The sequence below is a fragment of the Parabacteroides sp. PF5-6 genome (genome assembly GCF_029504695.1).
GTDB lineage: Bacteria > Bacteroidota > Bacteroidia > Bacteroidales > Tannerellaceae > QVMG01.
In genome coordinates this window covers 115,343-173,013 of record NZ_JAQFIN010000001.1, presented here as the reverse complement: position 1 = coordinate 173,013, position 57,671 = coordinate 115,343, and the positions used below count along the sequence as shown (strand labels likewise).

The window sequence follows — 57,671 nt, the reverse complement described above, 5'->3', positions numbered from 1 at the left end:
GGAGTCGACAATAGCGATCGAGGCATCGCTCGATTTCCAGGAAACAGTTTTGTTCGTCGCGTCATTTGGCGTAACGGTGGCAGTCAGTTTTTCGCTCGCGCCTTCAGTTAGGGAGAGCGTGGTTTTGTTTAGTTTCACACCGGTTACGGCTACCGCTTTCGCGACCACCGTAAGGGTACAGGTATCGGCTTTAGCGCCTTCCTCTGTTGTAACGACGATCGAGGCCGTGCCCACCTTTACTGCCGACACCTTGCCTTCGCCGTCAACGGTGGCGATATCGGTTTGGGTTGATTTCCAGGCTACCTTCTTATTGGTCGCATTTTCAGGAGCGACGGTTACGGTAAGTGTTTCGCTCGCGCCCAGGGCTAAGGACAGGGTGGCTTTGTTGAGCTTTACGCCCGTTACCGATACGGTGGCCGCCTTAACGGTCACGGTACAGGAGGCGGTTTTTGATCCATCCTCAGCCGTAACGGTGATGGTCGCGTTACCGGCTTTTACAGCTACAATTTTGCCTTCAGCGTCGACGGCGGCAACCGTCATATCGCTCGATTTCCATGTCGACCTTTTGTTGGTCGCATCCGCTGGAACGATCGTAGCTCTAAGGCTTCCGGTCTCGCCCTCTACTAATGCGAGCGTACTCTCACTAAGCGTTATGCCTGTTACTTTTATTATCTCCGGACCCGAATCTTTGCTGCAAGAGATAAAGAAGATACATAAGGCACTCAGCGTAAGAAATACGGTAGTTACCAATCTTGTAAACTTGTTTTTCTTTTTCATACGTCTACTATATTTATTGTGGGTATTGTTATTTGTCGTAGTATCACCCGGCTATTCCTATTTACCAAAGAGCCGCTTTACGATATCGAGCCTATTGAATGCGGAGGCAATATCGCCCAATACAGGTATGTCATAGATACCCCGGATGTATCGCCGATGTATATCCTCCGGCATCGCCTTTACAATCGCCCCTTTTGCTGCCATGCGGATTTGGTGGGACACCGCCGATTGAGCCCCTGACGCCATGTTTTGCTTCAGTTGCTCACCGGGAGCTGTTGTGCCCTCGGGTATCTTTACATACGCTGTAAATTCAACGAAGAGATTATTGTACTCGCGGTTGAGCGTGAGGGAGCTGAACTTCTCCTCAAAGTCGGCCTGGTTTTGGCATCGCTGTCCGAACTGTTCCATCCGCTCGAAGAGTGCTTCCGCCTTTTGCCGGGCCTCTTCGGGCAGGCTGTAATGCGCATAGAGAGCATCGCGCCTATTACTTATTGATTGTGCTATACCTTTATCCATCACATTTACTTTATATATATATTACGGATCGGTTTGTCTTCGGTTGAAAACTTTCCTCACCGCTTGAAAGCAAATGTATGGGTATAGATACAGAAGGGCTGTCACAGATCCCGCATGGAGTAGGACTGCAGCCGCAATCTGTACATTAAATTTGTACTATTTCCGCATGAAGAGAGCTTAACAGTCTGATTATCTGAAGTTGTTTTAGTCCAATCTCCGTTTACCCGACGGGCGTATTCTGTTCAGGTATTTTGATGAATTGTGACGGGGTATATCCGAATGCCTTGCGGAACGAACGGGAGAAATAACTCAGGTCGCTGAAGCCGCAATCGAAAGCCACCTCTTTGATCGATCGGTCACGCTTGGAGAGCAACAATTTGGCTTTGTTCAGGCGTGCCTGCATCACAAAAGAGGTAATGGTATGCCCCGTCATGGCCTTCAATTTGCGTCCCAGTTGCGACTCACTCAGACACATATCCTGTGTAAGCCCGGTGGGGAAGTAGTCGGCATCGTTGAGATGGCTATTGACCACAGAGGAGAGCTTGGTGATAAAGGCCATATTCGGGTCGGTATGCGAGGCGGTCCCTGCCTGAAAGAGGGCATTGGCGTAGGTCTTCATCAATATGGCACGGCTGTCGAGCAGTTGCCTGATGCGCACCAATAGTTCACGTTCATCGAATGGTTTAGCCAGGTAGGCGTCGGCTCCGGCCATCAGGCCATCAAGCTTATCTTCGGTTGTGCCCTTGGCTGTGACCATGATCACGGGGATATGCGCCACGGCTACCGAGGCGCGCAGGTCGGCGGTGAAGGCATAACCATCCTTTTCGGGCATCATCACGTCGGTGATGATCAGATCGGGAATGTGTTGTTCGGCCATCAATAGTCCTTCATTGCCATTTGAGGCGTGGATCAGTGTATATTTGTGTGCAAGGATCCTATCCATATAGTGTGCCACGTCTTTGTTGTCTTCAATAATCAGGATCATCTTCTTCGTGTTCGATTTTTTATCCGGCACGGCATCATCCTCGCTATTATCGAGTTCGACAAGAGGAATATCAGGCTCCTCCGAGCTTAAGTCTTCGCGTTCTTCATCCGGTATCTGCACATTCGACACCGGCAAAGAGAGGGTGAACTCCGTGCCCTTCCCAACGGTGCTGGCAACACCAATCGTACCACCGGCTTCTTCGATGAGTTGTTTCGAAAGGGCGAGTCCGATGCCACTGCCTATCTGACCGATATGCTCCGCGTCGGAAGTATAATAGAGTTCGAAGATATGCGGAAGACGCTCCGGTGTGATACCCTCACCCGTATCTTTGACCTGTATCACGCATTGACGCGCCGCCTCATCGTAACGGAGATGCACCACAATCTTATCTCCCTGCGAACAATGTTTAATGGCATTGGAGAGCAGATTGCTCATCACCTTTTTAAGAGAAGAAGCGATAAAATTCATCGCAAGCGTATTTACCTCGCTATAAACGAAAAGATCGACACCCTTGCTACGGGCATACTGCGTATAGGGTTCCACAATGACATGGAGGTATTCCACCAAATCACCCTGTCGCCACAAGGGCTTGCTAACTCCCGCTTCGGAACGGGAGAAGTCGAGCAATTGATTGACCAGGTGCATCAAATTGCGCCCCTGCCGACGAATTGCCTTCAGATCTTTGGCCTCGTAGAGATCCTTCTCTTTCATGGTAGATAGAATATGCTCGCTCAGCCCGGTGATCACCGTGATGGGTGTACGCAATTCGTGGGTTATATTCGTAAAGAAATTCGAACGCATACGCTCGAGGTTCTTGAGCTCCACTGTCTGCTGGCGCTCCAGCCGGCGTTTGTAGAGTATCAACAATAACAATACAAATAGGCCCAATATAACCGGTATCATCAATAACAGGGCGGCCTTCCGCTTGGCATCCTGTTCGCGATTGAGTTCATCGAGTGCTTCGATCTGTTTGGCATATTTTTCTGTTTCATATTTTATACGCGAGTCGAGTAGCCGCCCCGTTTTCTGGTGCTGCTGTAGGGTATCGGCATAAGCCTGGCTTATACGCAGATCGTTGATCGACTGTTGGAAATCGCCTCGTTTATAGTAATACTCCGAACGCAGTTCGTAGGCTTCTCTGATATGTTGTGGGGAATTGATGTCACAGGCCGTACGCACTCCGGCATCGAGATAGGGCCATACCTTGCCAAGTTGCCCGGTTTTAATATGTATCTTCCCGATACTAAAGCAGGCATTTAACCAATGCCACTTATCGGAGGTATCTGAAAGCAGTTCATAAGCCTGTTCGTACAGCTCCAGCGCGTGCTGATCATCGCCTTGCGTTTCATAGACATGTCCGATATTGATCAGACACAAAGCGATGCCGAGCGGCAGTTTCGCTTTCTCGTTATAATCGAGTGACTTGCGGTAATACTCTTCTGCTTTTACGGGATCGCCCTGATCGAAACAGACGGAACCGATATTCGCATAGTTCATCGCGATACCCCGTAGATTGTTATTGCGTATCTCTATCTCCAATGCTTTCTCATAGCTATTGATCGCCTCCTCTTCTTCGTTTATGGAGTGGTAGATAACCCCCAGCCCATTGTATGAGCTGGCCCTATTGCGTAAGATGGTCAACGTATCCCCTCCCCGATATTCTTCCGCGATCCGTAGGGAAAGATAGTGGTAAGGCGCGGCTTCGTTCAACGCGCCGATCCGCCGGAAGTCGGTTCCCAATTCATTCAACAAGGTGGTTATAAACACGGTATCACTGATCTCATAGCTGATTTGAAGTGCCGCGGTATGGTTCTCTATCGCCTCGCGAAAGCGTGAAGTGTTGCGGGCATCATTACCCAAAGCGCGAAACATCACTTGTTGTCCGATCTTATTGCCATTTTGTTGATAGTAGGCCAACCGTCGTTCCATCTCCAACACATCGTTGGTTCTGTCCGGAAAGACCTCTTTGGTCTCGGCCAGCCAGACTTCTTTCCGGGTCTCAAGTTCTTCCATCAGCGTCTGCTGGGAAGGACGGCAGGCGAAAAGAAAGAGCAGTAGCACGCCCGTCAGAACGATAAAAAGCCTGAACAGAATATATTTCCTCTTCTTTACCTCGGTTTCTTGATTAATTCCCAGCTCAATCATGATCGTATTTAGATTAATGTTTTATCAGGTTATAGTCGCACTGATTTGTGTGCGGTTTAACTTACACATTTACAAATATACGAAATACTATCTTCCATTGTCTTCTTCAGTTGTAGATTAGACAAACAATGTCGAAGATACGACGAGCTTATCCCCTATTACTCGAAGATACGGCGGAACTTGCTGAAGATCTTTTCTTTGACGGTTTTGTTGGGTTGGAAGCTGGGGGAGTTTTGCCAGCCGGTAAGCGTATCCTTTTCCGAAGCGGAAAGGGTTTCGGGGATATAGACGCTGACATTGACCAAGAGGTCGCCCGTCCCGTAGCTGTTGATCGATGGCAACCCTTTGTTGCGCAGGCGTAAGACCTTGCCCGGCTGCGTTCCCGGTTCGATCTTCAGTTTGGCTTTGCCGTCGACCGTCGGCACCTCTACCGTGGTACCCAAAGCGGCTTCGGGAACCGACAATAAAAGATTGTATAACAGGTCGTTCTCATCGCGGATCAGTTCCGGATGGCTTTCTTCTTCGATCAGGATCAACAGATCGCCGTTCACACCACCGTGGCGGGCCGCGTTGCCCTTGCCACTCATCGAGAGTTGCATGCCTTCAGCTACCCCTGCCGGGATATTGATGGTGATGATTTCATCGTCTTTCACAATGCCTTCGCCGCCACAAACGGTACATTTCTTGGTGATCACCTTGCCGTCGCCACCGCAGGTGGGACAGGTGGATTGCGTCTGCATCTGTCCGAGGAAAGTATTGGTCACCCGGGTGACTACCCCGCTACCGTGACAGGTTTCACAGGTCTTGGTGCTCTTATCGTCTTCCGCGCCACTGCCATGGCAATGCTTACAACTGACGAATTTCTTGACTTTGATCTTCTTCTCCACACCATTGGCGATCTCTTTGAGGTTGAGCTTCACCTTCACGCGCAGATCGGAACCCCGGTTGACCCGTCGTCCGCCCCGCGAGCCACCGCCGAAGCCGCTGAAACCGCCGAATCCGAAATGGCCGCCAAAGATATCACCGAACTGCGAGAAGATATCGTCCATCGACATACCGCCGCCATAGCCTCCGCCGGCTGCCGAGCTGCCGACACCGGCATGACCGAACTGGTCGTAGCGTTGTCGTTTCTGCTCATCGCTCAAGACATCGTATGCCTCGGCGGCTTCTTTGAATTTCTCTTCCGCTTCTTTGTTGTCCGGGTTCTTGTCCGGATGGAATTCGATCGCCTTCTTCCGGTAGGCTTTCTTTATTTCTTCCGCCGAGGCGTTTTTGGCCACGCCCAGCACCTCATAATAATCTCTTTTAGCCATATTCGTATGTGTGTTATGTCTTCTTTATTTATTCGCCAACGACTACTTTGGCGTGACGGATCACTTTATCGTGGAGCGTATAACCGGTTTGCACACAGTCGATCACCTTTCCTTTCAGTGTCTCTTCGGGAGCGGGAATAGTGGCCACAGCGTCCGAGGTCTCCGTATCGAACACCTGGTTCAACGGCTCGATCGGCTTCACGCCCTGCTGGGCGAGGAAACTCATAAACTTCGTATAGATCAGTTCGACGCCTTCGGCAACCGCCTGAATATCTTCCGCTTTCTTGATCGTCGTGAGCGCCCGCTCAAAGTCGTCGATCACAGGCAAGAGGTTGATAAGCACCGCTTCACCACCGGTCTTGATCAATTCCGCTTTCTCGCGCAACGTGCGTTTGCGGTAGTTATCAAACTCCGCCATCAGACGCAGATGGGAGTCGTTCAAGTCGTTATACTTTTTTTCGGGATCGGCACACGGCTCTTCCGACACATTGTCAGCATTCATTTCATTCTCTGCCGAAACGTTCTGTTCTTCCTGCAAATTTGGCGCACCGTTCGCTCTCATCTCTTCCTCCTGAAAAGGCTTTTTCGCTCCGTCTTGGGGATTCGTTTTATTCATGTCTATTTATTTTTTTATCATTATCTTCTAATAACCAAACAGATAGACCCGAAGCTCTTTCTTTCTCATACGAAAGACGCAAACAGGTCCATCCCGGCATTCAGTAATATCCTATCAAATATATTGCCAACTGTTCACCAGCACAAAAAATATCTTTAACTTTGCATAAACGAAGAAATTGAAGTTATGAAGAGAGTTATACTATTTGTCGTACTCATCGGTTTGTTTATTTCAGGCAATAAGATACAAAGTCAGAACAACTATATCTGCCGTCCCGGCTTCGCGTATGAGATCAGTAAAAGCGCAAACTGGGGAAAGGGGCTTCCGGTCGTCAACCAGATCATCCCCTACTCTTCCGCCGAATTGGCCGGATTGAAATACGGAGACATCATCGAAATGATCGATGCGGTTCCGACAGCCGGGCTCACCGCGGAGGAGCTGACGCAACTGACCAATCCGGTGGATAAAAACGAGATCACGCTGACCGTCCGTTCCATCGGCGCCCCATCCAAAGAATTGCGCATCCGCAAAGAATGCAAACGTTCGAACACGATCACCGAAGATCAATTGGCGATCGCTTTCAATATGTACAGCCTCGAGACGACCAGTGAGCGCCAGTTCGTTTGTCCGTTTAAGATCACCGTCACACCCGATGCGGTCGACTTCAGCAAGTTCAATACGTATGCCTTCTCGCCGATCGACCAGAACAACCTGGCATTGGAAAACACCATCAATGAAGCCATCGGAAAAGAATTGGCAGACAAAGGAATGACGTTCGATGCCGAGCGTCCCGACATCCTGATCCAGACCTTTTACTTCTTCGACCGCAATCCCAACTTCAAAGGAGCCAATCCCTTAGTCGTTGAGAAAGAAACTTTGTATCGTTACGATGTGACGTACAGCCGCATGGTGAAGGTGCCTTTCCTCAATTACCAGACGGTGGAGTCAGAGGCTGAATACCTCCTGCAATTCGGTTTCCGCCTGATCGACCAGCGGGATCTCACCGGACGGGTCCTGTGGGAATGCGAAGCCAATGAACTGCTTGAGAGTTCGTACCGCTTAGACGACTATGTCCGTATCCACATCCCCCTGATGTGTATGCAGTATCCGTATGTCAAGTACACCCGGAACGTACCGTACACGGTGAATAAGAAGAGTTACAACTATACCGGTATCCAGTACGATATCGACCGGCTCGAGATGGTGGTCGAAGTCGATCGCAATTCGCCGGCCTATGCCGCGGGCGTGCGTGCCAATGACGTGATCGAGCAGATCGGCCGTCACCGGATGAACCGTACGGCCGAAGAATTCACGGCCGCCTACAAGCGGTTTATCTTGAATACCATGGATTATCGTGATCCGAAGACGTTGTTTACCGATGCGAACGGCTTTCAGCATTGTATGTTCTGGGATACCTTCAAGTATGCCCAGGTAGCCAATACGTTGCAGAAGAACAATGCCCAGGCGCCGTTCTCTTATCTCTATTACTTCACCCCTTACGTTAATCCTTCCGGCAACAATGCCTGTGTTTTCCAGATCAAACGCGGCAAAGAGAAGAAAGAAATCACGATCCGTCCGACAATCCGGACCGATGTGACCATTGAAATTAAATAACAGAGAACCAATTACACGTGATATATCCGCCTAATTTTGAACAAAAAACGGGGTTTGACACCATACGCCGTTATCTTTCCGATAAATGTTTGAGCCCGTTGGGGCAAGAATGGGTTGCCGAGATGAATTTCTCCGCTGATTTCGAAACGGTTACCGACCGTTTGGAGCAGACCGAAGAGTTTGTCCGCATCCTGCATGGCGACCGGGAATTCCCCGCCAGCTATTTCTTCGATGTACGTTACTCCCTCCAGCGCATCCGCCCGGAAGGGACCTGGTTGGACGAGAAAGAGTTGTTCGACCTCAAGCGTTCGTTGCAAACCATCCAGGAGATGGTACGTTTCTTCTCTACCCATAGCGAAGAAGAGCAACCGCTTTACCCGCGCCTGACCCGGTTGGTGGGCGATGTCGTGGTCTTTCCTCAGCTGATCGGCAAGATCGACGCGATATTGGATAAATACGGAAAGATCAAAGACAATGCCTCGCCTGAACTGATCCGGATCCGCAAAGAGATGTCGTCGACGATGAATAGTATCTCGCGCAGCCTGCAATCGATCCTGCGCTCGGCGCAGTCGGAAGGGCTGGTCGACAAAGATGTAGCGCCAACCATGCGCGACGGCCGATTGATGATCCCGATCGCTCCGGCGTATAAGCGGAAAATCAAAGGTATCGTGCACGACGAATCCGCCAGTGGCAAGACCGTATTCATCGAACCGGAGATTGTGGTCGAAGCCAACAACCGCATCCGCGAGCTCGAAGGGGAAGAACGGCGGGAGATCGTGCGCATACTCACTTCGTTCACGGAGATCGTGCGTCCTTCGGTGCCCGATATCCTCCATTCGTACACCTTTATGGGGGAAATTGATTTTATCCGCGCCAAAGCGTTGTTTGCCGAGCAGATTCAGGCCATCAAACCCATCCTCGAAGAGAAACAAGAGATCGACTGGATGCGCGCCGTGCATCCCCTGCTCTATCTCTCCCATCAGAAACAAGGCAAAGAGGTCGTTCCGTTGGATATTACCCTGCGCGATGAGAAACGGCTGTTGATCATCTCCGGTCCGAACGCGGGTGGAAAATCAGTCTGCCTCAAGACCGTCGGACTCTTGCAGTATATGCTGCAATGCGGGCTGTTGATCCCGGTCTATGGCAATTCGCATACCGGCATCTTCAGTCAGATCTTTATCGATATCGGCGATGAGCAGAGCATCGAGAACGACCTGAGTACCTATAGCTCGCATCTGACCAATATGAAGTTCTTCGTGCGCCACTGCGACGACAAAACCCTGTTGTTGATCGATGAGTTCGGTAGCGGCACGGAGCCCCAGATCGGAGGCGCCATCGCCGAAGCTTTACTCGACCGCTTCAACCGCCGGAAAAGCTTCGGTGTGATCACTACGCACTACCAGAACCTCAAGCATTTCGCCGAAGAACACGAAGGGGTAGTCAACGGCGCCATGCTCTACGACCGCCACCAGATGCAACCCCTGTTCAAGCTATCCATCGGCAACCCCGGTAGCTCCTTTGCCATCGAGATTGCCCGTAAGATCGGATTGCCCGAAGAGGTTATCGCCGATGCGTCCGAAAAGGTCGGCTCCGACTATGTCGATATGGATAAATACCTGCAGGATATCGTGCGCGACAAACGCTATTGGGAGAGCAAACGGCAGAACATCCGGCAGCAGGAAAAGAAACTCGAAGAGGTGACCGCCCGCTACGAGAAAGATCTCGAAGCAGTCAACAAACAACGCAAAGAGATCGTGCGCCAGGCCAAAGAAGAGGCCGGGCAGATCCTGGCCGATGCCAATGCCCGGATAGAGCATACGATCCGCGAGATCAAACAGGCGCAGGCCGAGAAAGAACAGACCCAGTTGGCGCGCAAGGCCCTCGAAGAGTTCAAAGCAACGGTCTTATCGGCCGAAGAAGAAGACGCCCGTATCGCCCGTAAGATGGCGAAGATCAAGGAGCGCAACGAAAAGAAGAAGAAAAAAGAAAAGACGGCAACCGCCAAGCCGGTCTTCAACCGGGAAGTGATCGAAGCAGGCGACGCCGTGCGCCTCAAAGGGCAGACCTCCGCCGGCACGGTGATGGAGGTGCAGGGCAAGCAGGCTGTGGTTGCCTTCGGCATGATCAAGAGCACGGTCAAAATTGAGCAGTTGGAGAAGGTCAGCAAAGGACAGCTCAAGAAAGAAGCGCAGAAGAGCACCTTCGTCAGCGCGCAGACCGCCGACAATATGCACGACAAGAAATTGAACTTTAAGCAGGAGATAGATGTTAGAGGAATGCGGGGGGATGAAGCATTGCAGGCGGTGACCTACTTTGTCGACGACGCCATCCTGGTGGGCGTGCCCAAAGTACGTGTCCTGCATGGCACCGGTACCGGCATCCTGCGGCAACTGATCCGCGACTACCTGCGCACCGTGCCGGGCATCAGCCGTTACCACGACGAACACGTGCAGTTCGGCGGCGCAGGCATCACCGTGATTGAGTTGGAATAACATAAAGGAAAGACATCATGGACAAAGTCAATCCGCGCCGGCGGCGGCGCCGGACGAACAACCGGCACCTGTCGGAGAATTACGCCTATACCGGCACACACCAGACGGAGACACAAATCTCCCTCACCCAGTACGACGAACACAGTCTGTCGACACAGCCCGTCAAGACCGCCGACATCGCCCTCCGAAAGCTGGCCGATCCGGCAAAGATCAACTGGTTTCAGGTCAGCGGCCTGACCGACGCCGAGCGCATCACCCATATCGTTCGGGAATGCGGCTTGCATAACCTCGATGCGAAAGATATTCTCACCCCTCAGCACGTGATCAAGATCGAAGAGCGCGAAGGCCATCTGTTGGTCATCCTTAACTCCTGTTATTACAACGAGAATAAAGAACTGCGCTCGGAACATATCAGCCTGGTGGTGACGGGCAACCTGGTGGTCAGCTTCACCGAGAGCAACAACCCCGTTTTCGAGAACGTCGCACGCGCCCTGAAGGACAATCTATTGAATATCCGCAAGAAAGGTACCGGCCTGTTATTGGCGTTCCTCCTGAATACGGTCACCGCCAACCTCGCCGACGCAGCTTCGGAGGTCGAGATCCTGCTCGAAGACATCGAAGAGGAACTGCTCGACTCCAGCGCCCGACAGGGCGAGAACTTCGGACAGAAAATCCAGGAACGCCGGCGCGACTATATCACCATCCGCAAAAATAGTCAGCCCTTGAAAGACCAATTCACCAAGCTGATGCGATCGGAATCCGGCATTATCACACCCGAACTCCTGCCGATCTTCGGCGATATCGCCGATCAGATCGCTTTCATCATCCAGACGATGGAAGGTTGCCGTGAAGTGATCTCTTCACTGGTCGATCTCTTTATCTCGAACAACGACCTGAAGATGAATGCCATCATGAAACGATTGACGGTCGTCTCTACGATCTTTATCCCGCTGACCTTCCTGGCGGGAATCTGGGGCATGAACTTCCGACTGATGCCTGAACTCGACTGGCGCTACGGTTACCTGGCTGCCTGGGGCATTATGATTGTTTCCGGCCTGGGAACTTGGTTTTTCCTCAAGAAAAAAGAATGGTACTGACGGCCTTGGGGAGTTAAACGTACCTCTGATTTTATTTAGACGTACCTCATAACTGTTTTTGAGGTACGTCATAATTTGTTTTGAGGTACCTCATAATCATTTTTGAGGTACCTCAAAACTATTTTATCCGGCAGCTTTCTAAAAAAGTCAGGGGATGAAGCGATATAAGTGATCGCTTTGTTGGCGAATCTTGCAGGTGAGCATCGGATGATAGGCGGGGTGATGGGCAAAGAACTGCTCGACCTCTTCACGCGCCTCCGCCGAGAGATGACCGGCCAATAAAGCGCGCAGCCAATGGGTCGGGAAGAAGATATCGCCCGTGCGCTGTACCTCCGTGAGTGCCTCCAGGGCGGGACGGATATAGCCTACGGCCTCCTCTTGGCGCAGCGTATGGTTGAGATGGGCCAGTGCCGTCGAGGCCCAGGGTTCTATCCGGCGGTTCTCGGCCTGCAACAGGGAGGCAAATACGCTGTCGCGCACCGCCCGGTGCGGGGAGACGGAAGGATATGCGAAGTCGAACGCCGCCAGCCGGTCGGGATTGCTGATGCGTTGGCGCTGGGTCGCACCGATCGCTTCGGCCCGTTCGGGCAGCCGGATCGCCAGGGTGTAGGCGAGCGTGATATAATCGTTTTCACTCAGGGCACAGCCTTGCGGCGGTTGCTGATTTTCCCATATCGCATACAAACGGGCAATGGCTTGCGGCGTATCTGCCACGGTGCGGTACGTGCGAAGCGCCTGCAGCCGGTGTGCCGGGTTGGCGTGGGTTGTCGCAATCGTCCATAACGCCTGTTCCGCCGGGGCGGAAGGCAGGTGATAGTAATACTGCGCGTTCGCCAGGTAGCCGATCGCCAGCGCATAGAGCAGGCTGTTGGGCTCGTGGGCAATATAGGTCAATAGTTCATCGCGGAAGCGGAGGGGATCGACCGTTTGATTCATCAGGTTCTCATACAATATGATCAATACGGCACCTTTCTCCACCTCATCCGTCGAAGTATGCAGCCGTTGGAAACAGGCATTGCTCTGCTCCGGCGTCAGGCGGTAGAAGCCATACCCCCGCCCGTCGGCATTGGGGATTGTGTCTCCGGGTGAATCGATCACCGGCATACCTTTTTCATGCACCCAATAGCGGCTCCAGGCATCCAGGTCGTCCGTCGTCAGGGCGTCCCAGATAGCGATCAGGTCTTCCCAGCGGGCATTGCCGTAGGCGTAGGTCGTCAGGTAGGTCTGAATGCCCTTCCGGAAAGCTTCTTCGCCGATCTTTCGGACCAGCATATCCAATACGATCGGCGACTTATTGTAGATGATTTGTCCGTAGACCAATCCGGCATTCGAGAGATTGTCCAATGGCTGTTTGATCGGGTTCGTGCCCGCCGTACGGTCTTCCGAATAGGCGGAAGGGAAGTAGTCGCAGAGGAAATTCAAGCGGTGATTGATCTCCGGGAATAGCGGTTCCACAATCCGGGAGGCGAAGTAATTGGCAAAGATCTCTTTGGTCCATACGTCGTCGAACCACTGCATGGTCACGTAATCGCCAAACCACATGTGGGCGGTCTCGTGTGCGATCAGCGTGCTGCGGCTCAGGCGCTCGTTGAGTGTCGGTTGGGCGTTGAGGAACATACGCCGATCGTTGTACAATGTAGCGCCCGTATGCTCCATTCCTCCGTATTGGAAGCCCGGCAGGATGATCACATCGTATTTGGCAAAAGGATAAGGTACGGCTGTGTACTTTTCCATCCATTCCAATGCTTCGAACACCTCTTCGGCAATCGCCGGGCATTGCGCCACCTTGAGCGGATCGGTCTCCCGGTGGTAAATCGAGATCCGGCGATCGCCCCGGCTAAATTGTTCCTGTCGCAGCCTTCCGGCGACAAAAGAGAAAAGATAGGTGCTGAGCGGTTCGCTTGTGGCGAAAGAATAAAAGCGTTCGTTGGTCGCCCGGTCTTCGATGACATTCAGTGTCGGGCTATTCGCCACCGCTTCCCAGCCCGCCGGCGTGATCAGCCGCAGGGAATAAGTAGCTTTCAGGTCCGGTTGATCGAAACAGGGGAAGAGCGTGCGCGCCCGGTCGGGTACCAATAAGGTGTACAGGTAGTCATCGCGCCGGTTCAACGATTGGTCAGACGCTTCGAAAGTGAGGAAGACGGCGTTCGGGCCTTTGCGCAGGGCGTTGCGGTCGATCACGATATGTTCCTGCGCGAACGTATACGAAACGGTTTGGTTGTTGACCGTCAAGGATTTGATCTGCCCGGAATCCGCCCGAAAGTCGATGATAACCGGCTGTTCCTCCGAAAGGTCGAACGACAGGATCACTTCGCCCATCACCGCTTCGTGGCGGGATTCGGGAAGGTGAAAAGCCAATTCGTAATGCACATCCTGATAATTGGCTTTGCGAAACTGTGCCAACGTCTCGCTTACGCCAGCCTCATACAACGCGCGATCGTCGTAGGCCGCAGGCCGGCACGAAAAAAACGATACGAGAACGCAGATTCCGAGGCATAGACTTGTGTTTTTCATCCTATAATAATTTTATTCCCTTACATAATCGGCGATGGAAAGGAAGTTCTTTTCCAACTGATACATCCGGCTGGCCATAAACGGAAAGAAATCGCCCCAATGCGTGCGGCGGTGGATATCGATTCCTTCTTTGCGTACATAGACGCGGGCAACCTCTTCCCCACTCTCGCGCGTATAACAGATATCCCAGATCACCTCGTCGGGCAGGTCGCGCTCGAGGCATTCTTTATACCAGGTGAGCTTCTCGAACATCGCCAGGCGGTCGTCTTCCCTGCGGTGGTTGACCTCCAGGATCACCTCCGCCGCCGTCCGGTTGGCCTCAAACTTCAACTCAACCCCTTTCACTTTGGTATCGTAAAGACGCCACATCTTCTTTCGCCCCCAGAGGTAAGGCTGTACTTCGCAATAAGCGGCAAAGCCTTCCCAAAACTCAACTTTCAACTGCTTCAGTTCCTCTTTCGTATACATCTATTTGTATATATCTTTCTTCTTCAACCGGACAACCTTGCCATACGCTGCCAGTTTTTGCATATCGATATGTTTGGCGTTGCCGACAATGACATAAACGATCGGCTTGCCCTGAATATCTTCCTGGTAGAAACGAAGAATATCTTCCATCCCCATACGGTTTACATCCTCCAGGTAGGTCTTATTCGGGTCTTCCGCATAACCTTCGCGCTGATAACCGGCAATGCGCGAGGATAACTTCCGGAACGAAGGGTATTCGTTGTTGATATGGTTGTAGACCGTCTGCTTCAATGCCTCTATCCGTTCGGGACGCTCGGGCATCTCGCGGATCAAAGAATCCAACACAGCCATAGCATCCAAGGTCTTATCGCCCTGAGTCGAAAGCATGGTGATAAACTCTCCGCTACCTTCTTTCTTCTTGTACGGAGGCATATAATACTGGGCGGATACCCGGTAGGCGTAAGAACGAAACTCCCGGATCTCCTGAAACATCAACGAAGACATATCGCCTCCGAAGTAACCGGCAAAGAGCTTCGAAGCATGTCGCTCGGCTAAGTCCATACGGTTATCCCCTTTCACATAACTATAAACAATCGATTGCGACAGGTCGGGCATATCCAGGAAGAAGACGGTAGGCTGGTCGTATGTGCGGGGCTCGCGGTAGACCGGCGAGTGGGATTCTTTCTCGATCCGGCGTATAATATCCGTCTGCGACAAGACCTCTTTCACCTCATCGGGAGTCAACGTGCCACAATAGTGCAGGCCGCAAGCGGTTTTCTGGATCTCATGGAAAACGGCCAACAGATCTTCGCCTTTTAGCTGCTTGACACGGGAGAGCGGCCACTTGGTCAGGTAGCGCGACTGCTCGCCATACTTTACTTTCTCCAATAGGGCAACCACCATATTGTCGTTCGACTTGACAAAAGCCTTCTCCATCACTTTCACTTCGTCGATCACCTGCTTGATCTTCTTATTATCCGCCTGAGGACAGGCCAGAAACTCACGGATCAGGTCGATCGTCTCCCGAAAGTGGTTGTCGAAGCCGGTAATCTTCACATGGAAATCGGTATCGGTCACCTCAAAAGAGACCGTGCTTCCGAACATCTGCAATTGGTTACGGAAGTCTTCGAACGAATGCTTTTGCGTACCGATATAATTCAGGTAACTGGCCAAAAGCGTCAGCTCCGGACGCTCGAGCGCACCGACGCCATACGAGAGATTCAGGGTGAAGATGTCGTTCACCGGATTGGGTGTGACAAACAAAGTCGCCTTGTCGTGGAAAATATACGAGAAGACATCCTTCTCGAAATCGATGAAATAAGGAGCGATCTCTCGGACGGGTATCTTCTCCAGCTCCCGGGCATAGACCGAGAAGGAGTCACGGTTCTGCGGAACGATCGGCGCATACGCCGGCTTGGGCAGGTGTTCTTTCGGGTACTTACCGGTTTTCTTCTTGATGTGTAGATAGTTGTCAGAGAAGTACTTTTGCGCCACAGCGATGATATCTTCTTTGGTCAACGCCTCGATGCACGCGATACTCCCTACATACTCTTCCCAGCTCTTGCCTTGCGAATAAACTTTCATCATCATCTGCGCCCGGGAATTGATATCTTCCAATGCCGAAGCATATTCTCTTTTCTGTTCGAGCTTCAGACTTTGAAAAATCTCGTCCGAGAAATCCCCTTTCTTGATCCGTCCAATGGCATCCCAGAGCATCTTCTCCGCACTGCCGTAGGATTGGAAGACCAGTTTAGGCACGGCCATCAACCCCAGGATCCCCGCTTCATTCAGACTTTCATTCAAAGCCATGGAAGAGAGCAATTTCCGGTCGACCACCAGTTGATCCAGGAAACCGGTGCCGTTCGAGTTGTTCAATAAGTTCACGGCGATAGTCAAGGCCACCTGGTCTTTATGGTTCGCCGGAACACCTCGGAAACCCAGCGCCATCACCTTGACCACCGGAACCGGGAACTTGATCCGGATCTGCTCGCGCCCCTTGAAAGGCGGCAATTCGACAGGTGCATTCGCCGGAGCTTTTCCCTCTTTGATGCGGGAGAATGTTTTTTCCAACACGGGCAGGATCTCCTCCGTCTGGAAATCGCCGGAGAGGATCAATCCCATATTGGAAGCCACATAATACGTATCAAAGAACTTACGCATCTCCGACAGGCGGGGATTCTTCAGGTTCTCCGTACTTCCCAGGATCGGATACGCATAGGGATGGGGATGAAAATAACGTTCGGTCAATCGCTCGATCGCCTGGCTGCCCATGATGTCGCTATACATATTCTTTTCTTCGTATACGGTTTCCAGTTCGCTCTGGAACAGGCGGAAAACGGGGTCGATCAGCCGTTCACTGTTCAACTCCGCCCACTGTTCGAGGTACTGGGGTGAGAAAGTATTGAAGTAAACCGTATAATCATACGAAGTGCCGGCATTCAGGCGGGTCCCTCCGTAGCGGGAGATCAGGCGATCGAACTCATTGGGGATCACAAAAGCGGCGGCTTTGCGGCTCAGTTCATTGATCTCCAACTGGATCGATTCTCTCTCGTTCGGGTCGGAAGTGGCAGCGAGGGCATCGTACTTGACTTCGATCTGATCGAGGTATTTCTTTTCTTCTTCGTAATCAATCGTACCGATCTTTTCGGTTCCCTTGAACATGATATGCTCAAAGTAATGGGGGATACCGGTATCCGGTGAGTCCTTCGCACCGGCTTTGACCACTACAGCGCCGAACACTTTGGGCTGCGTATGGTCTTCATTCAGCCATACAGTCATGCCGTTACTCAAGGTATGCTCTTTGATCCGAAGCGGTTCCGAAACCTGGGCCGATAACAGACCGGTACAAGATGTGATCATCATGATGGGAAGAAGTTTCATTTAGTATTGTTCTTTCTCGTTCGGGAAGTCTTCGCGTTTGACATCTTCGATATAGCTCTGCACAGCCGTCGTGATGATATCTTCCAGATTGGCGTAACGACGCAGGAAGCGGGGCGAGAATCCTTTGGTCAGTCCCAACATATCATGCATCACCAGAACCTGGCCGTCGACTCCGCCTCCGGCACCGATACCGATCACCGGGATCGCCAGTTCGGAAGCGACCTGCGTAGCCAGTTTCGCCGGGATCTTCTCTAAAGTAACGCTGAAACAACCCAGCTCTTCCAACAGGTGGGCATCTTCGATCAACTTCTTTGCCTCAGCTTCTTCTTTGGCGCGAACGGTATAGGTACCGAACTTATTGATCGATTGCGGGGTTAAGCCCAGATGACCCATGATGGGGATTCCGGCGCTCAGTATTCTTTCGATGGATTCTTTGATTTCCAGTCCGCCTTCGATCTTGATACAATCGGCATGCGTCTCTTTCATCACCCGCACAGCGGAAGCCAATGCCTCTTTCGAATTGCCCTGGTAGGTTCCGAAGGGAAGGTCGACCACGACCAAAGCACGTTTGACAGCTTTCACTACCGACTTACCGTGATAGATCATCTGATCCAGCGTGATCGGCAGGGTTGTCGTATTACCCGCCATCGTATTCGAGGCGGAGTCGCCCACCAGGATCACATCCATTCCCGCTTCATCAATGATCCGGGCCATGGAGTAATCGTAAGCCGTCAACATGGAGATCTTCTCTCCCCGTTGCTTCATTTCCATCAGGCGATGTGTTGTTACCTTCCGGTTTTCCAAATCTCTTTTTGCTACAGACATAGTGTTTTATTATTTGTTATTCAACGGGGCAAATGTACGTATTTATATTAAAAAAATACTCGTGCGACCGTTTAAGATCAGAACACGAGTAATCACTCTTCAGCTAATTATTTAAAAAGCATTCAACTCTTTATCCACCGTTTTCAAATCTTTCAATTTGAGTTCAAGCTCTTCCTTTTCTCTCAATAAGCGAAGCTCTTCATTTCCCAACCGATCCTTTCTGTAGCGCATTGCCAGGGCTATAACCTGCTCTAACTCGTCAAAGGTCAAGCGTTTCAGATTAGACTTCACAACACTTAAAGACGACTTCTTCCCTTCTTCTTTTCTTTTTCTACCTCTACGTTCCATAACGTTCATTTTAATTAATTAAAGTAATAACATACAGTGATTTTGTTTAAATAACAATTGCAGCAATTGTTTTGTTTTTCGCCTTTGTTTTTTTTATGCGCATAATTCTTCTTAAGCAAATTATTTCTAAGTTTGCACAAAACAAAATCAATCCCATTCACCCAAAAGGAATATAAAAAGAAACCAGATGGAACAAAAAACCCAATTAAACGAAGTTAAGAAGGATTACCACAGCCCGATGCATACGGCTGAGCATATCCTGAATCAAACGATGGTGCGCATGTTCGGATGTCCGCGCTCGATGAATGCGCATATCGAAAGAAAAAAGAGCAAATGTGATTACCGGCTGACGGAAATGCCGACGGAAGAGCAAATGGCGGAAGTGGAAAGAAGAGTCAATCAGGTGATCGATCAGCATCTTCCGGTAAAGATTGATTTCCTTCCGCTGGAAGAGGCCGCAGGGATTGTCGACCTGAACAAACTACCGGCCAATGTGAGCGATACGCTGCGGATCGTACGCGTGGGCGATTACGATGCCTGTGCCTGTATCGGCGATCATGTGCAGAATACCTCGGAAGTGGGGCACTTCAAACTGCTCAATTATGATTATCAAGAAGGTAGACTGCGCTTACGATTCAAATTAGTCGAATAAAATTCATCTGTTTCTTCCCCTGATCCGTTTTTTTTTGTAAGTTTGCAGGCGCAAAAAGATTACATATTTCTACAATTCTAAATAAATTACTTATGGTATCCATTGACAATTTCAATTTTGCCGGCAAAAAGGCATTTGTGCGAGTGGACTTCAACGTTCCTTTAGACGAGAATTTCAACATCACCGACGATACGCGTATCCGTGCGGCATTACCGACGCTGAAAAAGATCCTGGCCGATGGCGGAAGCCCGATTATCGGTTCCCACCTGGGGCGACCGAAAGGCGCGACCGACAAGTTCTCACTCAAACATATCCTGGGTCATGTGTCCGAGCTGTTAGGTGTTGATGTTCAATTCGCAAATGACTGTATCGGGGAAGAAGCCGCTGTCAAAGCTGCCGCTCTGCGACCGGGAGAAGCCCTATTGTTGGAAAACCTTCGTTTCTATGCTGAAGAAGAAGGCAAAGCCCGCGGATTGGCCGAGGACGCGACAGACGAAGAAAAGAAAGCGGCTAAGAAAGCGGTGAAAGAAAGTCAGAAGACATTCACCAAGACATTGGCTTCGTATGCCGATTGTTATGTCAACGACGCCTTCGGTACGGCTCACCGCGCACATGCGTCGACCGCATTGATCGCCGACTACTTCGATACCGATCATAAGATGTTCGGTTACCTGATGGAGAAAGAAGTGAAAGCCGTTGAGAAAGTGATGAAAGACATCACCCGTCCGTTCACCGCCATCATGGGAGGATCGAAAGTGTCTTCCAAGATCGAGATCATCGAAAACCTGTTAGACAAAGTAGACAACCTGATCATTGCCGGCGGTATGACCTATACCTTTACCAAAGCAAGAGGCGGAAAGATCGGCAAATCATTGGTTGAAGACGATAAACTGGACCTGGCACTCGAACTGATCCAGAAAGCGAAAGACAAAGGCGTAAACCTTGTCTTGGCCGTAGATGCGAAGATCGCCGACGACTTCAGCAACGACGCCAATACCCGCTTCTGTGCCGTCAATGAGATTCCTGATGCATGGGAAGGCCTGGATATCGGCCCGGAGACCGAAAAGATCTTCGCCGGAGTGATCGAACAATCCAAAACGATCCTGTGGAATGGTCCGACGGGCGTATTCGAATTCGATAACTTCACCTCAGGCTCCCGCTCGGTAGGCGAAGCCATCGTGAAAGCCACGGCAAACGGAGCCTTCTCACTGGTCGGTGGTGGCGACTCGGTTGCCTGTGTGAATAAATTCGGTATGGCCGACAAAGTATCTTATGTCTCCACCGGTGGTGGCGCCCTGTTGGAAGCCATCGAAGGCAAAACCCTGCCGGGCATCGCAGCCATCGAAGGACTGCCGTATTGATTACCCGATACAACCCAATAATCACAAAAAAAGCCATCTGTTTCAGATGGCTTTTTTTTATTTTACGGCAAAGCAACTTATCGCTTTGCGCCAATCCAGGTGGCTTTGCGCCAGAGCCATTCGGCGGGACCGTGCGAATGGTTTCGCAACCACCAACGGCAGAACAGGATCTGGAAGCCAACCAATAATATGCCGACGCCGAAGCTGGCGGTGGTGGTCAATACGCTGTACAAGCCGAAGCCGGGACCGAAATAGATCACCGAACCCAGAATGGACTGCATCAGGTAGTTAGTCAGGCTCATGCGTCCCAGCGGAGATAAGAAATGTAATGCTTTCTGTACTTTCAGGGATTGCCAGCACCAGACCATACCGGCCACCAGGATCCACATAAAACTAAAGTTACGCAACGAAGAGACGATCGTATTCATCGGTGTCAGTAACTCTTTGCGCTCGATCAGTCCCGGCAACGCATCGGTAAGGAAATACAATGGGATGAAACAGCCGATAGCCACATAGAACGAACCGACCCAGAAAGAACGGTTCTTCTCCCAATGCAGGAACAATTGCTTGCGCCCGATCAGCATACCCAGCATAAACAAAGAAGCGGTCTGGAAGAAGCGCCCGTAACCCCATGCCCAAAGGATACTGAACAGCTGTCCGTTCCATAGGTTCGACTTGATCATCGCCCAGAAATTGGTTCCTTCCAGGTAAGGATACATCTCACGGGCATAGAAACCATACGCCGGACGACCGGCCGTATACTCCGGATTCAATAAGGCATAGATATATTTTCCCCACTCCATGGGTTGAAGCATCAGGATAATGGCAATAATCAAAACCACTTTGTTATTCAATTTGCAGACCGGGATCAAGGTCAATCCGATGATGGAATAGAGCACGAGTATCTCGCCCGGGAAAAAGGCAGCATTGATATTCCCGATCAGGAATAAGAGGATCATCCGCCAGAAAAAGCGCAAACGGAAATCGGATCCTCGCTTCTCCTGGTTATCCAGCATGATAAAAAAGGAGAAACCAAACAAAAGGGCAAAGATGGCATACGCCTTCCCGCCGAAAAGGAAAAACATAGAATCCCAAATGCCTTTATCCAACGCCTGAAACAGCGGGGTGGTCGACTGGGGAAAATTGTATAAGTTAAAATGTTCGATGTTATGGAGTAACATAATGGCCATCACGGCAAACCCACGCAATACATCTGCTACCTCAATACGGGAGGATTTCTTTAGTTGTTCGTTCATAATGAGTATTTAAAGATGGATATGAATAAAGCCACAAAAGTAAGGAAACATTCGGAAGATCAAAAAGCATTAATGTTTATTATAATCCCCGGGCTTTTCTTCTACAGCTAAAAGGTTTACCTTTGCACCCGAAAATAAGGCAAGGCAAAAAGAGTGAATGCATGAGTAGGTTGTCCCTCTATATCCCGTTGATCATCTTGTTGTTTCTCACAGCCGGGTTCACCCAGGCTATGGCGCAGACAACGACAACTGCCACCGGAAAGGTATTAGACGGCGCGACAAACGAGCCTTTATCTTTCGTCTCGGTCATGTTCGAGCACTCCACGATCGGTGCGATGACCGACGACGAGGGGGTGTTCAACCTTCAGAACGACAAAGGATACTCCAACCTGATCGTTAGCTCATTAGGCTACGACACCCAATCCATCAAATTGACTCCCGGAAGAAAGAACGAAGGACTGGAGATCCGGCTGATGCCGACTTCGTTTGAGATAGAAGAGGTGGTCATACGTCCCAACCGCGAACGCTATTCGCGCCGGGACAATCCGGCAGTCGAGCTGATCCGGAAAGTGATCGAGAACAAGGCCGACAACCGGATCGAAGCGAAAGAGCAATATAAGGTGGAACGCTACGAAAAGCTTACCCTGGCATTGGATAACTTCAATCCGAACTTCGAAAAGAATTCTTTCGCCAAGAAATTCAACTTCGTAAAGAACTACATGGATACCTCCGCGATCAGCGGCAAACCCATCCTTACGGTATCGATCCGGGAGAACATTTCCGATTATTACTACCGGAAGAACCCCAAAGGAGAAAAGACAGTGATCAAAGCCAAGCGCCAGGAAGGGATCGACAAGGCATTGGACGACGGCGGATCGCTAACGACCAACCTGGAAGAGATCTTCAAAAGCGTCAATCTCTTCGATAACAATATCAATATCCTGCTCAACCGCTTTGTCAGTCCACTCTCCTCTACCCTGGGCGTATCGTACTATAAGTATTACATTATGGATACGCTGACCGTGGCGGGCGACGAATGCATCGATCTGGCTTTTGTGCCGGTGAACAGCGAGAGCTACGGGTTTACGGGAAGGTTGTATATCACCTTAGACGGTAACTACTCGGTGAAGAAATTCATCCTGAATGTCCCGAAGAATATCAACCTGAACTGGGTCGACGGCCTACAGATCGAACAAGCTTTCAAACGGGCGCCGGACGATACCTGGGTATTGGATACCGAGAATATCTATGTCAACCTTTATATCGTCAAAGGCGGCCAACAGCTCTATGCCCACCAGTCGCGCAATTACGATAAGTACGACTTCAGCCCGCCCGATATCGGAGAAGCCTTCGACCGGCTGGGGCCATTACACATGCTTCCCGAAGCGACTCTGCGTACGGATAGTTTCTGGGTGAACAACCGCCATATCCCGCTGGCCGAAAAAGAAAACGCGCTCAAGGACCTGGTGACCGAACTGCGTAAGGTGCCGGCATTCAATGCGATCATCAAAACGGTCGAAGTATTGGTCTCCGGATACATCCAGACCAAACCCGACAAGAAGCAGAGCCTCTTCGACTTCGGACCGATGAATACGACCTTCAGTGCCAACAAACTGGAAGGTTTCCGCTTCCGTGTGGGCGGAACAACGACTGCGAACCTGCACCCCCGCTGGTTTGTGAGCGGCTACGGGGCCTATGGACTGAACGACCGGAAAACAAAATACCAGGCGAAAGTCACCCATAGCTTCACCGACAAAGAATACCACGAGAAAGAGAGCCCGATGAACAATCTCTCCCTGATGCATGAATATGATGTGTACACGCCGGGGCAGGATTTCCTTTTCACCAGCAAAGATAATATGTTCGTTGCCTGGAAAGTCGGTGAACCGGTAACCCACATGCAATATATCCGTAAGACCGTCTTGCAATACGACAAAGAATGGCTGAACGGGCTGTCGATCAAAGGATGGCTGCGCCACGAGAACAACGAGGCAGCCGGAACTTTGCAGTACAGCGAATATATCGATCGCAACACACTCAGGGGAATAAAGAATTTCACCACAGCAGAAGCCGGTATTCAACTTCGTTTCGCTCCGGGCGAACGGGCATTCAACAGCCGCGAAGGGAAGAACTCCGTCTTCAACCTGGCCAAAGACGCTCCCGTCTTTAAACTCTCCCATCAGATCGGATTCGAGGGCATACTGGGAAGCGAATACAAGTATAATCATACGGAGATAAGCGCCGACAAAAGGATCTGGCTCTCTTCGTTCGGACATATCGACGCGACGGTAAAAGCCGGCAAGGTATGGGATAAGGTCCCTTTCCCTTTATTGATCCTGCCCAATACCAACCAGTCGATCACCATCCAGCCGGAGACCTTCACCATGATGCGGGCGATGGAATTCCTGACCGATCAATATGCCTCGTTCTATCTGACCTATTACCTGAAAGGATGGATCCTGAACCGTATCCCCGTGATCAAATGGCTGAAGATGCGCGAAGTGATCTCCTTCAGCGGTATCGTCGGTGAGTTGACCAACAAGAACAACCCCGAAGTCAACCCGGTCGGATTGTACCGGTTGCCCGAAGGCACACGCCCGATCGGCAACACCCCGTATCTGGAAGCCAGCGTCGGATTGGAGAATATCTTCAAGATCCTGCGTGTCGACTATTACCGTCGGCTGACGTACCTGGATGAGCCGAACATAAAAAAAGGCGGTATCCGTATCGCCCTGCGTTTCTCTTTCTAACCGACCGGGATGGAGGCGCCGAACAAACATATACACCATTCGCCCAATCCATGGGCACTGATCCCGTTAGCAGTCTTTCTGTTCACCTACCTGATCGTATCGATCCTCGTCGGCGACTTCTATAAGATGCCCATAACCGTGGCTTTTCTTATCTCTTCGGTGGTGGCCATCGCCCTGTCGAAAGGTGGGAAAGTAACAAACCGGATCGAACAATTCTGCCGGGGAGCCGCCAATAGCAATATCATGCTGATGGTCATCATCTTTATCCTGGCCGGAGCGTTTGCCCAGACGACGAAAGTGATGGGCGCCGTCGATGCGACCGTCAACCTGAGTATGTCGTTACTTCCCTCCAACCTCTTGGCGCCGGGCATATTTATTGCGGCCTGTTTCATTTCGATCTCCGTAGGGACGTCGGTAGGAACCATCGTAGCGTTGGCACCGGTAGCCGTCGGCATTGCCATGCGGTCGGGAATGCCCGAAGCGTTCATGCTCGGGGTGGTGGTCAGCGGAGCCATGTTTGGCGATAATCTTTCTTTCATCTCCGACACCACCATCGTAGCCACCCGGACACAAGGATGCGAGATGTCGGACAAATTCAAAATGAATGTGCGCATAGCCCTTCCGATAGCGATCCTTACCGTTCTGTTTTATACGTTTATGGGCTGGGGCATTGAGACGTCGTATACGCCGGAAGCGATCGAGTGGATCAAGGTGATCCCTTACCTGGTCGTTCTGGTGACGGCTATCTGCGGGGTAAACGTGACGATCGTATTATTGATCGGGATCCTGTTATCCGGCATAGTCGGACTATCATCCGGCAGCTTTACGCTCTGGGACTGGACCCAGTCGATGGGCGACGGCATCCGCAACATGGGCGAATTGATCATTGTCACACTCCTGGCCGGAGGCATGCTGGAGATGATCCGCTACAACGGAGGCATCGACTGGATCATCCTCAAACTGACCGCCCGTATCCGAACCGCCAAAGGAGCAGAAGGAAGCATTGCCGCCCTGGTCAGCTTCGCCAATCTCTGTACCGCCAACAATACCATTGCCATCATCATGGCCGGGCCAATAGCCAAAGATATCAGCGACCGCTTCCGGGTCGATCCGCGCAAGAGCGCCAGCATCCTCGATATGTTCTCCTGCTTCGTGCAGGGAATCATACCCTACGGCGCCCAACTATTGATGGCTGCCGGGCTAAGCCATATCTCCCCGATCGAGATCATGCAATATCTTTATTATCCCTACCTGTTGGGAATAGGAGGCGTTCTGGCGATCATCTTCCGCCACCGGATCGCCCGGCCAAAGCGTTGAGTGTTTCCTCAAAAAAAAAGCTGCCGGCCTTTTCAAAAAGGCCGGCAGGGTTTTTCAAAAGGCCGGCAGGGTTTTCCAAAAGGCCGGCAGCCTTTTTTTTGAGGAAGCAGCGGGATCAACGGGCAGCCTTCAGATCGTTGAAAAGTTCGAAGCCCTGGTCGGGCGTCAAGCCTTCGTGCACCACGGCATGCACGGCCTGGATCATGGCGGCAGGCGAAGTGCTCTGGAACACATTACGTCCCATATCTACACCGGCGGCACCGTCGTTGATCGCGTTATAACACATCTCCAACGCTTCTTTCTCCGGCAGTTTCTTTCCTCCGGCAATCACGATCGGCACGGGACAAGCGGCGGCAACGTTGGCGAAGCCTTCGCAATAGTACGACTTCACGATATTTGCCCCGTTCTCGGCGCAGATACGGGTGGCCAGACCGAAGTAGCGGGCATCGCGTGCCATCTGTTTACCAACGGCCGTTACCCCCATCACCGGGATATTGTAGCGGCTGCCCAGGTCGACTGCTTTGTAGAGGTTGGCAATCGTCTTGGCTTCGAAAGCCGGATCACCAATCGAGAGCATCACGGCCATAGCCGAAACGTTCATGCGGATCGCATCCTCGATATCAATAATTACATTGTCGTTCAATTCCGTCAGAATGGAGGTGCCGGCATCCGAACGCAGGCAAATGGGCTTGTTCACCGTCGGCGGAATCACCGACTGCAGGATCCCACGCGTGCACATCAGGCAATCGGCATACTCAATCAGGGGTAAGATCGTCAGATCGATCCGTTCCAGACCGGAAGTAGGCCCCATGATAAAGCCATGGTCGAAGGCCAGCATCACGGTCTTGCCGGTCTTGGGGTTGAACACACGCGACAAGCGGTCTTTCAATCCCCAGGGCTGGTGAGCCGCACCTTTCACATGAAATCCTTCAGGGGTTGCCTGAATGCCGAGACCGAACTCGGCACCTTCTCTTAAATCATCTAAATCAGCCATTTCTTATCTTTACTTAGTTATTATCGTTATCCATACTGTATTCGATGTCCTCGCCTGGTCAGGCGAGGGGGACCGCTGCTTGCAGCGGTGGAGTGGTTGTTTCCACTAAGTTAGAGGCGACCGCCCCACCGCTGCAAGCAGCGGTCCCCCCCGCCTGACCAGGCGGGGACAATGGATAGTAGGGGGAACTATGGTTTAGGAAACTACAGTTCACTCAAAGATTTTCCGCAAAAGCAGAAAACATACAGCTCCACGAAGCGGCTCCGCTATCCATCGAGCCGACAGAGCGTTCGCCGTAGTTGCGGGCGCGTCCGAAGCGGGCCTGCATGGCAACCGTTGCTTCGGCGCCTTGTTGGGCGGCATCGGCAGCAGCCTGCATCAGCTCCCGGATATCGTCCGAAGAGCAGGCGTTCATCGCCTCCACGGCAGGGATCAGGGCGTCCATCATCGTTTTATCGCCCACCTGGGCTTTGGTCTGCTGGCGTACGTTGGCCAGGCCGCCGGCAAACATCTTTTTGACTCCGGCAGCATCCAGTTCGGTGCCTTGCGCGTGATCGCTCATGCCCAGGAAGAAAGCGCCCAAGAGGGTACTGGTCGAACCACTGACTTCAAGCATCACGCCCATACCCATATCACCCAGCATGGCTTTGAACTCGGTGCCCGAAGCAGCCGCTTTGGTCACGCAGGTAAAGGCGGTAACAATCGCTGTGCCGTGGTCGCCGTCACCCAAGACGGCATCCAGCTGAGAGAACTCTTCTTCGCGTTCCTTGATGCGAAGAAGAGCATTATCCAACATCGCTTTAAAAGCTTCTATTGTTAGTTTATTAGTCATTATTTATTCTATATCGATTGACTACTAAAGCTATCTAAGCTCCTCTCCTGGCCAGGAGAGGGGGACCACCGCTTGCGGTGGTGGAGAGGTGGTCCGTTCTTAACAATAGAAACAACCACTCCACCGCTGCAAGCAGCGGTCCCCCTCGCCTGACCAGGCGAGGAGCCAGATAGTTTATTGATATCATTTAGTCTCTTCAATTTACACTATCCCCCAATCGTTGTCCAGTACGGTGTATTGGCCATTTTCTTGAAGTAACCGATATGGTCGTCGTCGAGGATAGCGATCAACATCTGGAAACCGGACTGTTCCTGAACGGTCAGAATCTCCTGAATGCGCGACTCGACAACCTGCATACCACGGGCTTCCAACTCTTTATAGGCCTTGCGGAAGACAATACTCAGTTCCATCAGCGTACTGGCACCTACACCGTTGATGATCAACATTAGTTTATCACCGGCTTTGGGCTGCAGTTTGCGACATAAGAGGTCGACCATCTGTGCAGCCGTCTCGTCGGCAGATACCAACGGAGACTGTCCGCCCCCACCTTCGCCATGCTGACCCATACCGATCTCCATAATGCCTTCGGGCAACTCAGAGATGGTCGCATTGTTTTGCGGATGCGTACATTTACCCATGGCAACGGCCAGGGTGGCGACGTTCTTCGTAAAGCGTTCACCGATCTCGAACAGTTCATCCAGCGACTTGCCTTCTTCCGAAGCGGCACCCAGGATCTTATACAAAGGCACACAACCGGCCAGGCCGCGACGGTCTTCGTCGGGAGCATCCAAGCCGGCGCTGATATCATCGTGCGTCAGGAGTTGTTTCACCTTGATACCGGCACGCTCGGCCAACTGACAAGCCATATTGGCGCTCATCACATCGCCGGCATGGTTCAAGACCACCAACAAGATACCCGCTTCGCGCTTCATCAGTTGCAAAGCCTGGAACAGGCGCTGTGCGCCCGGAGCGGCAAAGACATCACCAACCACCGAACAGTCCAGCATACCTTGGCCTACGAAACCACTCAGTGCCGGTTCGTGCCCGGAACCACCCAGGGTAACAATCGCTACCTTGTCTTCCGGTTTCGCTTGGGCGCGAACGACAATATTTTCACCCGCCAGGCGGATCTGATCACTATACGCTAAAGTCAATCCTTCGAGACACTCTTGTGTCACTTCCATCGGATCGTTTATAAATTTTGTCTTCATATCTCTTCTTTATTTAATCTCCATAATTTCTACCGGAATGCCTTCTTCTTCGATAAAGGCGATCGTCAGATGTTCATCACATACGGCCGGGCCGAAGATCACCTTCTTGCCTTCCAATTCGGCAGCCAGGTCGGGCACGGTGTAAGCCATGTGGGTCTGGGTCTGTACCAGTTCGGGCAGGCAGCTTCCCGGTTCGAAACGCAGCCACTCGATCTTGTTCGGACTCTGACTATAGTCGGTCAGCCACACACTCAGGCCTTCGTTAAACATTGCCCCTTCTTTTTTCTCTGTGGTAATGATACCTACATGATTGAATGTTCTCATGATTCTTTGATTTAATGGTTTATAATGGATTGTTCATTTTGTACTTTCGATAAGAGAGTAAGCCCAACAGGGCGATGATGCCGGCGGCGATGTAGAGGTAAACAAAGATACCATCCACCCCATCGGTCTGTCCGTACGCGTGCATGCCGCTCAGGAAATAGTTCACCCCGAAGAAAGTCATCAATACGGAAGCAAACGAAGCGACCGACATCAGATTGAACAGCCAGGCATTGTTCAGTTTCTTGATCAACCGCAGATGGAGCGTGATGGCGTAGACAATCATCGTGATCAACGCCCAGGTCTCTTTCGGATCCCAGCCCCAGTAGCGTCCCCAGGACTCATTCGCCCAGATCGCCCCCAGGAAGGTACCGATAGTCATCAACGCCAGTCCGATCAGGAGCGACATCTCATTGACCATCGTCAACTCTTTGATGCGGGAAGCCAATAGCATCTTGTTCTTTGCCTTGAGGAAGGTCATCATCACCAGGTCGGTCAGGCCGATCAGGCAACTGATGCCAAAGAAGCCATAAGCCCCCACGATCACCGCCACATGGAACATCAGCCAGGGCGATTTCAGGACCGGCACCAACGGATTGATCTGCGGATCCATCCAGTTCAGGCCGGAGACAAACAGGATAATGCCCCCGAACAGGGTGGCCAACGCAAAGGTCAACGCACTGCGGCGGGCAAAGATAAAGCCGGCCAGTACGGTTGCCCACGACACATAGACCATCGTCTCGTACGAATTGCTCCACGGAGCGTAACCGGCGATAAAGCCACGCATACCCATGCCGTAGATATGGAAGCAAAAGACAATAACAATGCCCAGGCTCAGGATCCACCGGAGCCGGTTGAGCCATTTCTTTTGTTCGAACAAAGCGACAAAAGAAAAGACCAACAGGAGTCCACCCAGGATCAGGTAGCCCAGTTTTGTTTTTTGGAATACGTTCAGTTGGTTGTACTTTATCTCTGCGGCAATACGTTTGGGGTTGATGTCTAAGGTTTTGTTCTTGGCTTGTTGGTAGGTTTCGATCATGCCCAGGATCTCCTCGGGTTTACTCCAGTCGCCCGAACGCAAAGCCGCTTGCACCTCTCCGATATACCAGGGAAAGATCTGGGCGACAAACAGAGAGTCTTTGCCCGCAAAGCCCGACAGATCATCACCCGGCGCATACCAGGTATGGTTCGCATCGTCTTCTTTGGGGAAGAGATGAATCATCTGGTGATTGAACAACTGATGCAGGATATTCACCTTCTCATCCAGTTTCATCAGATCTTTATCGAAGGTGGTGCGTTCGACAGGCATCTTTTTATACGCCTGATCCAGGCGTTCCTGCAATCGGTATTGCCCTTCGGCATCGAACACCTCGATAAAGGCGCAGGCGTCCTTAGAGAGGCCGTAAAAGCTGGCCAATTCATCGTTGGTCGAAACGATAAAAGGAATGCGCATCCACATATCCGGCATCGCCAATAGACTGATCAGGAACTGATCGGAATTGTATTGCCCAATCCGTTCGCTCTTGGCGACCTTGCGCAGGATTTCCGACGAGAAAGTATTCATCGGAAGCATCCGTCCGTTAGAAGACTGAACAGGTAATGAACCAAAATGAAAGGCATGCGCCTCATCTACCGGATACTTCTGCACGGCATCGAGCAGCGGGGAAGCAATCTTCACCTTCGCCTCCACCGTTCCGACCAAAGAGAGCAGCAAGAGAACAAACACTGCCGTATGGCGTAATTTGCGCAACTGCCGGCTCAGGAACATAAAGCGGGAGTTCTTGCCCAACAGGCAAAAGATCAAACCGACGAACAGGATCAAGTAGCCGGTATAGGTGATATTGCGTCCGGCCACATCGCGGTTGACCGACAAGACCGTACCGCCCTCATCGGGATCGAACGAAGCCTGGAAGAAACGGTAACCTTTCACATCCAATACATTGTTCATATAGACCCTTTCGCGGCGGGTATCGCCATCGACCCGGACCACCAACACACTCTCATACGAAGAGGGGCTGGACGAACCCGGGTAGCGGGTCAGGATAAAATCCTCCAACTCCACCTCGAAAGGCAAGGTATGGTAAGAAATGCCTTTGGACGTACGGATCTCTATCCGGTTACTCGACTCCCCTTCGCGCAGGCGGAGATACCCTTCTTCGCCAAACACATGGGAGACCAACGCGCCCAAGAGCATCACCACAAAGGCAAAATGAACAAATAACATCCCCCACTTCTTTTGTTTCAAGAGCTGACGACGAACGAATACCGCAACAAAGTTCACCACCATCAGAAACTGCAACAGGAAGAAGCCCGGTGAGAAATAGATCATGCCTTTGGCAGCCACGGTTCCGTAGTACTTCTCGATAAAGGTGGCAGCCGCTAAGCCGACAGCATAAACCGTTAACAGAACGATCGTCGTTTTGTAGGAAGATATTATTTGTTCAAGCTTTTGCATATACTTATTCTTCTATGATCACCCGGAAGCCCACGTTATGTACCCGTTGCCAGGGATAATAAGCCTTTCGGGCATACGCCGTAGAGAACTTCGCCCGTTCGATATACGAACCGCCACGGGCCACCTTGAATTCGGAAGTGACTTTCGTTTTCTCCGTATACGGATAAGGCAGGTAGTCGGAACGGGTCCATTCGGCGATATTGCCGTGCATGCTATAGAGACCAAACGGATTGGCTTCGAACTTCTTCGAGTCGGTCTGGATCATATAACCATCGTCGACGTTCGCCTCTTTGGGCAGGTAGGTATAATACGGGTACCAGAAAGCATTCTCCGCCATCGGTTGGGGGTCGACCCCACTGACGGCATACTTGTTCGTGGTCTTATCCGCCAGATTCTCTTTCTTTCCGAAGTCGACATGGCGATCGCCATACCAGAACTCATCGGCACTACCCGCACGACAAGCCCACTCCCACTGCGCTTCGGTCGGAAGGGTAATCTTCAGGCCGGTCATTTCGCTCAGTTTGTTGCAATAGGCCATCGCATCCTGGTAGCTCACGCGGATCACCGGCTGTTCGGGCAGGTTCGCCGGGTAACCGGCATTGACATGGTCTTTCCAAAGCTGATCGACATAACGGCTATCGTGCTCGGGACAGATCACATTGTACTGGGCATTGGTCACTTCCACCTCAGCCATCCAGAACGCCTTACCGATATTCACCTTCGCCGTCGGATAGGCATCCGCTTCGCCCCGGTAGCTACCCATCACGAACTGACCGGCAGGGATACGGACGAATGTCATCTTCACACCGGGAGCCAGTTCGACTTCTTTGCGGGTTTCCTTTTCGTTGGCCAGCATCGCTTTGATCGCCGTGGCATCGAAAGGCCATCCTTTGACCTTCAACTCTTTCTGCTTCACCGGAGCAAGAGGAGCCGGACGGACCGGTTTGATCTCACCCTGGGCTTTCAAGTAGTCGGCATAGTCGGCAATCTCTTTCTTCCAGTCGACACCCATACCGCAGGCATACTTATCGGTCAGTTCGATGCGGCGATCGATCTGCGGGAATCCTTTGTACGGGAAGTCCGTGATCGTATCGGCATTGAAATAGCCTTTATCCGGCGCGTTATAGTCGATCCAGTTGTAGAGCTTGCGCCATTCGGCATCCGTCAGTGCGACGTTATAGTGTCCTTTCTTCAACACACGGATCAGTTCGCTCGTATTGGCATGATACTCATAGGGCTGCAAGACGATGATATCGGCTTCCGGTCCCTGACGGTGCACGTAAGGATGCAGATTCAGGTAAGACGTTCCGTATCCGCGTTTGTCTTTCGTACCGCCCCGCAGGTCGAAGGCTTTGCGTTCACCCGTATGACAGGCGACACAAGCGCGGTCGAGGATCGGTTGTACCTCCAGATCGAACGTAAACGAACGTACGCCCCCTTCGGGCAAGGTCAAAGGCACAGGCGCTTTCTGCGAAGCGATCGTGCGTCGGGGGATTGGGATCTGGTTCTGGTCTTCATGACAGCCGATACAAGAGACAACCTCTCCCGGTTGTCCGGTAAACCAGCTACGCATCCACTGCACGGCGGCACCGTTTTCGTCCACCGGCTGGATAGAGACGGGCGTATTCGCCGGGATCTTGAAGATCACCGAGCCATCAGCCTCAACGGGCACAGTACCCAGGAGGCGCTTGATATCCCATCCGCTCTGGATTCCTTGCCAGTTATGGTCGGAAACCGTCTTGATATAGGCATATTCATACGCATGCAGGCGCAATTCCTTGATCGTTCCTTTGGGAACATCGCGCAATCCTTCGCCTTCATAGATATCCTGGATAAAGATTGTTGCTTCTTTCTCGTTCAGTTTCACGCGATCGGGAATGACCGGAGGCGTATTCGTCTGGCGCACGGCAATCGGGCTGATATATCCTTCGCCTTCTACCTTACGCAGGCAGGTCACATTGTCGTACACGTCCACCAGATAGAGTCCCCAGAGATCATCCGGGCTGAGTTTGGCCGAGACCAGGTAGTAGGTATCGTTCAGCGGTGTGGGTTTGATAAACTGCGGCCAGACATCGTTGACCAGTTCATCTTTCACCAGTTCGACGATCGGACGGTTGCGGTACGGGATCTCCTGTATCATACCGGCAGCTCCCTTGCGCGCTTTGGTTGGATCGAAAAGGATCAGACGTCCGGAACGAGCCACCCCGTGATGGCCGGAGATAATGCCGACAAAAGCGGAAGCATGTCCCGGCAGCGGCTGAATATCGAAGGTGGAGTTCGGGAACATATTTCCACTACCCCATAAAGCTTTATTCTCTGTCCCGTCCGGATTCATGTGCATCACGATGCGGGAATAGTAGTGCGTCAGGTCGGTATATTCCCAACGGGTGTACATCACACGCCCGTTGTGCATGATCACCGGGTTCCAGTTGGCATCCTGATCGAAGGTCAACCGGCGCATATTTGCCGTCTTCGGATCGTACAACACCATATTACCCACCGGATCACTACCGCTCACACAGGGAACGCCCTGGTAACCGATATTGGAATTGGCGATCAGGCGTCCGTCCGGCAGCCAGGTACCGTCATAAAACTCCAGATCGGGTTCCAGCATCTGCATCATTGGAGCAGCCTTTCCGTCGGCCAGGTTGGCTTCGAAGAGGTTCCAGCGTTTATCCGGCATGGTGGCGGTAAACATTACCTTCTCTCCGTTCCAATGTAATTTCAGATCGGCAATCGAGCTGGTATTCTCCGGTTTGTAGACCGAGCGTACCGCCTGCTCTTCGCCCCGCAGATTCGTCAGTTCAACGATCTCCGCATCGAATCCTTCCCGACGGGCCGATTCCTGGTTGCTCCAGTTATTCGCCTGGGTACCTAAAGACGGCGTCATCACCTGACGAGCCTCACTGCCTAAGACATAACGGGCCGCCACGATCCGGTCACCATCCAGTAAGGGGTTGGCAAACAGAATGGTCTTCTTTGCCTCGAGCGCTTTCGTGGCAGCAGCCATAGCATTCGCATCACCTTGGAAGATACCGGCGAATCCTTTCTTCACCAAAGACTCCAGTTCGTTCATCACCGGCTCGTAAGCCGCCGCGTCGAACCCTTTCATCTTCTTCATATCGGCAAAGGCCAGACGAATGGCTTCGATATTCAGCCAGTCCAGATCGTTCTGGAGCGTATAGACACGAAACATCTCGCCATAGAGTGCCAGGTAGGCACGGATCTGCGCATCGACATCTTTTCCGTTGCCGTCGATCGCCTGGATCGCCTGACGATAGTGCGTATCCTTGTTCAGTTTGTCGGCAAGCGACAAGAGAGCGTTTTTCTCTACGGAAGCATCAACCGATGTCAGCCAGTTTTCCAGCCCGTTCACGTTCACACTGAACTCCCCAATCTCCCGGGGGAAACGGTTTAAGAGTGCCGTAGCTGCCTCTTGGGGGTATTGGTTGACGATACGGAAATAAACACTTCCGACAGTCGATTGATCGGCAAGGCCCACCTCGGCTTCGAAGCGGACATACTCCTTGTTCAGGTCAAAGATCATCACCCCGTCGGCATGGCAAAGCACACTGTGTTCATAGTCTTTACTGCCGATCTTCATGGGTTTGCCATACAGATCGCTATTGTAACGGATATCGCCCGAACCCGACCGGAAAAAGGAGGGACGCAATTCATCGAGCCAGACAGCCGTGCCGTCCGCTTTGATCAACCGGGCATTGGCCCAGGTACCCCAGTCCCAGTCGTTCCCATCGGGACCGGCGGCAGTGATCAACACCAACTTCTCCTGTCCCGTCACGTCGGCAGCCATCGGTACCGCCTCTTCTTTGGCTTTGATCCAGGCCGATTCGACCGGCATCTGGGCTTTAGCAAGAGAAACGCGGATATCCGATTTCTGCTTGACCACCGCATCGATCCATGTCTCCGGTTGAGTTTTCTTCGATTGGCCCCAAGCCAACAAAGAGACCGACAGCAGCAGGCATAAAATAAATGAATTCTTCATGTATTCAAGATATAAATAGGTAAAGTCTTTACAATCGTATTACAAAGCGGCTTTCGGATCGGCGAAACGCAAGCCTGCCCCGTCATGATAACATGCCCATTCGTCGACAACGGCGCCTTCCGGCCCGGCCATCAGGAAGTGGAACGTACCTTCTTCTTTCAGATGAACGATATCACCGACGTTCTGCACCACGAAGTTCTTGCTTCTCACCGGCGCATGGCTGGCAGGGATCGCCGGCATATTGGGTGTTGCCTCACCGACCTCCGAGAAGTTGTAGACCCATCCTTTGGTCACCATCCAGGTCTCGAACTTCGCCGGGAACTCCGTCTTCACGTGTGCATGCTCGGCAATCATCTGTCCGGGCAAGAGGTAGATCGCATGGGCGAAATAGCCATGTTCCTGATCGTTCACCCAGAAGATACCGCCCATACCGACGTTCTCGAAATCACCCAAGCCAAAGTCGACCGCCCAGAACTCAGCGTCCATATACGTTGTCCAGGGCAGATCGTAGAACTTCAACATGTCTTTAAAGGCTTCGACAGCCACTTTCTCATTAAACTTGCCGTCCGTATAGAAGTCGGCATTGGTGTACTTTTTAGAATACTTCATTTCCGTTTTATTTTTAGATTCACAACAATCTCCTTCAGCCGTTTTCTCGTTTTTCGCCGAACAGGCCACCAGCGCCAATGCCAATGCGGCAACAGCTAATCCTTTAACACACATAATAGTCTTCATAATTGATAATTACTTTACGCTCCGCTAAGTGAACGTTGTTTGATAATTGATAATTGATAATTGCTCATTGCACCGCAATGCCTTCGATCTCGATCAGGAGTTCATCGCGGCAGACATCCGCCCACATGTAGGAGATCGGGATCTGCAAGGCGTAGGAGTCCATCAACCGGGCAGCCTCTTCGTAGTCTTCCGGATACTTCAGGTAGACGCGCAAGAGGACCGGCTTCGCCTCACCGATCAGTTCGGCAATGTTCTCCATGGTGATCTGCAGTTGCTTCTCCAGGCCGACATCCTGCAGGCTATGTTCCCCGCGGATCGCTGCCGTGCCGGAGATATACACCAGCCGACGTTCGCCGAAGGTCATGCTTTTGGCCCGTTCGAACTTCGGGGTGGTCTTGCGGCAGTCGGACGATTCCAATACCTGATCGGAATAACTATGGGCTGCCACCTGCAGTTTGTTATCGATCGGCGTAATGAAAGCTTCTGCCGTTTTGAACACCACCGCATCCAGATCGACCAGAACGCCGCCCAGATTCGCCCCGATGCCCGTCGCGGCGGGATAACCTTTCGGCCACGGGGTCTGTGCGTAAAACTGGCTGCGGGAGTTGTTGAACGACTGATAATGCTGGTCATCCCCTTCGAAGTCGGTAATGCGTTCGATATAGTTCCACTGCCGGATGATCTGGTTGACCGGTATCTGTTCTTTCTTCAACACCTCGCCCAGCGCTTCAAAGACCGTATCCGACTGTTCACGGATCGAATCGACCCCGACCTGTCCCTGGAACCCGCCGGCAAATAGGAAGCGCCCCGTAGCGTTCTCCAACACCACATAAGGAAAGTCGCCCTGGCCACCATACGTCAGTCGGTCGTCGGGATCCGTCCGGAAGCTATGCACCTCGACGATCAGGGGCGCATCCAACGGGGGTTGCGACACATAGCTGATCGCCGGCAGGCGGCTACCGAAGCGTCCGACAATCTTCTCGCGCAACAGGTTCTTGCGCCGGAGATATTCTTCATTCGTATTGGGCGTGCCGAAGAATGCCAACCGCAGGATCGCCTCGTTGGCGGGCAAACGCCCCAGTAACTGATCGACCATCTCGGGGAAAGAAGCTTTCTCCGCCGTAAGTATATGATATCTGATCTTATCGCAATAATTCATTGTTTCTTGTGCTTTTGATTTGTCACAGCGAATTTACATATTCTACCAGAGCTTCCAGGTCTTTCCGGGAAACTTTCTTCTCGATGCCGTGTTTATGCGTATCGAACACCTCCATCATCGTCGCCGCACGGCCATCGAACAGGTAAGGAGCCGTACGCCATACCTCACGCAGCGTCGGGGTGTCCCAGCCTTTCTCGAACTCGATATCCTGGCCGATCCGGTGGATTTGCCCATCCGTAAAATAAGGACCGCTATGGCAGTCGCCACATTTCAGGCGGTCGAACACCTTACGTCCTTCTTTCGCTTTGTCGGAGAGTTCGCCGTCGACCAGGAACGGGCTGGGTACCGGCCGCAGGGCTTTCAGGTAGTCGTCGACACAATCCAGGGCTTCCCGCTCCAATTCGTAGAACTGGATATGGCGGAAGCCCGCTTCGACAGCAATCTCCGCCGAGGCACGGATGCCGGAGATCATGCAAGGCGGTGTGACATGGCTAAACAACAGGCTCTTGCAGTTCTTCGAATTGCCGACCCCATCGTTCATCAGGTCCCAGTTCATCGCGTCCATACGCGCATCGCCCGGATGGCAGCCGTTACAGCTCTGCCAGTTCTGCGAACATTTATCGGCATCGTTAAAGTATTTCTCTCCTTTGTGGATACGGGATTCTTTCCGTCCGGGATTCAGGTCGATCGCTTGTAATTCACGACTATCGATATCCAATACATTCAGGATGTCGGCGAAGTAGGTCGGGATATAGAGCCGGTCGCCGGATAACGCCAGATTACGCGGTCCATTGCCCTGCAGGGCAATCCGCTGGCGCAGGCCGTAGAGGAAGTTCAGGTCGTAGTCTAACAGTTCTTTGTTCGGATAGTTTTCGAACTTGGTGCGCATCGCCGGATGATCGATCACACTCACCTCGTGGGTGCCCGAATGCGAGACAAACACATACGCCTCGTTGCAGGTGATATCCCATACACCGGCAGCCCCGCGTTCGGGTTCGTCCACCAGGATCACACCCCGAAACTCCTGCGCTGCCACATCGATCACACTGAAGCCACTCGTATTCATCCAGCCCTGCTGCAACTGCGAGGTGGGCACCGTGTAGCGTCCCAGGTTATGCGATACGTACACATACCGTCCGTCGGGCGTGATGCAGATGCCCCGGAGCGCATTGCTGCCGTTCGCCAACGGAATATCTTTGACCTTGCGAAACGTCGACCGTTCGATCACCGACACACAGCTGGCCACAAAGTCGAGATCGGCCCGTCCCGCCGGCAGGAAGTTCGTCACAAAAAGATACTTCCCGTCTTTGCTGAACACCGCCGATTTGGGCTCGCGCAATACCTCGGCCGTACGCGTCACACGCCCGGCCACAGGATCCACTTCGCTCACCGTATGCGAGAACTGGTTGCACACATAGATCTTCTTCCCCTCCGGTCCGAAGATCGGATAGCAGGCACCCGAGCCCGTTGGGATCGAAGCCTCCACCCTACCCGATTCGAGATCCACGATCTGCAGATGACCCGTCTGTTCGAACGTCGTCACATACGCCTTGCCATCGCCCACGAGCACTCCCGTCGGTGTTTCATCCAGCGGATACGACCGCAAGAGCGTAGACCCGTCGGGCGCAAACACATGCAACCGCTTCAACCCTTTCTGCGAGAGATACATATTCCCTTCCGCATCCAGGGCGATGCCTGTCGAGAAAAAAGGAGGCTGATCTGCCGTCACCATACCCAGGCAACAGCAAACCAAAACCGCCCATAATGAGTTTTTCAATCTATATTTTAGCCTTTTCATCTTATTATTTAGAATTCTTCATTTTTCACTCTTCATTTTTCATTCTCTTATACCCCAGTTCCGAAGAAATCACCCCCGCCATCTCCTTGACACTGGCAATCGACGAACGCATCACCTCTTTGGGCAAACGATCCTTCGGTCCCGAGATCCAGATCGCCCCACAGGGATATCCCGTGTAGTTGAAGATCGGCGCCCCGATGCAGATCACTCCGCTCAGTTCCTCTTCGTTATCCAGGGCATAACCCTGCTTGCGTACCTGCTCCAACTCCTCCAGATAATGCTCCCGCGTGGTGATCGTGCGTGCGTTATAACGCACAAACGTCATATACGACAGGTAACGATCGCGCACCGTATTAGGCAGATACGCCATGATCGCCTTGCCCGGAGCCGAGCAATGCAACTCAAAAGGCTTGCCCGGCGAAAGCATAAAACGAAACGAATGATGCCCCTGCGCCTGCTCGATAAACAAGCCTTTCTCATCGCCCAATACACCGAAACAAGCCGTCTCTTTCACCCGGTCGCGCAGATCACTCAATCGCGGGATTACCGTCTCCAAGAGGTTATGCTCGTTCAACGAACGAAACCCCAGGTTCAACAATTTCATCGACAAGCGGTAGCGCTTCGTATCTTCGTTGTACATCAGATACTCCAGGCGCACCAGCGTGTTCAGGATGCGATAAACCGTAGTCTGCGAAAGATCAACAGCCGCCTTGATCGCCTGAAGCGATTCCCCCTTGGGGCGAAGCGACAAATATTCCAATACGGCAAGGCCTTTCTCCAGATTCGGAACCTTATATCCCTCCGCTGATTTTTCCATATTTGGAAGTGCATTTTCCATATTTGAAATAATGTTTCAGATTCTATTCAAATATAGAAGAGTCGGCAGAAGATCGAAGCAGAATAGTGTAAAAAGTCGTTAAGTATGTTGTACAACAGGAAAACACGCCCGCCGAAAGCAAAGAAGAGGGAACTTTCATCCACCGGGTGGATGAACTGGTGGATGAAAAAACACCTACACCAGGTGGATGAAAAGTTCATCCACCCGGTGCATGAAAAAGGCCGGCAGCTTTTCGAAAAAGGCCGCCGGCCTTTTGGAAAAGGCCGGCAGCCTTTTGGAAAACTCCGGCAGCCTTTTTGGAAAGGCCGGCAGCCTTTTGGAAAACTCCGGCAGCCTTTTTGGAAAGGCCGGCAGCTTTATAGTCAAATAACGAATGCCAACGAATGCAGACGGCAAAAATCTTCCTCAGATAGAGGAAGATCTTCCTACATCTGGAGGAAGATTTCCCCCGGAAAACACAGTGGATTTGAATCTCAAAGTGAGGAAGATCTTCCTCCCCTCGAGGAAGATTCGGGGGAAAATTCCCCGGGGCGATAGAGAAAAAGTTCCCCTACCCGGTAGGGGAAGATCCACAAGCAGATTGCCACCAGGTGATCGAAAGCCCTATAACGCGCCCCAGCCGGAATCCAGCCGTATTCCCCTTTCGCTCCTAAGCCCCTTTAGCCCCTTAAACCCTTTAAACCCCTTAAACCCCTTATCCCTCTTCCCCTCCGATACCAACCTAACCACCCACTTTCCGACACTGCCAGTCCGCCAATCTGCCACCTACTTTCCTTACTTCTTTAAAGAAAAGGGAGGAAAGAGGAAAAATATATAGCATCTTCCCCCTTCCCCCCTAATACCATAGAAAGTTTGTTTTTTGGTTGGCAAGGTTGGCAAGGTTGGCAGAACACCCGACCCTGATCCTATTGTTCACCCTGACAGCCCTGCCCACAATCACCTTACCCGCAATGGCGGAGAGCCCTTGACCTTCAACCCCTGCGTATTTTCTTGCCAAGAAAACCCTCAATTCCCTTGGTGTTTAAGAACTTATTCACTATCTTTACCCTGAAACCCGGACGTCGGAACGTTCTTTTAATCAAACGCATGACTATGGAAAAGTATTTGAACCCGTTTACCGATATGGGCTTTAAGCGGCTCTTCGGACAGGAAGCGAACAAGGACCTGTTGATTGGATTTCTCAACGGCCTGTTTACCGGCGAACGCCAGATTGAAGATCTCACCTTTATGGATAAAGAGATCATACCCGAGTCGCAGGGCGGAAGAGTGGTGATTTTTGACATCCTGTGCCGCGAAAGCGACGGCACACAGTTTATCGTCGAGATGCAGAACCAACGACAAGAGTATTTCTTCGACCGGGGACTGTATTACCTCTGCCGGATGATCAGCGAACAAGGCCGGCGAGGAGGGAAATGGAAGTACGAGATCTGCCCGGTGTACGGGATTTACTTCTTGAACTTCAAGATCCCCGAGCTGACTAAGCTGCGAACGGACATTATCCTGGCCGATCGGGACACCGGTGAGCAAGTCAATGGGAAACTACGGCAGATCTATCTGTCGCTGCCGTATTTCAACCTCCGAGCGGAAGAATGTAAGACAGATTTGGAACGATGGATATATATACTTAAAAACATGGACACAACCGGAATAACTCCTTACGACACCCAGCAGCGCAAGATATTCAAGAAACTGCTGGACGTAGCGGACATCGATAAATTGAGCCGCAAGGAACGTCTGCAGTATGAAGCCAACCTCAAAGCCTTCCGCGATTACAACAGCACCATGGACTACGCCATAAAAGTCAGCCGCGAAAAAGGCCTACGCAAAGGCATCAAGGAGGGCATCAAGGAGGGCATGACCAAAGGGCGTGAGGTCGGCATCAAGGAGGGCATGCACAAGGGTCGGGAGGTTGGCATCAAGGAGGGCATGACCAAAGGTCGGGAGGTTGGCATCAAGGAGGGTATGCACAAGGGTCGGGAGGTTGGCATCAAGGAGGGTATGCACAAAGGTCGTGAGGTTGGCATCAAGGAGGGCATGCATAAAGGTCGAGAGGTTGGTTTGGCAGAGGGTCGTGAAGAAGAAAGACGACAGTTTGGCATCAAACTCAAAACAGAAGGCTTCTCCTACGACTTTATCAGCCGGCTGACCGGTCTGAGTATCGAAGAGATCGAGAGGCTCCAGTCCCCATCAAGATAGCTCACTGCGTATTCTTTTTATCCGAACCTCAACCCTGGATTGGCTTTCGCGCTTTCAGCGCTCCGTTGTTTGTATGCTTGCGTGTGTGCCCCCGACCCAAGGTAGCGCAGCGCTTCTACTCCCTATAGACAATCAACGCCGAGGAGGCATTGATGCGGGTACGTCCGCCGCGGAGCTGGCCCAGGCCGTTCGGGTCGATCCGGCCGTTGCGACAGACGACGGTCCATTCGCCGTCGGGCACGGGGAAGTTGACGGCATGACGGTTGCCGTTGAAGACCACCAGGATCTCCCGCCAGGCATCGCCATTGGCGTATTCACCCAGGGTGTAGGCGACTACGCCGGGGTCGTAGGTCTCGATGAAACGCAGGTGTTCCATCACCCCTTTGGTCGTTGGGATCCGGAAGGCCGGATGGTCTCGCCGCAGGGCGATCAGGTTTTGGTAGTAGGTGTACAATTCGGCGTATTTCGTTTTGTCGCTCCAATCGATCTGATTGATGGCATCGGGGGATTTATAGCTATTGTGTACGCCTTGCTTCGTATGGTGCAATTCCTCGCCGGCACGCATAAAAGGTACGCCCTGGGAGGTGAAGACAATGGTCTGCGCCAGTTTGTTGAACTTGATGCGTTCGGCCGGCGTAGCGTCTTCCGGCGCGGAGAGTTGTAGCTTGTCCACCAGGCAGAGGTCATCATGGCAGGAGACGTAATTGATCACCTGTGTGGGGTTATTGGCATAGGGAGCGTCAGAGTAAAGGACTTTATGGTAGTTGACCTGCGGATGTTGCGTAGCTCCCACGATCCCGAACTTCACCGACTCAGCATTACCCTCCACCCTTCCGGAGGCAAAGCCGGCTTGTTTCTCTTCGAAGACACTGCCTTTCAACGCATCGCGCAGGTCATCGCTGAACACCGCCACCTGGTTCAGGCCCGGGGCATTCACCTTGATCGCGCGCTTCTCGACCGGCAGCGGTGAATCACCCGCCGTCCAGCCTTCGCCATAGATAAAGATAGTCGGATCGATCGCAGAGAGTTCCGAGCGGACCCGGTTCATCGTTTCCAGGTCGTGAATGCCCATCAGATCGAACCGGAACCCATCGATATGGTATTCGTTCACCCAGTACTTGACCGACTCGACGATATACCGCCGCATCATCGCCCGCTCCGACGCCGTCTCATTGCCGCAGGCCGAAGCATTGGCATAGGTTCCATCGGCATTGTGGCGATAGAAATAACCCGGAGCCGTCAGATTGAAGTTCGAATGGTCGGAGGAATAGGTATGGTTGTAGACCACATCGAGAACCACCCGCAGGCCGTTGGCGTGCAGGCTCTTGACCATCGCTTTGAACTCGCGGATGCGGACCGCCGGATCATACGGATCGGTGGCGTAGCTGCCTTCGGGCACGTTGTAGTTCTTCGGATCGTATCCCCAGTTGTAGGTATTGTCTTCCAGGCGGGTCTCATCCACCGACGCATAATCGTACGACGGCAGGATATGCACATGGGTGACACCCAGTTCTTTGAGGTGATCGATACCGGAGGAGAGGCCTTCGGGCGTCTTCGTGCCCGTCTCGGCCAATGCCAGGAACTTGCCTTTGTGTTGCATACCCGAGGTCGGCGAGACGGAGAAGTCCCGGTGGTGCATCTCGTAGAGAACGATATCGGTAAAGTTCTTCAGTTCCGGTGATTGATCTTCGTCCCACCCTTCGGGATCGGTCTCTTGCCAGTGGATAATTGCGGCACGGTCGCCATTCACTCCTACGGCTTTGGCCCAGATCCCGGGCGTTTCCGCCAGCCATTGCCCTTCGGCATCGCAGACCTGGAAGGTATAATACCAGCCCACCAGATCGCGTGCCACGGAGGTCCGCCAGGTGCCCTTTTCGGCCCGGCGCATCGCGATCACCTCGGCAGGCTCTCCGCCGGTGGCGGCGGTATACAGGTTGAGCCTCACCTTGCGCGCGGCAGGCGACCAGAGGGTGAAATCAGCTTGTTGCGGGGTATAGGTCAATTCCAGATCGGTTCCTTCATACAGCGGGTAATCGTCATAGGACTGGTATCCGGATTGCCAACAACCGCTGAGACAGACAAGAGATAAGAGAACAAAAATAGCACTTTTACTTTTCATAGGAATATGCGTTAAACTGGACTCAAAGATAGTCGTTTTAAATCATATCCGCTTATTTCGCTGCCGAAAGTTACAGGCCCCGCTTTACTGCCGCCCGTCGTAGAAAAGGGTACAGACATAGGCCACATAGGTGACGCCTTGATTATAAACGGGCTCCATAATCACCGGACTGGAGATCGTATAGTTGCCGTCGTCGCCGTAGCGGATCTGCGGCTCGGAGGAATGGATCGACATCGCCACATCCTTGATCAGGATACATTGGGTCGCAATGGCGTACCGGTCTTTTCGCAGCCGGGGTTTGACCTTTTTGAAGTCGATCGACGGCCGGAGAATATCAAACGTAGCAACCTGGGCGGACAGACTATCCTTAGGAAACTGGATATTCGCCACCTGCTTGCCTTCGGAGAGTATCTGCAGGTTTGTATAGTTCTTGTAATTGATCTGCTTCCACATCTTCGCCGTATCGATCGGCAGGGGCCGTGCCGGCAAGAAGGTCTCGCCCGTCACGGCGTAGGTCAACTGGGTATAATCGTCGAGCACCACCAATTCCTCCAAGGTGGTGATGCCCATCTTCTGCGGGTTTGTATTGCAAAGGAACACCGTATTGAAGTACTTCGAGAACTCACACATATCCCCCAACGCCGCCATATCGCTCAAAGAGGCGGAGGCGAATGATTTCAAGCGGTTCAACTCCCAGGGTTCGGCCTGTCGCACAATGAGGAACTGGTCGTGCGTACTCATCTTCTCGTTGTAGGGCGGCACTTTCGTCAAGCGAAACAGATGATCGTAAAGGATATCATACTCTTCCGCTTTGCCGGGCAATAAAGCCTGGTCGTAATAGAGCTGTTCGGTGATCAAGCGCGTCAAGGTCTTGCGGGTGTACGAATAGCTGTTCACCAGGTACATCACCGTACACGTCAGTACGCAGACAACCACCAACGCCAAACCGATCCGGCCAATAATCTTCCCTGTATTTGTTTCTTTCTTTTCCATCGTTTTTTTCAGATAAAATAATGCCCGGACCGTATTGTCCGGGCACTTCAGTTAATTGCATATAATTATATAGAGGGGGTTCTCTCCAGTTGATGACAACGGAAACCGATGAGTTGCACATCGGGATTATTCATTTTTCCTTTTTTATCTTCCATTTCCGATACTTCTTCGTGCGACTCCGTTGCGTCCGTACGGGAGGAATTTTCTCTTTTGCGGAACAGACGGAACGGACCCACGGTATTGTACTGCGTGGTTCGGGCCGAATCGCTTACCGAATCCAGGAGCGAGAGGTTATCGACCTCCACAGACAGGTCTTTCACAAAGATCGCCGTCGTTGGGTAGGCCACCATATCTCCCGTCGGGTTGTCGCCACCGGTGGATAACGGATCCATATCCGGGTTGTTCCATTTCCAGGCGCCACATTCAATGATTGTCGCATCAAACCAGGGGCGATGGATAGGCACCTGTAAGAGTTTGAAAGAGATCTTTGATACCGCCAGCTTTTCCGTTTCTTCCGATTTGGCACTTGTTCCGTGAGACGATTGAGTCGAACGGCTTTTCCAGAACCACATGCCGGAGGTTGATTCCGTATTTTGCGTAAAGCGGTGTTTGGACTGAGTGTCTATATTTTCTATGGTAGTGGAGTCAATCGTAAACTCCGTCCAATTCAAGGTCTCATCAAATATATCTTTGATGCCCAGGGTAGAATAGTATGAGGCACTTTCGCTTGTATCATCAAGCACATTTTCTTGCAAGCGCTTTTTCAATGTGTTAATCCAGTTTTCCGAAGTTTCCCGGTTGATATTCTGTATATCGTTTTGATATCGTTCAACTGTGCCTTTGTGTCCGAGCGTAATCCAGTTTTGCATCGCCTGATCCACTTTTTTCTTGTAGATACTCCCGTTAAGTGCAAATTTAAGAGCAAACTCCTCATCGTACATAGCCTTCATTCGTAGTTCATTATAATCCCCATAAACCGTATCATACACAAGACTATAGTCATCACTGAGGGGTTGCAACACCGCTAACTCCGCATGTAACTTCTTCAGCGTTTCTTCTTCCTCGGCTGTGATCTTGCGCTGGTTTGGGAAGGTCGCTTTATCCAATACTACTTTATAAATATCCCAAAGCAATTTGGAACTATTTCCGGGCAATCCATTAATCGTGCGAATGAAATTGTCAGCATCGACAAACGCCTCATGCTTGCCCATGCTGCCGCTTTTTAATTTTCTCCACGCCTGTAGTTCAGCCAGGTGCACTTGCAGATACGCCAGATTCTCTTTCCGGTAAACAGCGCCAGCTGCCATCCAGTGAAAATAAGTATCATCTGAATCTTGTCTCAAAGAGATTAATTCCTCCAGGCACGTAAAGAGTGCCGTCGTCGCGTGGTCGTTTACATTAGCCATATTCGTTTCTTTTTAGTTAGTTATCCCCTACTCTGTTAAGGCTTTTCGGATCCGCCTGATATTAATTGTTAATTATTAATTATTGATCCTTATATTCGACCTTGCCAGAAGCAAAGCGATCTCCGGATCGTAGAAGTCCATCAGGATCCAGCCGTAGCGCCGGGGGGCTTTCTCGGCTTTCAGGATCGTCTTCAGCCGGGGATTCATATAATTCGCCGCGCGCTGGGGCAGGATGCCTTTCGACAGGTCGTACATGCTGGCGTAGTTGCGCCAGATGATGCGTTCGGATCCCACAAAGGAACCGGTATACATCGCGTCTTTCAAAAGCTGGTAGAAACAATCCCACTTCTCCTCCAGGCTGACCTTCTCGTACTGATCCTGGTCTTTCAATACAAAAGGACGCAATCCGGTATCCGGATGCCTGAAATCAAGCCCTAAAGGCTGATTGGCATATTTGCCGGTCATCTCGAAGTTGCGCACCAACACAATCTTTCCCCGCACATCTTTCAAGCGAGGCACTTCGGGGCGTGTATACCAGAAGATCGGCTCTCCGCCACTGATCTCGCGCAGGAAAGCATCGATAAACGTCCAGTCGGCCGGGGTATTGGCGATATTCTTGACCACCTTCGAGACCGTGGCCAATGCATCATTGCTTTCGTCTTTGATCGACATCAGGATCGTCTCCGTCGGATTGGCCGTCAGGAAGTTATAACAGTCGGCACAGACACTGAAAAACGAAAGCATCTGATCGATCACCCCGTGGTAGATATCCAGGCTGTTGTCGGTCACCGTGCAACGCACATCCAGGTAGCGGATACCGTCTTTCAACTGCTCGGCGATCGTCCGATCCTGGTCTTTCCACAGTTTATCGGCCAGGGGCACGGAGAAATAAGCACCCGAATCATGCGTTCCCGGCAGATTAATCTCACTCAGGAACTTCTCATCATCGACAAACTCCATCCAGTTCGACAAACTAAACCGTTGCTTGAAGGCTTTGATATCCTTATTCATCGCCGCAATGGCTTTTTCCGCCCGCTTACGATCTTCTTTATAGGTATCCCATTTCTCTTCGATCGCGCGGTTCAGGTTCTCCTTTTTCGCCTTTAATTCCTCTTCTATTCTTTTCGCCGCATCGGCAATTGTTTTTTCCCGTTCATTCATACGTCATTATTTTATAATCATTGTTTTTCAAATCCGCCATTCGGCATAAATTCGTCAACGAAAGTACGGAAGAAGCCTTTCTGACGCGTTGCAGAACGTAAAATTCACCTTACGTTCTACAACACGGGCGAAAATATTTACGATCCAACACCAATAAGGAGAGACTTTCCTCTTTTTTCAGAATTCTGACTTTATTTTTCATAATTCTGTCATTCCTTCCCTAAGCGAGGCTTATCGAGCCACTCCCCTCAAGAGCTACTCTCGATACTCCTCCCCATTTTCCCCTTCCAAATAAAACAGGATCACCCCGAACCGAAGGTCGCTTAGCGAAGCGTAAAGCAAATATTGTGGAGAAGTTCCTACTTGATGAATAATAAAATACGCAGATGACGCAGACTAAAGCGCAATGTTTTGTGCGCCAAAGTGCGATGTTTTTCTTCCTTGATTTTAGAGGAATACAAGAAGCAGTAAATCAATCTATTATAAAGAGTAGGTATCTGTTGACAATTGTCAACAAATGTGTTGACGGTTATCAACAAGCAAATAGTCCCGGTAAAAAGAAAAAGTAATCCTGCGCATTTGGATTCGGATTGCCCTTATGCGCCCCTTGCCCTATCGTCCTTACGAAAGGCGGTGGGCGACAGGCCGGTCAGGTTGAGGAATTGGCGGTAGTAGCTGGAGCGGTCGGGGATGCCTACGCGGTTGCCTACTTCTTCGATGGATAGTTCGGGGTGGGACAAGAGGATCTCTTTGCTCTCTTCGATGCGTAAAGCGCTGATCCATCGCCGGAAATTCTGCTGATTGGTCTGGTTGATATAAGCAGAGAGGTAGGTCCGGTTGGTTTGCAGTTCGTGTGCCAACAGATCGAGCGTCAGGCCATGCGCGACAAAACCTTTTCGTTCGATCCATTGCTGCAGCCGGGCTTCGATCGAGGTTTCGCTCCCCCCAGCCGGGGCGGTCACCTCCGGTTCCAGTACCGGAAGCAACTGCTGAAAGACTGCAGGATAGTTGATATACTTGATCGCGAAGTAGATATAAAAGACCGTATACAATGTGATATATACCGGATAGACCTTCTCCGGCAGAAGAAAAGAGAGACAGAGCCAGATGCCGATCAATAGCGAAAGGTAGAAAGAACGTCGTACCCACCGAAGGCGTGCCGTAGAAGCGGATTCGGCAAAGAATTCGTCGCGCCGTATCTTGTATAACCGGTATTCCCGTTCGAACAACAGGATATAACAACCCAACAACACATAATAACACCCGCCGCAGCCATAAGCCAGCTTCAGAAAATCCGGCTCCGTGAATGCATATACGCCCACAAAGAGGCATCCGATCAGGAAAAGGTTGATCCACAAATAAGTCAGGAAGCGTTTGCTCGGCAAGAAATGACCATTAAGCAAGGTGGTGAATGAGAAGGTAAACAGTAACGACTGCAGAAACCCCAGTGAGAGCGTGATAACGATAGCCAAAGGGTTGAGAAAGTTGACCTGACCGGCGGTCGCCCCCAATTCGAAGAGGCCCAAACCACCCAGGAGCAGATAAGCGATCGCCAACAGACGCCGGGCGAATCCATAAGATTTCAGCATGCCGTCTTTCTTCTCCGGGCAACAGAAAAGGGTGATGCCCATGGTGACAATAAGGCAAGACGACAATAGCAAGGTGAAAAAATACATATTCTTCATCGGATCGAAAGGGATAAAAAGGTTCTATGGCTCATCACTTTAAGCAATAAGCATTGTTTTTCAAATCCGACAAAATTACGTCTTTTCCCAGAGCTTTGCCCTTCGGAGAGTGTCGGTTGGTAAAAATAATTCGTTTAAGACGACTTCCGGTATTCCATCGGGGAGACACCCATGTTCTTTTTGAAGAACTTGCCGAAAGTGGACTGATCGGAGAAATTCAGTTCATCGGCGACTTGCTGCACCGTCAGGTTTGGCATCTTCAACAGGATCTTGGCTTCGACCATCAGGGCTTCGTCGATCCATTTATTGGCCGACTTGCCGGAGATCTCTTTCAGGATCAGGGAGAGATACTGGGGAGTGATAAAGAGTTTGCCCGCGTAGAAAGAGACATGATGCTCGTATTTGCAATGCTGGATCAGGAGATTGACAAATTCGTTCATAATCTCTTCTTTGCGCGACAAGGTCGGGCGGGCGATGGTCTCCTTCTTGCCGACCATGATATTCGCCATCTCCAACATAAAGGCCACAAAGGCATTCTGCATCAATTCCTTATGGAATGCGTGCGTGCGCTGACGCATCTTATCGCGCAACTGCTGGATGCATTTCTCCAGGTGTTGCGTCTCTTCCGGCAAAAGCTCCGTACTGGGATTCTTTCGCAGGATCATATAGTTGTTCATCGAAGGCGTACGCTGGGCGATGTTCAATCCTTCCATAAAAGTCTTATGTACCATGATCATGATCGCCTTGAAGTCCGAACTGGCTTCGGCGCCTTGAATAATATGCGTGGGCATAACCGTCAAAAAAGAATTAGGCACCAGGGTGTAAGGCACATAATCCAGACTGACCCGTGCCTCCCCTTTCAAGACCAACATCAGAAAGAGTGCATTCAACCGCACCGGGTCCGTATACTCCTCATAGCCGTACCGGCTGGAGGAAATATTCTTATCCACATCGGTCACAGTCAACACATCCTGGAAGTTATCGGTCGAAGCGATGTAATCACTCACCACGGTCATCTCTATCAGCGGCAGATTTGTCATAACACTTTATTTTAATTAGGCACATTGTTCGAAACAGGAATACATTGTTTCGTTTCAAACCAACAAATATACAGATTATTTCGAATAGAGCCTTTGTTTTTCTTTTTTTATATTCAAATCATACCAATCCTGTAACAGAATAAACCATTTGAGTTTCCATTAATTAATAGACCTTTGCAGCGGGTATAGTGACTTTTAAAGAAAACAACAATTCGGTGAGAGAGCAAATTATCGTAACAGCATTTGATTTATTTTCCCAGTACGGGATCAAACGGGTAAGCATGGATGATATCGCACGCGCGATCGGCATATCCAAGCGTACCTTGTATGAATCCTTTGCAGACAAAGAGAATCTACTGGTCGAAGGATTGCAGCATACCAGCAGTCGGTTGCTCGCCTTTTTGCAGGAAATCGAGAAGGGGGAATATACCGCGTTGGATATCATCCTGTTGTTCTATGGCGAATTGATGAAACGTCCCCGCTGGTATAGTGCCAAGTTCTATGAGGACCTGAAAAAGTATCCTACCGCCAAAGCAGAGAAAGAAGCGGAAAAAGATTTGTTCACCAAACATTTTATGCGCCTGTTCGACCGGGGAGTGAAAGAAGGGGTGTTTCAGCAAGAAATCAATTTCGAGATTGTCGCCTTATTGGCCAAAGAACAGGTCAAGATGCTTCAGCCTTCGAAAGCGTTCTGCCAGCACTCGAACAAAGAGGTCTACGACACGATCCTGGTCGCCTTCCTGCGTGGGATCTGCACCGAGAGAGGACGACAGATCCTGGACCGTTGGATCAGAACAATTCACACGGTGCAAAAGCACAACAAAGTATTCGAATAAAAATAAACGCAAATTTAGAATAAATGAAACGATTAGTTATGAGTAAGAAGGTGATTTGCGCAGTATTTCTATTACTGCCCTCCTTCGCTTTTTCAACCCGGGCACAAGAACAAACGATCGTGCTCACGTTGGACAAAGCATTGGAGATTGCGATGAGTGAAAACCCCACGGTCAAAGTGGCTGATCAGGAGATTGAGAAGAAGAAGTACGCCAAGAAAGGAACGTATGCGGCCTTGTTCCCGCAGATCAACTTCACGGCAGACTATTCCCGTACGTTGAAAAAGCAAGTGATGTACATGGATGGTGACGCGTTCAATATCGGTGCAATGCTCGAGCCAGTGACCACGCCGATCATTCAAGGGGCGGATAAGACGATTGCCGGAATCATTCCGGGTTATAAAGAAGGAACGTTGCAAGAGAATATCAATTCGTTCATACCCGAGCCCGAACCTTCCGAGGGGGGCGATGGTGGTATATCCGTCGGCCGTGACAACAACTGGAGCCTTGGGTTTTCAGCCGGCATGCCGTTGATCAACGCTTCGCTGTGGAAGAGCCTGGCGATTTCCGGATTGGATGTCGAACTGGCGATCGAGCAGGCGCGCTCATCGAAGATCGATATGACCAACCAGGTGAAGAAAAGCTATTACGGCGTGATGTTGGCCAACGACTCGTACCGCGTATTCAAAGAAAGCTACGACAATGCGATGGAGAACTACCTGGATGTGAAAAAGAAATACGACCAGGGCTTGGTGGCCGAATACGATCTGATCCGCGCCGATGTGGCCGTTCGCAATGTCGAACCGAATATGTTACAAGCCGAAAACGCCGTAACCCTGGCCAAGTGGCAACTCAAAGCACTCCTGGGTATGGATCTGGAACTGAACATCGACTGCGAAGGTCAATTGGGGGATTACAAGGATGCATTGTTCAGCGATTACCTGGCGACCGACACGGCATTGGGTAACAATACGAACCTGCGACAATTGGATCTGCAATCGTCTCAACTGAAGAAGACATTCGAACTGCAGAAAGCCGATTTCCTGCCGACGCTGTCGATCTCGGCCTTGTACAACTGGAGCTCGATGAACAACGACTTCAAGTTCAAGAACTACCAGTGGAACCCCTACTCCATGGTGGGCTTGTCGCTGTCGATTCCGATCTATTCCGGAGGAAACCGTATTCAGAAGCTCAACCAGACACGGGTGACCATGAACCAGTTACACTTGCAACGCGACGACCTGCAACGCAACCTGCAACTGGCCGTCAAGCAGTATATGGACAATATGAACACCTGCCTCAAACGCTACGATGCCGCCAGCCGCGGGATTGAACAAGCCCTCAGAGGACAGATGATCGCCCAGAAACGCTACGAGACCGGCGCCGGCACCTTGTTGGAACTGAACGACTCCGAACTGGCGTTGACGCAATCCAAACTGAACTACAATCAGGCGATTTATGATTACGTAGTGGCCAAAGCCGAACTGGAAAAGGTTTTGGGCAAAGAGACACAAAAGAATTGATAACAATAAAACAATAAAATAAGATGAAAACAAGTAAAATGCTGAAAGTAATACCCGTTGCCTGTATTGCCTTTCTGATGTCATGTGCGGGAGAGAAAGCGAATGAGAACACCACCGAGGTTGAAAAGGTAAAGGTGAAACTGGAAACGGTTCACCTGCAGGATGTGGAACAAATCGCGGAGTTTACCGCTACGGTAACGGCGAATATCACCAACGCCATCGCTCCTCAATCGCCTGTGCGCATCGAGAAGCTGCACGTAGAAGTGGGCGATCAGGTCAGAGCCGGACAATTACTGGCGACGATGGATGCCACCAACCTGCAACAGACTAAGATCCAGATGGAGAATCAAGAAGTGGAATTCAAACGTATCGACGAACTATATAAAGTAGGCGGTGCTTCCAAATCAGCCTGGGATGGCCAGAAGACAGCGTTGGAAGTGAGCCGTACGGTCTATAAGAACTTACAGGAAAACAGTCAATTGACCAGTCCGATCTCCGGTATCGTTACGGCACGTAACTACGACAACGGCGATATGTACAGTGGCGCTTTAGCGGTTTACACTGTCGAGCAGATCAACCCGGTGAAGTTGATGATCAATGTATCCGAGACTTACTTCCAGTATGTCAAGAAAGGCATGGAAGTGGATGTACGCCTGGATGTGTATGGCGACGAAGTGTTCAAAGGAAAAGTACACCTGGTCTACCCGACCATCGACCCGGCGACACGTACCTTCCCGGTTGAAGTGCGGATCGCCAATACCGACCAGCGGGTGCGCCCGGGTATGTTTGCCCGTGTGATCGTGAGCTTCGGTACGTTGAACCATGTAGTAATCCCCGACCAGGCGGTAGTGAAACAGGCCGGTTCAGGCGACCGTTATGTCTATGTACACCGCAACGGGAAAGTCTCTTATGAGAAAGTAGAACTGGGACGCCGCATGGATAACCGATATGAAGTAAACTCAGGCGTGAACGATGGCGACCAGGTGGTGATCACCGGACAAAGTCGTTTGACCAATGGGAGTGAAGTTGAAGTAGTTAAATAAGAAAAGAATACGATATGAGTTTATATGGTAGTGCGGTAAAAAAACCGGTTACGACAGCACTTGTCTTTGTGGCTGTTGTAATTATGGGGCTCTTTTCTCTGACCAGGTTGTCTATCGACCTGCTGCCGGAGATCGAATCCAATTTCCTTCTGGTGATGACAGCCTATCCGGGTGCGAGTGCCGCGGATATCGAGACCAACCTGTCCAAGCCGTTGGAAAACACCTTGAACAGTGTGAGTGACCTGAAGAATATCACGTCGCAGTCCAAAGAGAATATCTCCATCATCATGCTTGAATTCGAGTATGGTACGGATATCGATGTGGCGACCAACGACGTGCGCGATAAGTTGGATATGGTCACATCCATCTTGCCCGACGACGCCGAGAATCCGATTATCTTTAAGTTCGGTACGGAGAATATTCCTATTCTTTTGCTTTCGGTGACCGCCGAAGAGAGTACCAACGCCTTATATAAGATCCTGGATGATAAGGTAGCCAACCCGCTGGCACGTATCAGCGGTGTGGGTGCGGTTTCGATCTCGGGTACGCCCATCCGTGAGATACAGGTCTATTGCGACCCGTACAAACTGGAAGCGTATGGCCAGAGCATCGAGAGTATCTCTTCGATCATCGCACAGGAAAACCGGAATACACCCGCCGGGAGTATCGATATCGGTTCGAACACCTACTCCTTGCGTGTGCAGGGTGAGTTCATCGACGCCAGTGAGATGAGTAATCTGGTGATCGGTTACCAGAACGGAAGAACAGTCTACCTGCGTGATGTCGCCCGTGTGCAAGACACGGTCGAAGAACGGGCACAGGAAACCTATAACGACGGTGTGCGCGGAGGTATGATCGTGATCCAGAAACAAGCAGGTGCCAACTCGGTTAATATCTCAAAGAAAGTACAGGATATGCTGCCGGCGATCCAAGAAACCCTTCCTTCCGACGTGAAGTTAGGCGTGATCGTGGATACCTCAACCAATATTACGAATACGATCAACAGTTTGATCGAGACCATTACCCTGACGTTTATCATCGTTATGTTGGTAGTGTTCCTGTTCCTGGGACGATGGAGAGCAACGTTTATCATTATCCTGACCATTCCGATCTCTTTGATCGCGGCGTTCGCTTATCTCTTGGCTTCGGGTAATACCTTGAATATCATCTCGCTCAGTTCGCTCTCTATTGCGATCGGGATGGTGGTGGACGACGCCATTGTGGTGTTGGAGAATATCACGACACATATTGAGCGGGGTAGTAAACCCAAAGAAGCGGCTATACATGCAACCAATGAGGTGGCAATTTCCGTTGTAGCTTCTACCTTGACCATGTTGGCGGTGTTCCTGCCTCTGACCATGGTAACGGGTCTGGCCGGTATCCTGTTTAAACAGTTGGGATGGATCGTAAGTATCATCATGATTGTTTCAACCTTGTCGGCTCTGACTTTGATTCCGATGCTTTGTTCCAAACTGCTTCGTCTGGATCCGAAGAAAGGAAAGTTATATGTGCTTTTCTTCACGCCGATCGAGAAAGCGTTGAACGGATTGGATCATTACTACGCCCGTTTCCTGGACTGGTCGGTACGCCACAGAAAGACGGTGATCACCGCTGCTTTCCTGATCTTCGTGGGAAGTATGATGCTTGTGCCTACGGTGAAGACGGAGTTCTTCCCCACACAGGATAATGCCCGTATCGGGGTAACGGTTGAGTTGCCGATCGGTACGCGCCAGGAGATCACCCGTGATCTGGCACTGCGCATCAATACGGAGTTTATGGAGAAATATCCGGAGATCAAAACGATCAACTTCAGCGAAGGACAGGCCGACACGGACAATACCTTTGCCCAGTTGAGCGAAAACGGTACCCATATTATCTCTTACAATGTCAGCTTACAGAGTGTGGGCGACCGTGTCAAGGTGGATGGACGCCAACGCGGCTTGATCGAGCTTTGCGAATTGATGCGTAAAGACTTGGATGAATACTCAGAAATCAAGAAGTTCGAAGTGAGCGCCGGTGGTGGTGGCGGTATGGGTGGTGAAACATCCGTCGACATCGAAATCTACGGGTACGACTTTGAAGTAACCGACGCCATGGCGCAGCAAGTAGCCGAGCGGATGCGCAACAGCAAGGGCGTATCGCAGGTCAGCATCAGCCGTGAAGACTATATTCCGGAATACCAGATCGACTTCGACCGCGAGAAATTGGCACAGCACGGACTGAACGTAACGACCGCTTCAATGTACCTGCGTAACCGCATCAACGGTTCCATCGCTTCCCAATACCGCGAAGACGGGGACGAATATGATATCCGTGTCCGCTATGCTCCGGAGTTCCGTCAGTCGATTGAAGACCTGGAGAATATCATGATGTATAACAATGCCGGCCAGGGTGTGCGGATCCGCGACGTGGGTGTGGTGGTTGAACGCATGACTCCGCCGACTATCGAGCGTAAGAACCGTGAACGTGTGATCACCGTATCGGCTGTTGTCGGACAAGGTGCTGCTCTGAGTGATGTCGTGGCTGCAGCAAACCGGGAAATGCGCAGTATGCAGATTCCTTCGGATATCAGTTGGCAGATTGGTGGTACGTATGAAGACCAGCAAGACACTTTTGCCGACCTGGGAATCCTGATGGTGTTGATTGTTATCCTGGTGTTCATTGTGATGGCTGCACAGTTCGAGTCGTTGGTCGACCCGTTCGTGATTATGTTCTCTATTCCGTTTGCATTCACCGGGGTGGTCTTGGGATTGTCTATTACCCAGACTCCGTTGGGCGTAATGGCGTTGATCGGGGTGATCATGTTGCTGGGTATCGTGGTGAAGAACGGTATCGTGTTGATCGACTATACCATCCTGTGCCGTGAAAGAGGCATGAGTATCATCACTGCTGCCGTAGCTGCCGGGAAATCCCGTTTGCGTCCGGTATTGATGACCACCTTGACAACCGTACTGGGTATGGTGCCGATGGCTATCGGAACGGGTGAAGGAGCAGAGATGTGGCGCCCGATGGGTATGACGGTAGCCTGGGGGCTTTCCGTTTCCACACTGATCACGTTGGTGATCGTGCCGGTGGTATACAGTGTATTCGCTGCCAACGGAGTCAAACGCAGACGGCGTAAGTTCAGACGTCTGCTTCACCTGGAGAACAAATAAACCCGACGTGCAACATTAAAACAGAATAAAGAGATGAAAGCAATTATGATAACATTCAACCAGGCGTATTACGAAACCATCCTGGGCCTGATGGACCGGAACAATATCAGGGGGTTTACCTATTGGGAGAATGTACAGGGAAGAGGAAGCAAAACCGGGGAGCCGCATTACGGCTCCCATGCCTGGCCAACGATGAACTCGGCGATCTACACCGTAGTGGAAGATGAGAAAGTATCGCGTTTCCT

The 57,671-nt window shown here is 51.3% G+C and carries 42 protein-coding genes (2 of these 42 running past the window's edge); 15 read left to right on the top strand and 27 right to left on the bottom strand.

Annotated elements, in window-relative coordinates:
* The 5 genes from M2133_RS00650 to M2133_RS00630 all read right to left on the bottom strand — a co-directional run.
* Positions 1-777: the start of an Ig-like domain-containing protein gene (locus M2133_RS00650; protein WP_277464024.1), read on the bottom strand. It extends 1,269 nt beyond the left edge of the window; 777 of the gene's 2,046 nt are visible here — the first part of the coding sequence; its start codon is at positions 775-777; the stop codon falls past the left edge of the window.
* 57 nt (positions 778-834) lie between these two features.
* The gene (locus M2133_RS00645; protein WP_277464023.1) at positions 835-1,293 is read right to left on the bottom strand and encodes a hypothetical protein; all 459 of its coding nucleotides are present in this window, start codon (positions 1,291-1,293) and stop codon (positions 835-837) included.
* Between the two features lie 220 nt (positions 1,294-1,513).
* A complete protein-coding gene (locus M2133_RS00640) occupies positions 1,514-4,423 on the bottom strand; it encodes an ATP-binding protein (RefSeq protein ID WP_277464022.1) in 2,910 nt (969 codons plus the stop codon).
* Positions 4,424-4,581: 158 nt separating this feature from the next.
* A complete protein-coding gene (dnaJ, locus tag M2133_RS00635) occupies positions 4,582-5,736 on the bottom strand; it encodes a molecular chaperone DnaJ (protein WP_277464020.1) in 1,155 nt (384 codons plus the stop codon).
* A gap of 28 nt (positions 5,737-5,764) precedes the next feature.
* Complete coding sequence (locus M2133_RS00630) at positions 5,765-6,352, bottom strand: nucleotide exchange factor GrpE (RefSeq protein ID WP_277464019.1); 588 nt, start codon at positions 6,350-6,352, stop codon at positions 5,765-5,767.
* A 186-nt stretch (positions 6,353-6,538) separates the two neighbouring features.
* Between M2133_RS00630 and M2133_RS00625 the strand changes: the two genes are divergently transcribed.
* From M2133_RS00625 to corA, 3 genes are read left to right on the top strand one after another with little or no spacing between them, the layout of a single operon-like run.
* A complete protein-coding gene (locus M2133_RS00625; RefSeq protein ID WP_277464018.1) occupies positions 6,539-7,966 on the top strand; it encodes a DUF4136 domain-containing protein in 1,428 nt (475 codons plus the stop codon).
* Positions 7,967-7,983: 17 nt separating this feature from the next.
* Positions 7,984-10,458, top strand: coding sequence for an endonuclease MutS2 (locus M2133_RS00620; protein ID WP_277464017.1), 2,475 nt, complete (start codon positions 7,984-7,986; stop codon positions 10,456-10,458).
* A gap of 17 nt (positions 10,459-10,475) precedes the next feature.
* Entirely contained in the window at positions 10,476-11,555 is a 1,080-nt protein-coding gene (corA, locus tag M2133_RS00615) for a magnesium/cobalt transporter CorA (protein ID WP_277464016.1), read from the top strand.
* A 147-nt stretch (positions 11,556-11,702) separates the two neighbouring features.
* Here corA and M2133_RS00610 read toward each other — a convergent pair whose 3' ends face one another.
* From M2133_RS00610 to M2133_RS00590, 5 genes are all read right to left on the bottom strand, one after another.
* On the bottom strand, positions 11,703-14,069 hold the full coding sequence (locus M2133_RS00610; protein WP_277464015.1) for a M1 family aminopeptidase: 2,367 nt from the start codon (positions 14,067-14,069) through the stop codon (positions 11,703-11,705).
* Between the two features lie 12 nt (positions 14,070-14,081).
* Complete coding sequence (locus M2133_RS00605) at positions 14,082-14,537, bottom strand: DUF4268 domain-containing protein (RefSeq protein ID WP_277464014.1); 456 nt, start codon at positions 14,535-14,537, stop codon at positions 14,082-14,084.
* Positions 14,538-17,417: a M16 family metallopeptidase gene (locus M2133_RS00600; protein ID WP_277464013.1), complete on the bottom strand. Its 2,880-nt coding sequence runs from the start codon at positions 17,415-17,417 to the stop codon at positions 14,538-14,540.
* The gene (gene panB, locus M2133_RS00595) at positions 17,418-18,242 is read right to left on the bottom strand and encodes a 3-methyl-2-oxobutanoate hydroxymethyltransferase (protein WP_277464012.1); all 825 of its coding nucleotides are present in this window, start codon (positions 18,240-18,242) and stop codon (positions 17,418-17,420) included. It lies immediately after the preceding gene.
* A gap of 111 nt (positions 18,243-18,353) precedes the next feature.
* Entirely contained in the window at positions 18,354-18,590 is a 237-nt protein-coding gene (locus tag M2133_RS00590; RefSeq protein WP_277464011.1) for a hypothetical protein, read from the bottom strand.
* Between the two features lie 187 nt (positions 18,591-18,777).
* Between M2133_RS00590 and M2133_RS00585 the strand changes: the two genes are divergently transcribed.
* Together M2133_RS00585 and M2133_RS00580 are read left to right on the top strand one after the other, a co-directional pair.
* Positions 18,778-19,242, top strand: coding sequence for a hypothetical protein (locus tag M2133_RS00585; protein ID WP_277464010.1), 465 nt, complete (start codon positions 18,778-18,780; stop codon positions 19,240-19,242).
* Positions 19,243-19,334: 92 nt separating this feature from the next.
* Positions 19,335-20,603, top strand: coding sequence for a phosphoglycerate kinase (locus M2133_RS00580; protein ID WP_277464009.1), 1,269 nt, complete (start codon positions 19,335-19,337; stop codon positions 20,601-20,603).
* Positions 20,604-20,680: 77 nt separating this feature from the next.
* On the opposite strand, the gene M2133_RS00575 is transcribed toward M2133_RS00580, so the two are convergent.
* Positions 20,681-21,859 carry a DUF418 domain-containing protein gene (locus M2133_RS00575; protein WP_277464007.1) on the bottom strand — a complete coding sequence of 393 codons (1,179 nt, stop codon included), beginning with the start codon at positions 21,857-21,859 and terminating at the stop codon, positions 20,681-20,683.
* Between the two features lie 161 nt (positions 21,860-22,020).
* Here M2133_RS00575 and M2133_RS00570 point away from each other — a divergent pair, with 161 nt between their 5' ends.
* Together M2133_RS00570 and M2133_RS00565 are read left to right on the top strand one after the other, a co-directional pair.
* Positions 22,021-24,609, top strand: coding sequence for a DUF5686 and carboxypeptidase-like regulatory domain-containing protein (locus M2133_RS00570; RefSeq protein ID WP_277464005.1), 2,589 nt, complete (start codon positions 22,021-22,023; stop codon positions 24,607-24,609).
* 9 nt (positions 24,610-24,618) lie between these two features.
* On the top strand, positions 24,619-25,926 hold the full coding sequence (locus M2133_RS00565; RefSeq protein WP_277464004.1) for a Na+/H+ antiporter NhaC family protein: 1,308 nt from the start codon (positions 24,619-24,621) through the stop codon (positions 25,924-25,926).
* 115 nt (positions 25,927-26,041) lie between these two features.
* On the opposite strand, the gene lsrF is transcribed toward M2133_RS00565, so the two are convergent.
* From lsrF to M2133_RS00515, 10 genes are all read right to left on the bottom strand, one after another.
* Positions 26,042-26,920, bottom strand: coding sequence for a 3-hydroxy-5-phosphonooxypentane-2,4-dione thiolase (gene lsrF / locus M2133_RS00560; protein WP_277464003.1), 879 nt, complete (start codon positions 26,918-26,920; stop codon positions 26,042-26,044).
* Between the two features lie 214 nt (positions 26,921-27,134).
* Positions 27,135-27,752 (bottom strand): DAK2 domain-containing protein, encoded by a 618-nt coding sequence (locus M2133_RS00555; protein ID WP_277464002.1) that lies wholly within the window; start codon positions 27,750-27,752, stop codon positions 27,135-27,137.
* Positions 27,753-27,958: 206 nt separating this feature from the next.
* Positions 27,959-28,963, bottom strand: coding sequence for a dihydroxyacetone kinase subunit DhaK (locus M2133_RS00550; protein WP_277464001.1), 1,005 nt, complete (start codon positions 28,961-28,963; stop codon positions 27,959-27,961).
* A gap of 9 nt (positions 28,964-28,972) precedes the next feature.
* Entirely contained in the window at positions 28,973-29,287 is a 315-nt protein-coding gene (locus M2133_RS00545; protein ID WP_277463999.1) for a hypothetical protein, read from the bottom strand.
* A gap of 19 nt (positions 29,288-29,306) precedes the next feature.
* On the bottom strand, positions 29,307-31,739 hold the full coding sequence (ccsA, locus tag M2133_RS00540) for a cytochrome c biogenesis protein CcsA (protein ID WP_277463998.1): 2,433 nt from the start codon (positions 31,737-31,739) through the stop codon (positions 29,307-29,309).
* 4 nt (positions 31,740-31,743) lie between these two features.
* On the bottom strand, positions 31,744-35,742 hold the full coding sequence (locus M2133_RS00535; protein WP_277463997.1) for an SUMF1/EgtB/PvdO family nonheme iron enzyme: 3,999 nt from the start codon (positions 35,740-35,742) through the stop codon (positions 31,744-31,746).
* 39 nt (positions 35,743-35,781) lie between these two features.
* Complete coding sequence (locus M2133_RS00530) at positions 35,782-36,477, bottom strand: hypothetical protein (protein WP_277463996.1); 696 nt, start codon at positions 36,475-36,477, stop codon at positions 35,782-35,784.
* A 64-nt stretch (positions 36,478-36,541) separates the two neighbouring features.
* Positions 36,542-37,636, bottom strand: coding sequence for an endoribonuclease L-PSP (locus M2133_RS00525; RefSeq protein WP_277463995.1), 1,095 nt, complete (start codon positions 37,634-37,636; stop codon positions 36,542-36,544).
* A 22-nt stretch (positions 37,637-37,658) separates the two neighbouring features.
* Positions 37,659-39,434, bottom strand: coding sequence for a YncE family protein (locus M2133_RS00520; RefSeq protein WP_277463994.1), 1,776 nt, complete (start codon positions 39,432-39,434; stop codon positions 37,659-37,661).
* A 25-nt stretch (positions 39,435-39,459) separates the two neighbouring features.
* Positions 39,460-40,272, bottom strand: a complete 813-nt coding sequence (locus M2133_RS00515) for an IclR family transcriptional regulator (protein ID WP_277463993.1) — start codon at positions 40,270-40,272, stop codon at positions 39,460-39,462.
* Between the two features lie 211 nt (positions 40,273-40,483).
* On the opposite strand from M2133_RS00515, the gene M2133_RS00510 reads away from it, so the two are divergent.
* A complete protein-coding gene (locus M2133_RS00510) occupies positions 40,484-40,642 on the top strand; it encodes a hypothetical protein (RefSeq protein ID WP_277463992.1) in 159 nt (52 codons plus the stop codon).
* A gap of 722 nt (positions 40,643-41,364) precedes the next feature.
* The gene (locus M2133_RS00505) at positions 41,365-42,468 is read left to right on the top strand and encodes an Rpn family recombination-promoting nuclease/putative transposase (RefSeq protein ID WP_277463991.1); all 1,104 of its coding nucleotides are present in this window, start codon (positions 41,365-41,367) and stop codon (positions 42,466-42,468) included.
* Between the two features lie 115 nt (positions 42,469-42,583).
* Here the strand turns inward: M2133_RS00505 and pulA are convergent, their stop codons facing one another.
* The 4 genes from pulA to M2133_RS00485 form a co-directional block, all read right to left on the bottom strand.
* Positions 42,584-44,587 carry a type I pullulanase gene (gene pulA, locus M2133_RS00500; protein WP_277463989.1) on the bottom strand — a complete coding sequence of 668 codons (2,004 nt, stop codon included), beginning with the start codon at positions 44,585-44,587 and terminating at the stop codon, positions 42,584-42,586.
* 84 nt (positions 44,588-44,671) lie between these two features.
* A complete protein-coding gene (locus M2133_RS00495; RefSeq protein ID WP_277463988.1) occupies positions 44,672-45,580 on the bottom strand; it encodes a hypothetical protein in 909 nt (302 codons plus the stop codon).
* 65 nt (positions 45,581-45,645) lie between these two features.
* Positions 45,646-46,986 carry a hypothetical protein gene (locus M2133_RS00490; RefSeq protein WP_277463987.1) on the bottom strand — a complete coding sequence of 447 codons (1,341 nt, stop codon included), beginning with the start codon at positions 46,984-46,986 and terminating at the stop codon, positions 45,646-45,648.
* A 75-nt stretch (positions 46,987-47,061) separates the two neighbouring features.
* On the bottom strand, positions 47,062-48,147 hold the full coding sequence (locus M2133_RS00485; RefSeq protein ID WP_277463986.1) for a phosphatidylinositol-specific phospholipase C domain-containing protein: 1,086 nt from the start codon (positions 48,145-48,147) through the stop codon (positions 47,062-47,064).
* A gap of 386 nt (positions 48,148-48,533) precedes the next feature.
* Here M2133_RS00485 and M2133_RS00480 point away from each other — a divergent pair, with 386 nt between their 5' ends.
* Positions 48,534-48,716 carry a hypothetical protein gene (locus M2133_RS00480; protein WP_277463985.1) on the top strand — a complete coding sequence of 61 codons (183 nt, stop codon included), beginning with the start codon at positions 48,534-48,536 and terminating at the stop codon, positions 48,714-48,716.
* Positions 48,717-48,743: 27 nt separating this feature from the next.
* Here the strand turns inward: M2133_RS00480 and M2133_RS00475 are convergent, their stop codons facing one another.
* On the bottom strand, positions 48,744-49,832 hold the full coding sequence (locus tag M2133_RS00475) for an AraC family transcriptional regulator (RefSeq protein ID WP_277463984.1): 1,089 nt from the start codon (positions 49,830-49,832) through the stop codon (positions 48,744-48,746).
* A gap of 134 nt (positions 49,833-49,966) precedes the next feature.
* A complete protein-coding gene (locus M2133_RS00470; protein ID WP_277463983.1) occupies positions 49,967-50,872 on the bottom strand; it encodes an AraC family transcriptional regulator in 906 nt (301 codons plus the stop codon).
* 215 nt (positions 50,873-51,087) lie between these two features.
* Here M2133_RS00470 and M2133_RS00465 point away from each other — a divergent pair, with 215 nt between their 5' ends.
* The 5 genes in view from M2133_RS00465 to M2133_RS00445 are tightly spaced (at most 33 nt apart) and all read left to right on the top strand, a layout consistent with a single transcriptional unit that may run on beyond the window.
* Positions 51,088-51,708, top strand: coding sequence for a TetR/AcrR family transcriptional regulator (locus M2133_RS00465; RefSeq protein WP_277463982.1), 621 nt, complete (start codon positions 51,088-51,090; stop codon positions 51,706-51,708).
* A gap of 23 nt (positions 51,709-51,731) precedes the next feature.
* Positions 51,732-53,228, top strand: coding sequence for a TolC family protein (locus tag M2133_RS00460; RefSeq protein ID WP_277463981.1), 1,497 nt, complete (start codon positions 51,732-51,734; stop codon positions 53,226-53,228).
* Between the two features lie 23 nt (positions 53,229-53,251).
* A complete protein-coding gene (locus tag M2133_RS00455) occupies positions 53,252-54,271 on the top strand; it encodes an efflux RND transporter periplasmic adaptor subunit (protein WP_277463980.1) in 1,020 nt (339 codons plus the stop codon).
* 14 nt (positions 54,272-54,285) lie between these two features.
* On the top strand, positions 54,286-57,426 hold the full coding sequence (locus M2133_RS00450; protein ID WP_277463979.1) for an efflux RND transporter permease subunit: 3,141 nt from the start codon (positions 54,286-54,288) through the stop codon (positions 57,424-57,426).
* Positions 57,427-57,459: 33 nt separating this feature from the next.
* On the top strand, positions 57,460-57,671 hold the 5' portion of the coding sequence (locus M2133_RS00445) for a PG0541 family transporter-associated protein (protein WP_277463978.1). 82 nt of this gene lie beyond the right edge of the window; 212 of the gene's 294 nt are visible here — the first part of the coding sequence; its start codon is at positions 57,460-57,462; the stop codon falls past the right edge of the window.

Bases quoted from the DNA above. Each gene is read 5' to 3' on its own strand.
- M2133_RS00645 (WP_277464023.1), bottom strand. From the start codon at position 1,293: ATGGATAAAGGTATAGCACAATCAATAAGTAATAGGCGCGATGCTCTC.
- M2133_RS00640 (WP_277464022.1), bottom strand. From the start codon at position 4,423: ATGATTGAGCTGGGAATTAATCAAGAAACCGAGGTAAAGAAGAGGAAA.
- dnaJ (WP_277464020.1), bottom strand. From the start codon at position 5,736: ATGGCTAAAAGAGATTATTATGAGGTGCTGGGCGTGGCCAAAAACGCC.
- M2133_RS00630 (WP_277464019.1), bottom strand. From the start codon at position 6,352: ATGAATAAAACGAATCCCCAAGACGGAGCGAAAAAGCCTTTTCAGGAG.
- M2133_RS00625 (WP_277464018.1), top strand. From the start codon at position 6,539: ATGAAGAGAGTTATACTATTTGTCGTACTCATCGGTTTGTTTATTTCA.
- corA (WP_277464016.1), top strand. From the start codon at position 10,476: ATGGACAAAGTCAATCCGCGCCGGCGGCGGCGCCGGACGAACAACCGG.
- M2133_RS00610 (WP_277464015.1), bottom strand. From the start codon at position 14,069: ATGAAAAACACAAGTCTATGCCTCGGAATCTGCGTTCTCGTATCGTTT.
- M2133_RS00605 (WP_277464014.1), bottom strand. From the start codon at position 14,537: ATGTATACGAAAGAGGAACTGAAGCAGTTGAAAGTTGAGTTTTGGGAA.
- M2133_RS00600 (WP_277464013.1), bottom strand. From the start codon at position 17,417: ATGAAACTTCTTCCCATCATGATGATCACATCTTGTACCGGTCTGTTA.
- panB (WP_277464012.1), bottom strand. From the start codon at position 18,242: ATGTCTGTAGCAAAAAGAGATTTGGAAAACCGGAAGGTAACAACACAT.
- M2133_RS00590 (WP_277464011.1), bottom strand. From the start codon at position 18,590: ATGGAACGTAGAGGTAGAAAAAGAAAAGAAGAAGGGAAGAAGTCGTCT.
- M2133_RS00585 (WP_277464010.1), top strand. From the start codon at position 18,778: ATGGAACAAAAAACCCAATTAAACGAAGTTAAGAAGGATTACCACAGC.
- M2133_RS00580 (WP_277464009.1), top strand. From the start codon at position 19,335: ATGGTATCCATTGACAATTTCAATTTTGCCGGCAAAAAGGCATTTGTG.
- M2133_RS00575 (WP_277464007.1), bottom strand. From the start codon at position 21,859: ATGAACGAACAACTAAAGAAATCCTCCCGTATTGAGGTAGCAGATGTA.
- M2133_RS00570 (WP_277464005.1), top strand. From the start codon at position 22,021: ATGAGTAGGTTGTCCCTCTATATCCCGTTGATCATCTTGTTGTTTCTC.
- M2133_RS00565 (WP_277464004.1), top strand. From the start codon at position 24,619: ATGGAGGCGCCGAACAAACATATACACCATTCGCCCAATCCATGGGCA.
- lsrF (WP_277464003.1), bottom strand. From the start codon at position 26,920: ATGGCTGATTTAGATGATTTAAGAGAAGGTGCCGAGTTCGGTCTCGGC.
- M2133_RS00555 (WP_277464002.1), bottom strand. From the start codon at position 27,752: ATGACTAATAAACTAACAATAGAAGCTTTTAAAGCGATGTTGGATAAT.
- M2133_RS00550 (WP_277464001.1), bottom strand. From the start codon at position 28,963: ATGAAGACAAAATTTATAAACGATCCGATGGAAGTGACACAAGAGTGT.
- M2133_RS00545 (WP_277463999.1), bottom strand. From the start codon at position 29,287: ATGAGAACATTCAATCATGTAGGTATCATTACCACAGAGAAAAAAGAA.
- ccsA (WP_277463998.1), bottom strand. From the start codon at position 31,739: ATGCAAAAGCTTGAACAAATAATATCTTCCTACAAAACGACGATCGTT.
- M2133_RS00535 (WP_277463997.1), bottom strand. From the start codon at position 35,742: ATGAAGAATTCATTTATTTTATGCCTGCTGCTGTCGGTCTCTTTGTTG.
- M2133_RS00530 (WP_277463996.1), bottom strand. From the start codon at position 36,477: ATGAAGACTATTATGTGTGTTAAAGGATTAGCTGTTGCCGCATTGGCA.
- M2133_RS00525 (WP_277463995.1), bottom strand. From the start codon at position 37,636: ATGAATTATTGCGATAAGATCAGATATCATATACTTACGGCGGAGAAA.
- M2133_RS00520 (WP_277463994.1), bottom strand. From the start codon at position 39,434: ATGAAAAGGCTAAAATATAGATTGAAAAACTCATTATGGGCGGTTTTG.
- M2133_RS00515 (WP_277463993.1), bottom strand. From the start codon at position 40,272: ATGGAAAATGCACTTCCAAATATGGAAAAATCAGCGGAGGGATATAAG.
- M2133_RS00510 (WP_277463992.1), top strand. From the start codon at position 40,484: ATGAAAAAGGCCGGCAGCTTTTCGAAAAAGGCCGCCGGCCTTTTGGAA.
- M2133_RS00505 (WP_277463991.1), top strand. From the start codon at position 41,365: ATGGAAAAGTATTTGAACCCGTTTACCGATATGGGCTTTAAGCGGCTC.
- pulA (WP_277463989.1), bottom strand. From the start codon at position 44,587: ATGAAAAGTAAAAGTGCTATTTTTGTTCTCTTATCTCTTGTCTGTCTC.
- M2133_RS00495 (WP_277463988.1), bottom strand. From the start codon at position 45,580: ATGGAAAAGAAAGAAACAAATACAGGGAAGATTATTGGCCGGATCGGT.
- M2133_RS00490 (WP_277463987.1), bottom strand. From the start codon at position 46,986: ATGGCTAATGTAAACGACCACGCGACGACGGCACTCTTTACGTGCCTG.
- M2133_RS00485 (WP_277463986.1), bottom strand. From the start codon at position 48,147: ATGAATGAACGGGAAAAAACAATTGCCGATGCGGCGAAAAGAATAGAA.
- M2133_RS00480 (WP_277463985.1), top strand. From the start codon at position 48,534: ATGACGCAGACTAAAGCGCAATGTTTTGTGCGCCAAAGTGCGATGTTT.
- M2133_RS00475 (WP_277463984.1), bottom strand. From the start codon at position 49,832: ATGAAGAATATGTATTTTTTCACCTTGCTATTGTCGTCTTGCCTTATT.
- M2133_RS00470 (WP_277463983.1), bottom strand. From the start codon at position 50,872: ATGACAAATCTGCCGCTGATAGAGATGACCGTGGTGAGTGATTACATC.
- M2133_RS00460 (WP_277463981.1), top strand. From the start codon at position 51,732: ATGAAACGATTAGTTATGAGTAAGAAGGTGATTTGCGCAGTATTTCTA.
- M2133_RS00455 (WP_277463980.1), top strand. From the start codon at position 53,252: ATGAAAACAAGTAAAATGCTGAAAGTAATACCCGTTGCCTGTATTGCC.
- M2133_RS00450 (WP_277463979.1), top strand. From the start codon at position 54,286: ATGAGTTTATATGGTAGTGCGGTAAAAAAACCGGTTACGACAGCACTT.